The sequence below is a fragment of the Bacteroides sp. genome (assembly GCF_052357945.1).
In the GTDB taxonomy this organism is placed as follows: domain Bacteria; phylum Bacteroidota; class Bacteroidia; order Bacteroidales; family Bacteroidaceae; genus Bacteroides.
In genome coordinates, this window is the sequence record NZ_DAWCXD010000013.1 from 1 (window position 1) to 57,671 (window position 57,671).

The following is a 57,671-nucleotide window of genomic DNA, read 5'->3' on the forward strand; positions in this document are numbered from 1 at the left end:
GACTTCAGGAAATGCTATTGCAAACCAATGGAGAACAAATACTCCTTTTCCCGGCGTGGCCGAAAGAATGGAACGTACATTTCAAACTTCATGCTCCAGGCGAAACAACAGTAGAAGCCACTCTGAAAGACGGAAAAGTGACGGATTTGAAAGTTTTACCGGAAAGTAGAGAAAAGGATATTATTATCATTTAGCGAATGAAATATATAAATAAAGAATTATGAATAAAAGACCATTTATCATCTTATCAGCTTTTCTGTTGCTATTCTCCTTGATAGAAAAAGGGCAGGCTACAGAAACTTACCGTCCCGAGACATCGGTTGCCGGATTCATCCAGCTTCCCGGTAGCGGGCGACAAGTCTATAATTTCAATCCGGGATGGCGCTTTTTCAAAGGCGATGTCCGGGGAGCAGAAGCGGTAAACTTTGATGATCGTTCCTGGAACGTCGTTTCCACTCCTCACACCGTAGAGTTGATGCCGGCCGAAGGAAGCGGATGCCGCAATTATCAGGGACCGGCCTGGTATCGTAAACACTTTGTCCTCCCCACCGAAACAAAAGGGCAACGGGTGGTGCTTCATTTTGAAGCAGCCATGGGCAAACAGATTCTTTATCTGAATGGTAAACGCATCCAGGAACATCTGGGAGGTTATCTGCCTTTTACTTTAGACTTGACTGCCAATGGCGTACAAGCCGGAGACTCTTGTCTGCTCGCTGTTTTCACGGACAACAGTGATGACAAATCCTATCCTCCCGGAAAACGTCAATATACATTAGACTTTGCTTATCATGGGGGCATTTACCGTGATGTATGGATGATTGCCAAATCTCCGGTAGCTATTACTGACGCTATTGATTCACAAACCGTTGGCGGTGGAGGTGTATTCGTTCATTTTGATAAGATCAGTGAAAAGAGTACGCAGGTATATGTAAACACCGAAGTGCAGAATGATGACGCCCGTTCCGAGTCAGTCACTGTAGAAACGACTTTGACAGATGCGGATGGAAAAGTAATCAAACGCAGTTCAGGAAAACTTTCTTTAAAGCCGGGAGAGAAAAAATCCATCCGTCAACAGATGGAAGTAAAGAATCCTACTCTTTGGTCACCGGATACACCTTATTTATATAGGGTACAATCACGTATTAAAAAAGGAAATAAATCCATTGACGGAGGCATTACCCGTGTCGGTATTCGTCTGGCAGAATTCCGTGGTAAAGACGGATTCTGGCTGAATGGCAAACCTTTCGGACAACTGGTAGGAGCCAATCGCCATCAGGATTTTGCATACGTAGGCAATGCTTTGCCGAACTCACAGCAATGGCGTGACGCCAAACGTTTACGTGATGCCGGATGCACCATTATTCGTGTAGCCCACTATCCCCAAGATCCTGCCTTTATGGATGCCTGTGACGAACTCGGCCTGTTCGTGATTGTCGCTACTCCGGGATGGCAGTACTGGAACAAAGACCCGAAATTCGGAGAGTTGGTTCATCAGAATACCCGCGAAATGATTCGTCGTGACCGTAATCACCCTTCCGTACTGATGTGGGAACCCATCTTGAATGAAACCTGCTATCCGCTCGATTTTGCCTTGAAGGCTCTTGAAATAACCAAAGAAGAATATCCCTATCCGGGACGTCCGGTAGCTGCTGCCGATGTCCATTCTGCCGGAGTGAAAGAGCATTATGACGTTGTTTATGGCTGGCCGGGTGATGATGAAAAGGAAGACAAGCCGGAGCAATGTATCTTTACCCGTGAATTCGGGGAGAATGTAGACGACTGGTATGCTCACAACAATAATAACCGTGCCAGCCGCAGTTGGGGAGAACGCCCGTTACTGGTACAGGCTATGTCTTTGGCAAAGAGCTATGACGAGATGTACCGCACGACCGGTTTGTTTATCGGTGGCGCCCAATGGCATCCGTTCGACCATCAGCGTGGCTACCATCCGGACCCTTATTGGGGCGGTATTTATGATGCTTTCCGTCAGAAGAAATATGCGTATGAAGTATTTCGTAGCCAGTCGCTGGCCAGTCTCCAACACCCATTGGCAGAATGTGGACCGATGATATTCATTGCTCATGAAATGTCACAATTCTCCGATAAGGACGTAGTTGTATTCACAAACTGTGATTCAGTCCGCCTTTCTATTTATGATGGAACGAAAACCTGGACGAAACCGGTGGTTCATGCCAAAGGGCACATGCCGAATACTCCCGTTATATTCGAGAATGTCTGGGACTTTTGGGAAGCACGCGGATATAGCTATACTCAAAAGAACTGGCAAAAGGTGAACATGGTTGCCGAAGGAATCATCAACGGAAAAGTGGTATGCATGCAAAAGAAAATGCCTTCCCGACGTTCCACCAAACTACGTCTTTATGTAGATACTCAAAAAGTGAACCTGGTAGCTGACGGCTCCGACTTTATCGTCGTAGTTGCTGAAGTAACCGATGATAGTGGAAATGTGCGCCGTCTGGCAAAAGAGAATATCGTTTTCACGGTAGAAGGTGAAGGAGAAATCATCGGAGATGCTACTATTGGCGCCAATCCCCGTGCGGTGGAGTTCGGCTCTGCTCCGGTGTTGATTCGTTCTACCCGGAAAGCCGGAAAAATAAAGGTGAAAGCCCGCGTACAGTTTGAGGGCACTCAAGCTCCGACAGCTACTGAAATCGAACTGGAAAGCGTTCCTGCAGAACTTCCTTTCTGCTATGAGGAACAGACTTATGAAATACAAAGGACAACACCGTCCACTCTTAATGTAAACCCGGGCAAAGAATCATCTGAAGGAAAAGTGCAACTGACAGAGGAAGAACGCCAACGGGTGTTAGATGAAGTAGAACGTCAACAGACTGAATTTGGAACTGAAAAATAGTACGATAAAAGTGATTAGCAGGTTAGTGATTAGTGATTAGCGGGGTGACCTGCCAACTTGTTTTTTATATGTTACTAAAGCACTATTCAAAAAAAAAGACTATCTTTGAGTACGTTTAATTCCAATTATAGCCATCAATGAGAAAACGGAATATTCTAATACTATTACTATCCATGATAGGCATGTATGCTTTTGCCTATCCAAATATGATTGTAGAACACTACACGGCTGAACGTGGTTTGCCTAATAATATCGTAAACTGTACATTAAAAGGACAAGACGGATTTATCTGGTTTGGTACCTGGTATGGACTATGCAGCTTTGACGGAAGTAAATTCCGTTCCTACGATAACCATGACGGCTTTTATTCCACAGATATTCCGCCGCGTAAAATTCAGCGTATCGTAGAAGATAAGAATGGTTTTCTGTGGATTAAGACTATCGACCGTAAGCTCTATCTGTTTGATAAACGGCATGAGAGCTTTCATGCCGTCTACGATGATGTGAAAGAATATTCCGAGAACATTCAGATTATCAAGATTCAGACGACCGAGGACGGCGACGTACTGTTACTGACAAAAGATAAAAGTCTTTTACGTGCGTACACCGACAAGGAAGGTAAAATAACGATGAAACAATTGCATGATTCGCGTCCTAACGTGAACGTGTACGACATGCGTCTGAAACACAACATATTCTGCGAAACAGCCGAGTTTATCAATTGGATCGGTATGGATTATCAGATTCTGTCCCTACGGAAAGGGGAAGCGCTGAAAGACAAACCTGCCGACTTTATACAGAAAAAAGTATCTGCTAACCCCGATCAGTTTACTTGTGCCTCCTATAATTCTAAATTCTTATGGTTGGGAGACAAGAAAGGCCACATTTATAGCATTGATCCGCAAAACGGAGTGGTTAACCGTTACGAGATACCGGAAATCAAACAGCCGGTTTCTAATTTGCTGGTAACGGAATCCGGTCTGATGTACATTACCACCAACGAAGGAGCATACGAGTACAATATCGGCTACAAGCAGTTGACCAAGCTCCCCTTTACCATCCCCGAAAAAGACAATGGAATTATATTCTATGATAAATATGATAAGGTATGGTTTCAGGAGGGTAACCAAGCATTGACCTATTATGATCCCCTGAACAGGAGCCATCACCGCTTTACATTCCCCAATCAGAACGCAATCGGCAATTTTGAAATGCAGGATGCCGGCGAACAAGGCATGTTCTTTATGACTCCGGGAGGGGAAATTCTTCTATTCGACAGGGAGAAACTGGAAATGACCCGTATCAACCAATTGAAGCCTTTCTCCGACGATCTTCCCAATCAGCTTTTCTTCCATCTTCTGCTGGATAAAGATGGCATCCTTTGGCTGGCATCTACAAGCAGCGGAGTATACAGGCTTAATTTCCCCAAGAAGCAATTCCAACTGCTGACAGAAGTTTCTCCATCTCCGGTAGTGCCCGAGAGATCGACTTCCTGGAACCAGGGAATACGTGCCCTCTTCCAGGCGCAAAATGGGGATATTTGGGTAGGAACCCGCTGGCAAGCCTTGTATCGCCTGGATCGTAACGGACAAGTGAAACAAATCTTCTCGGATAAGAACTATCTATTGGGAGCCGTATATCATATTATGGAAGACAAAGACGGTAATCTTTGGTTTTCCACCAAGGGAAACGGGCTTGTTAAAGCCGAACCGGACATGAATTCACCGCACGGGTTGCGTTTTACCCGTTATATCAATGACCCCAAGAATCCGAATTCTATCAGTAACAACGATGTGTACTTTACCTATCAGGACAGCCAGGGGCGCATTTGGGTAGGATTACTAGGAGGAGGTCTGAATCTAATTTCCGAAGAGAACGGAGCAATTACCTTTATCCATAAATACAATGGCTTGAAACAATATCCTGCATACGGTCTTTATATGGAGGTGCGTACCATGATGGAAGATGAAGACGGACGTATTTGGGTAGGAACAATGGATGGGCTGATGTCTTTCGACGGACATTTCACTACCCCCGAACAGATCCAGTTTGAAACGTACCGCCAGGTCAGCGAAAATTCAAACGTAGCGGATAACGATATTTATGTACTCTACAAAGATACTGATTCGCAAATCTGGGTAAGTGTATTCGGAGGCGGTTTGAATAGATTAGTCCGCTATGATAAAGAAAAGCGTGAGCCGATTTTCAAATCATACGGCATACGTGAAGGAATGAATAACGATGTAGTCAAGTCCATCGTAGAAGATAAAAACGGTAACTTGTGGTTTACAACAGAAATTGGCTTGTCTTGCTTCAATAAAGCTACCGAACAGTTTCGTAACTACGACAAATACGACGGTTTCCTGAACGTAGAACTGGAAGAGGGTAGTGCCCTCCGTACCTTGAATGGAGACTTGTGGATTGGTACCCGGCAGGGAATCCTGACATTCTCTCCCGACAAACTGGAAACATTGCATACGAACTACGATACACGTATTGTTGACTTTAAAGTTTCCAACCGCGATCTACGTAGTTTCCGCGAATGTCCGATCCTGAAAGAATCCATCACATACGCCAAAGCAATCGAACTGAACTACAATCAATCCATGTTCACGATTGAATTTGCCGCATTGAATTTCTACAATCAAAACCGGGTATCTTACCGGTATATACTTGAAGGATATGAAAAAGAATGGCACTATAATGGGAAAAACCGTATCGCTTCTTACACCAATGTGCCTCCCGGAGATTATACATTCCGTGTAGAATCAATAGACGAAGCCAATCCGGAGCTGGTTTCCAACTGTACACTGGCCATCACTATCCTTCCACCGTGGTGGTTGAGTTGGTGGGCAACCCTTATATATGTAATTCTAGGTTTGGCAGCTCTCTATTTCAGCCTGCGCCTGGCTTTCTTCATGCTTAAAATGAAGAATGATATTTATATCGAGCAGAAGGTATCAGAGATGAAAATCAAGTTCTTTACCAATATCTCCCATGAATTGCGCACTCCTTTGACATTGATAAAAGGTCCGATACAGGAACTAAGAGAACGCGAAAAGCTCTCTCCGAAAGGATTGCAATATGTGGATCTGATGGAGAAGAACACCAATCAAATGCTGCAATTAGTGAATCAGATCCTTGATTTCCGGAAGATTCAGAACGGCAAGATGCGTTTGCATGTATCATTAATTGATTTTAATGAGATGATAGCTTCTTTCCAGAAAGAATTCCGGGTACTTTCCGAAGAAAACGAGATCAGTTTTACTTTCCAGTTGCCGGATGAACCGATTATGGTATGGGCGGACAAGGAAAAAATGAGCATTGTTATCCGCAACATCATATCCAACGCATTCAAATTCACTCATTCCGGAGGAAGTATTTATATAACTACCGGATTGACAGACGACGGTAAACGTTGTTATGTACGGGTGGAAGATAACGGAGTAGGTATTCCACAAAATAAACTGACCGAGATTTTCGAACGCTTCTCGCAAGGAGAGAACGCGAAAAACTCCTATTATCAGGGCACGGGTATCGGATTGGCACTTTCAAAAGAGATCGTCAATCTGCATCACGGACAGATTCGTGCCGAAAGTCCCGAAGGACAAGGAGCGGTGTTTATTGTAGAACTCCTGATGGATAAGGAACATTACCGTCCGTCGGAAGTAGACTTCTATGTGGGAGATACGGAGACAGCCCCTGTTTCGGTAGAACAAGATCCTGTTGCAAATGCCATATCCGAAGACGGTACGGAAGAAGAACCGGAAATCGACGCTTCATTACCGACTCTTCTGTTGGTGGAAGATAACAAAGACCTTTGCCAGTTGATAAAGCTTCAGTTGGAGGACAAGTTCAATATCCATATTGCCAATAACGGAGTGGAAGGTTTGAAGAAAGTACATCTGTATCATCCGGATATTGTGGTGACCGATCAGATGATGCCCGAAATGGATGGGCTTGAAATGTTGCAATCCATCCGCAAAGATTTCCAAATCAGTCATATCCCTGTCATTATCCTGACTGCGAAGAATGATGAAGGCGCCAAGACCAAAGCGATCACTTTAGGGGCGAACGCCTACATCACCAAACCTTTCAGTAAGGAATATCTGTTGGCACGTATCGACCAGTTGCTTGCCGAACGGAAACTGTTCCGTGAACGAATCCGTCAGCAAATGGAAAACCAGACAACGACTGAAGAAGACAGCTACGAACAATTTTTGGTAAAGAAAGACGTACAGTTCCTCGAAAAGATACATCAGGTCATTGAAGAAAATATGGACGATAGTGACTTTAACATTGACACCATAGCATCCGGTATCGGATTGAGCCGTTCGGCATTCTTCAAGAAACTGAAGAGTCTTACCGGCCTGGCACCCGTCGATCTGGTAAAAGAGATTCGTTTGAATAAATCTATCGAGCTGATTAAAAATACGGATTTAAGTGTTTCCGAAATTGCTTTTGCTGTCGGATTCAAGGATTCGGGATATTATAGTAAGTGTTTCCGGAAAAAATATAATCAGTCCCCTCGCGAATATATGAATGAATGGCGGAAAGGAGAGAGATAACCGATTACAAAATGCTTTCTTAATCGTCCTTTTAGAAACCTAATTAAGATTCGAAAGAATGAACAACATTAAGAAAGTATTATCAGCGTGGATGCTGGTTGCCTGTGTACTACCTGTGGCAGCCCAGTATCCTGTAATTCCGGACTCGGTAAAAGCAAGAGGAGCAAAACAAGAAGCGGAGTTTGAACGGAAATCGGATGCGGCATGGGAAAAAGCTTTGCCGACAGTGTTAGAAGAAGCAAAGAAAGGTCGTCCCTATAAGCCTTGGGCCTCCAAACCCGAAGATTTGATAAAAAGTAATATCCCGGCTTTCCCCGGCGCGGAAGGCGGAGGTATGTATACTCCCGGTGGTCGTGGAGGTAAAGTGCTCGTGGTCACTTCGCTGGAAGATTCCGGCCCCGGAACATTGCGTGAAGCCTGCGAAACGGGAGGTGCACGTATTATTGTATTCAATGTAGCGGGAGTGATTCGTTTGAAAAGCCCGATTAGCGTACGTGCCCCTTATGTAACGATTGCCGGACAAACGGCTCCCGGAGATGGTATCTGCGTCACTGGACAATCTTTCCTGATTGATACACATGATGTTGTGATTCGCCACATGCGCTTCCGTCGCGGTGCGCAGAACGTAGCTTTCCGTGATGATGCAGTAGGAGGGAATGCAGTGGGAAATATCATGGTAGACCATTGCTCCGCCAGTTGGGGATTGGATGAAAACATGTCTATCTACCGTCATGTATACAACAGAGGGGCAGACGGACACGGGCTGAAACTTCCGACGGTAAACATTACCATCCAGAATTCTATTTTCTCTGAAGCATTGGATACCTACAATCATGCTTTCGGTGCAACCATCGGTGGGCATAACAGTATGTTCTGCCGTAATCTCTTTGCTTCCAACATCAGCCGGAATAGTTCGGTAGGTATAGACGGCGACTTTAACTTCGTCAATAATGTTGTTTTCAACTGGTGGAACCGTTCCGTAGACGGAGGCGATCACAACAGTTTCTACAATATGATAAACAACTACTTCAAACCCGGTCCGATCACTCCGATAGGTAAACCAATCTCTTATCGTATTCTCAAACCGGAAGCGGGACGTGACAAAAACAGACCGCTTTCATTCGGAAAAGCATACGTAAACGGAAATATTATCCATGGCAATGCCAAAGTTACAAAAGATAACTGGGACGGAGGCGTACAACTTAAAGAAGAGGTGGACGCCACAAAGTTTTTGCCGCTAATTAAATCGGACGAGGCTTTCAAAATGCCACCGGTAACTGTAATGGATACCAAAAAAGCTTATACCTTTGTATTAGATAATGTAGGAGCTAATTTTCCGAAACGTGACGCAGTAGATGCACGTGTCATTAAAACCGTACAAACAGGAAAGGCCATTTATGCGAAAGATGCACCGGAGTTTGTCTCTCCATACGTGAAGAGACGGTTACCGGCTGATTCTTATAAGCAAGGTATCATCACAGATATTCGTCAGGTAGGCGGACTGCCCGAATATAAAGGTGAAGCAGTAGTAGACTCGGACGGCGACGGTATGCCGGATATTTGGGAAATTGCCAATGGATTGAATCCGAATGACCCGATCGACGCCAACATGGACTGCAACGGTGACGGATATACCAATATTGAAAAATACATCAATGGTATAGACACCAGAAAGAAAGTGGACTGGACAGACTTGAAGAACAATTACGATACATTGTCTAAACGGAAAAGTCTGTTGTAACCGGATGAAAAGAGATTAAAGTTTATTGTAATGAATATACAAGTAAGAACGATCCTTTTAGGATTATTGAGCATTGGGTTTGTGCAAAGTTATGCGCAAACCTTTGCTTTACAGGTTAAGAATGACCAGATCACTTACCTGAATGATGATCGGGGAAACCGGATTCTCGATTTCTCTACATGCGGATATAAATCCTCCGAACAGAATATTCCTTCTGTCCGCAATGTGGTGTTTGTACCCTGGAAAGCCGGAGATAATACTGCGCGCATTCAACGTGCCATTGATTATGTAGCTTCGCTGACTCCCGACGCTTCCGGTTTTCGGGGAGCCGTATTACTCGATCAGGGAGAGTTTTCCCTGTCCGGCAGTATTCGTATCTCCGCATCCGGAATTGTATTGCGGGGAACGGATAAAGAAAAAACAATACTGCTGAAAAAGGGCGTAGACAGAGGTGCGCTTATCTATATGGAAGGAGTGGACGACCTGAATGTGCAAGACACATTGAAGGTGCTTTCCCACTATGTTCCGGTAAACGCGAGAACATTGGAAGTCGCTTCGGGTGTTTCTCTGAAAAAAGGAGATCGTGTCATGGTTACCCGTCCTTCCGGCAAAGAATGGATTGCCTCTTTGGGTTGTGATATCTTTGGAGGAGGTATCAGCGCTTTGGGATGGAAAGAAGGTGACATGGATCTGACTTGGGACAGAACAGTCTGCGAAGTAAACGGCAACCAGATAACACTGGATACTCCGCTAACCGTAGCTTTGGATGCTAACTATGGAACTTCTTCCCTGTTGACTTATCAATGGAACGGACGTATTCACGATTGTGGCGTAGAAAATATGACACTGATTTCTGATTACGACAAGCGTTATCCTAAAGACGAGGATCATTGCTGGACAGGTATCTCCATTGAAGATGCGGAAAACTGTTGGGTGAGACTGGTTAACTTCAAGCATTTTGCAGGAAGCGCTGTGATTGTTCAGCGCACAGGTTCCAAAATTACCGTTGAAGACTGTATCTCGAAAGAACCCGTTTCAGAAATCGGAGGGATGCGTCGTTGCACTTTCCATACGTTGGGACAACAAACCTTATTTCAACGCTGCTATTCGGAACAGGGTATTCATGACTTTGCTGCCGGATATTGCGCAGCCGGTCCTAATGCTTTTGTACAATGTGATTCGTATGAATCTTTGGGATTCAGTGGCTCTATTGATGCCTGGGCATGCGGACTGTTGTTTGACGTAGTAAATATCGACGGCCATAACCTGACTTTCAAGAATTTGGGACAAGATAAAAACGGAGCCGGTTGGAATACGGCAAACAGCTTGTTTTGGCAATGTACGGCAGCGGAAATCGAATGTTATGCCCCGGCAAAAGATGCGATGAACCGTGCATACGGTTGTTGGGCACAATTCTCCGGTGACGGTGAATGGGCACAATCCAACAATCATGTACAACCTCGCAGTATTTTTTATGCTCAATTGGAAGAACGGTTAAACAAAGAATGTGCAGAACGTGCACGTATTCTGCCCAGAAATACAAGTGCAACCAGTAGTCCTACAGTGGAAGTAGCTATGGAACTCGCTAAAGAAGCATATAATCCACGGTTGACGTTGGAACATTGGATAGGTGATAATAAGTTTGCTCCTTCGGTGGCATCAACCGGAGTAAAATCAATTGATGATATTAAAGAGAAAAAGAGCGCTGCACTTGCAAATTCTTCTTCTTTTTCTGCTGCTGCTAAATTATTAACCCAACCGGAAGTAACTGTAACCAATGGACGTATTCAGATGGACGGAGCTCTATTGGTTGGAGGTAGTCATACCACCCCTTGGTGGAACGGAAAGCTCAAAACCAATTATCTGAAAAAGGCAAGTCCGGCCATCACCCGCTTTGTGCCGGGACGCGAAGGATTGGGATTAACCGACCGCATTGATTCTGTAGTCGACTTTATGAAACAGAAAAACATTCTTGTTTTCGATCAGAATTACGGTCTTTGGTACGATCGTCGCCGGGATGACCACGAACGGGTTCGCCGTCGGGATGGTGATGTATGGGGACCTTTCTATGAACAGCCATTCGGTCGTAGCGGTCAGGGAACAGCATGGGAAGGATTGAGCAAATATGATTTGAAACGCCCTAATGCATGGTACTGGAGCCGCTTAAAAGAATTTGCGGAAAAAGGAAATAAGGACGGACTGCTGTTGTTCCATGAAAACTATTTCCAGCATAATATTTTGGAAGCCGGTGCGCATTGGGTAGATTCTCCATGGAGAAGCAGCAATAACATCAATCAGACCGGATTTCCTGAACCTGCTCCATTTGCCGGAGACAAACGAATCTTTGTGGCGGATATGTTCTATGACATTACTCATCCTGTCCGTCGTGAACTGCACAGACAATATATCCGCCAATGCCTGAATAACTTCGCGGACAATTCAAATGTTATTCAGTTGACAAGTGCCGAATTTACAGGCCCGTTGCACTTCGTACAATTTTGGTTGGACGTGATAGCTGAATGGGAAGCTGAAACCGGGAAGAAAGCGAAAGTGGCATTAAGTACAACGAAAGACGTACAGGATGCAATCCTTGCAGATCCTAAACGTGCTACCGTAGTAGATATTATTGATATCCGATACTGGCATTATAAAACAGATGGAATCTTTGCGCCGGAAGGTGGAAAGAATATGGCGCCACGTCAGCACATGCGTAAGATGAAAGTGGGAAAGGTGACTTTCACAGAAGCATATAAAGCTGTCAATGAGTATCGTCAGAAATTTCCTCAAAAGGCAGTGACATTCTACGCACAGAATTATCCGGCTATGGGATGGGCTGTATTCATGGCGGGAGGTTCATGTCCTGTAATTCCGTGCACAGATAAAGCGTTCCTGAAGGATGCAGCAGCCATGGAAGTGGAAGAAACAAATACGGACGAGTACAAGAAAATGGTAAAATCTGATATTGGAAGTATCATTTATTCCAAGTCCGGAACAGAAATTCCTGTTCAATTATCGTCCGGAAAGTATGTATTAAAGTACATTCATCCTGCTTCCGGGAAGATTGAAACGATAAATAAATCACTGAAAATAAATGGTTTATACAAACTAAAGGTGCCAGATAAGAAAGAAGGTATTTATTGGTTCCATAAGTTATAAAGCAGAGAATCCCGTTGAAGACCATTCAGCGGGATTTTTGCTTTTTATTGGTAATTTCTAGTAAAAGAGTGTTATAAAACATGATACTTGTTTTTTCAATCCACAAACCAGATTTTACCTAACGTTGCGGTCGATACTGCTTAGTTTTGCAACATCAAATCAATCGAATTAATGCTATGATGGAACAGACTAATCATTCAACCGACACTTTGCTCGCTTCTTTTCAAGCGGGAAATATGGCAGCTTTTTCACAGCTGTATAACTTGCACATCAACGTCCTTTTTAATTACGGATTGAAGTTGACCATTGATAAAGAGTTACTGAAAGATTGTATTCATGACATCTTCGTGAAACTCTATACAAAGAAAGATGAATTAGGAACAATCGATAATTTGAGATCTTATTTATTCATCTCCTTAAAGAATAAGTTGTGTGATGAACTTCGCAGACGTATGTATATGTCTGATACGGCAGTAGAAGAAGTTAGCATATCCACTCCTACAGATGTAGAAGATGATTATATGGAAGAAGAGCAACGCAAGAATGAATTTTCATTGGTTAGACGTCTGTTGGACCAATTATCTCCCCGCCAACGTGAAGCGCTTACATTATATTATATAGAAGAAAAGAAATACGAGGATATTTGCGAGATTATGAATATGAATTATCAGTCTGTACGCAACTTGATGCATCGCGGATTGACAAAGTTGCGTAGTCTGGCGAGTTAATTTTAGTAAAAAGGTAAATGGGTTGAGTACATAGACAGGATAACGCCGTCCTACTTATGTAAACGCTTAAAAAGGATGCGATATGTGCTCAAAGGTAATGGATTTTTTGACGGATGATGATTTTATCAACTATGTGCTGGGTGTAACTCCGCAATCAGCTTCCCAATGGGAAACTTATTTCAGAGAGCACCCGGAAGAGATGGCAGATGCAGAAGAAGCTAAAGCTGTATTATTGGCTCCGGCAAATGTAGACTGTGGCTTCTCAATAGTTGAAAATAACGAATTGAAAGATAGGATTATTAGTAGTATAAAAGATTTTTCGGGTATTTTGTAGATAGGTTAGTATAGTTAAGATAAAGTAGTTAGGTTAGTTAAGGCATTAAAAGATTGACGCAGTCTTTCACAGGAGGTTTAATTTTAAACACTGTGAAAGGCTGCGTTTTTTATTTGTTCTATTCAGGTTTATCGCTAGATTCCTGAATATTGAAAGCGCTACTGAAACTGACAATTAATACGATGCATCCGCCCAATATGCCGATAAGCATATAAGCGATACGGATATCGAACGCCTGCGAGATGGCACCGATAAGCAGGGGAGCAATCAACGAACCTATAAAACTGATGCTTGACAGAATGGTAAGTGCAATACTGACCGGTGTTTTTGATTTGGCTCCCACGAAGCTGTACAAAGTAGGCACAATGCAGGATATTCCCAAGCCGACCAACATGAAACCCAAAGAATTGATAATTACTTTCATGGCCATAGATTCGAAAACTCCTCCTAACAGGGCAGAAACAAAAAAGCCGATACAGATAAAGCTGCCCGCCAGTTGCAGGACTTTCTTCTTTCCCCAAAGCTGATAAGCATAGTTAGTCAGGAAACGGCCCGTTGCCATCATAATCATAAATACAAGAAAACCGATTTGCAATGATTTAGGTACATGAACCACTGATTCGAAATAAACGGCACTCCAGTCGAACATCGCACTTTCTACAATCAGCGCAAACAGTCCGACAAGTCCTAACTGCAAAAGCAACATTTCCGGTTTTTGAAATAACAGGCGAAAACCATTGGGAGCTTTGGCTGCATTTCTTTCCTGCGTCTTTGTATCAGAAACTTCCGCTTCCTGCGATGCGCTCTCCTGCAAATATTTCCGCCCGGAAAGTGCAATTATAAGGATGATGATAAATATCAGTGTATAATGCCAGATGGGGGAGACTCCTGCCAAAATCATTACGAAGCCGATAAGTGCTCCTGCACATGCCCCCAGACTCCATCCTCCATGAAAAGTGGCCATAATGGTTTTACCATAGATACGTTCCACCTCAATGCCTTGTGTATTGAATGATATATCGCACAAATTCCAGCACACACCGAAGCAAAAGAGCAGAAAGCCTAAAAGATAGACCTCATGGGCCAGCCCAATGCAAAGCAGGGATGAAGCGTATCCTAGGATACTGACCTGTACCATGCTCCGGCTTCCTAACTTCGAAACAAGATAACCAGCCAAGGGGATCGCGACAAATTTTCCGACAGGAATCATAAATAAAATCAGTCCCCAGTAGAAAGCATAATTTGCGGCAAAAACGTCTTTGAAATCAGGGATTCGGCTAGCCCAACTTGCCATACAAAGTCCTTGAGCGAAGAAAAAAGTCAATATGGCAAAGCGTATTCTCTCTTTAGGATGCGTAAATTGGTTATTCATGCATTTTTTATTTTTAATCGCGGCAAAGGTATCTATTTTTTTTGTACTTTTGCGCCCGATTTAAAAATATCATATTCATGAAGACAGGCGAATCTTTATTATCCATAGGTAAATTTATTGCAGAATATTCAGCCCATTTAATGGGAGCCGGAGTACACACCTCGCGGGTAGTACGTAACACAAAGCGTATTGGAGAGGCTTTCGGACTAGATGTCAAATTAAGCGTATTTCATAGAAACATCATTCTGACTATTATAGACAAAGAAACAAACGAGGCTTGTAACGAGGTTATAGACATTCCTGCACACCCGATCAGTTTTGAACATAATTCAGAGTTAAGCGCATTGAGCTGGGAAGCAGTAGACAATCATTTGTCATTGGAAGAATTGAAAGACAAATACAAGAAGATTATTTCTGCTCCGCGGATACATCCGCTTTTCGTTTTACTACTGGTAGGATTTGCCAATGCGTCTTTCTGCAAATTGTTCGGCGGTGATTTAATTTCGATGGGAATTGTGTTCTCGGCTACCATTACAGGATTCTACCTGAAACAACAAATGCAGGCGAAAAAGATCAATCATTATGTTGTATTTATAGTCTCGGCTTTTGTTGCTTCCCTGTGTGCTTCCACCGCGCTGATTTTCGACACAACTTCGGAGATTGCCATGGCAACCAGCGTGCTTTATCTTGTGCCTGGGGTGCCTTTGATTAATGGCGTGATTGATGTAGTAGAGGGATATGTATTAACAGGATTTGCCCGTCTGACAGAGGCTTCTTTGTTGATTGTCAGCATCGCTATCGGACTTTCCTTCACATTATTAATGGTAAAAAACAGTTTAATTTGATATGATAGCACTTGACATTCTTACGGATGGATTTTTTGCAGCAGTAGCAGGTATAGGATTTGGGGCGATTTCCGATCCTCCTTTGCGTGCATTCAAAATGATTGCCATACTGGCAGCACTGGGACACGCCTGTCGTTTTTGTTTGATGACCTATTTAGGCGTGGATATTGCCACAGGTTCGTTGTTTGCCGGATTAGTCATCGGCTTCGGTAGTTTGTGGTTAGGGAAAAAAGTATATTGCCCGATGACGGTATTGTACATTCCGGCGTTACTTCCCATGATTCCGGGAAAGTTTGCATACAACATGGTATTTTCACTTATCATGTGTCTGCAAAATGTGAATGATCCGGATAAACTGGACAAGTTTATGTCGATGTTCTTCTCTAATACTCTGATAGCAAGCACAGTGATTTTCATGTTGGCGGTAGGAGCTACGTTCCCGATGTTCCTGTTCCCACATAGAGCCTTTTCATTAACAAGACACTAAAACGAACGTTTATGGAGATTTTTTGGAGAACAATTGCATATTATAATTCAGCTACCTGGCTGTTACAGATAGTTATCATTCTGATTGGTATTGCATTGACCGGATTGCTTATCGGCCGACCACGTCCGTGGGTGAAAATGGCGATGAAGTTCTATATGATAGGTCTGTATACGTGGATTTCGGTGGTCTACTATTATATCTACTGTGAAGAACGTAGTTATAATGGGGTGATGGCTATGTTTTGGGGTGTGATGGCTATCATTTGGATATGGGATGCGATTACGGGATATACTACCTTCGAACGTACCCACAAATATGATCTACTGTCTTATGTCCTGTTGGCAATGCCTTTTATATACCCTTTGGTTTCACTGGCACGCGGACTCTCGTTTCCGGAAATGACTTCTCCGGTCATGCCTTGTTCGGTAGTTGTGTTTACCATCGGATTATTATTGCTGTTTGCGCAAAAGGTCAATATGTTTTTGGTATTGTTCCTTTGCCACTGGTCGCTGATCGGATTATCCAAAACTTATTTCTTTCAGATTCCGGAAGATTTCTTGTTGGCAAGTGCCACGATCCCCGGCCTGTATCTTTTCTTCAGGGAGTATTTCCTGAATAATCTGCATGCCGACACCAAGCCGAAAGCAAAATATATCAATTGGCTGTTGATAAGCGTTTGCGTCGGACTGGCCGTGTTGCTGACTACTACCATGTTTTTGGAATTGGTTCCGAAGGGTTAATCCGGAAACATAGAAGGTATTCAAATCAAAAAAAAGAGGCAGTTCAAAAAAGCCTTGATTTTATAAAATCGTCCTTACTACGATAAACTGTAGTAAGGACGATTTTTCTTTTAGGAACTTTGGGAACAGTTTCTTTTATATATCGTATCGTTTACTTAATTGCATAGAATATCCGTAAGGCATACTGCATCACTGCATCAGGCAACCATTTTTTGCTCTTCGCAAACAATACCTGTATCCAGGGACCTACTTTCGTCCGAAAAGGAGGATTGGTACGTTCCACTATCTTACAGATGGCAGCACCCAACTTCTGCGGATGGCATCCATTACGTTCTTCTTTTTCTATAATCCCCAATGATTTCAGAAAACTTTCTCCGTAATCGGCATCCAGTCTTGTCTGTTCGGAGATATTCCGGTTATCAGTAAATCCGGTGTTGAAGTCTCCCGGTTCTACTACACAAACTTTTATATGGAACGGATGAACCTCTAAAGCCAATGCTTCGCTATATCCCTCCACAGCAAATTTCGAAGCAGAATAAAATCCCTGATAGGGGATTCCCATTACACCACCGATAGAGCTGATATTGATAATCTTACCTTTTCGCACCTTTCGCATAGATGGCAAAACAGCTTTACACATATTCACTACACCGAAGAAGTTTGTATTCATTTGTATATTCACTTCTTCTTCAGTGGCAAGTTCCAATGCGCCGCCGATACCTATTCCAGCATTATTAATCAATACATCAATCCGTCCCTGCTCCGATAGAATCCGCTCTACGGCCCGACAAACGGAAAGGAAATTGGTGACATCGACAACAAGCATCTTAACGTGATTCATGTCTTCGGAAGGTTTCCGGCTTGTTCCATAAACGATGTGCCCTCGTTCCGATAACATTTGAGCGGTAATCTTGCCGAATCCGGAAGATGCTCCGGTGATAAGTATGACTTGTGGTTGCATATTTCTTATTTGCGGTATGATACTAACTGCTCAATTTTCATTTCTCCAAGATAGCAGTCATTTCTTCCCGCCAATCTTCACCATTCTTCGGCTGGAACGTTTCAAATCCGAGTTCCTTGCCTATATGGATATTTGAAGCGCCGTCATCAACAAATAAAGTTTCGGAAGGAATGATATTACAATCATTCACCATAAATTCGAAAATTTCGGGTGCAGGTTTCGTGTGACCGACCTGATAAGACAAATATAGTTTGTCACAATAATCATTCAACGGCTTTTTCTTCGATGAGAAATCGGGGCTGCATGCCCACGACATAACAAAAGGATTGGTATTACTTAAAATATACACATGATAGGACTTTCTCAATTCCAATATATAATCAAGTTTATTTAGATTTACTTCGTTGAAAAAGCCCAGCCATGCCTGTTTAGTTTCCTCCATCGACAATGGACGGCCACATAAATCTCCCAGTTGTTTCCGAAACTCATCCGCACTTAGCTTTCCTTCTTCCAGTTCTTGAAAGATGCCGGTCTGGTGATATTTATCCAGCCGGGTATCAGCATCTGCCAGTCCCAGTTTGATAAATGCCTGAACCGCTTTGTCACGGTCAATATCTACAATCACTCCTCCAAAATCAAATACAATGTTTTTAATCATGATATATAATTTTCTTGTTTGCTACAAAGATACGGCTTATCTTCTTAATTAATAGCCCGCAACGGCTTGATATTTGTCAAAAAAACATAGTGACGCTATCCTGTCAGGATAGTGACGCCATTTAGCAAGGATAGTGTCACTATAAGAACAGGATAGCGTCACTATATTTTGTGTAACTTATAGAAGCATAAATGCCGATTATTTTTTATATTTGCAAATCCAATCAATCCTTTGCAAAGACAAAAATAGAGTTATGAATAATCTTCGAATTTTATTGTATATGATGCTCCTTTCACTAGCTGCCTGCCATCCGGAAGGGACGAGCGTGAAGCAAGGGCTGGACAAGGCTGCGCAACTGATGGAGCAGGACCCTGATACAGCATCCATTATTCTTGAGACTATTCAGTCAAGCCAAATGAATGAGGCTCAACTGGCAGAGTATAATTTATTGTGTACCCAGCTAAACGAGGATAAAAACATTCCTCATTCCTCTGATAAGCAGATTAGGCAGGCGGCATCTTATTATGAGCAGAATGGCGATGAATATCAAAAATCAAAAGCATATTATTATCTTGCTTGTGTAGAAAGTGATTTGGAACAGAAAGAGGATGCAGAGATCCACTTTAAGGAGGCAATCAAACTTGCCAAAGAAACAGAGGAATACGATCATCTGGCAAAAATATGCAAACGATGTAGTCTTTATTATCAGAAATACGGTAACTTTGATGAAGCACTGGAAATGGAAAGAAAGGCATACGCCAGTCAGTTGATATTAAATGATAACAAAAGTGATTCTTCGGTCATTCTGTCTTCTGCTTTAGGTATGTTTGGTGTGATGTCTTTGTTGCTTGGACTACTCTGGAAGAAAAACCGGCACGCACTTTCCCAACTGGATCTTTTCAAAGAGGAAATACTGAAGAAAGATGTCGAGTCGGATAAGCTGATGTTGCAATGTAATCATCTCGAAGAGAAGTATCAGTCTCTTCAGTTACATATCTATGAAAGTTCTCCGGTTGTCTCAAAAGTACGGCAGTTTAAGGAACGGAATGTTTTGTCTTCTGTATTTAGATATGCGTAACCACCTGCAAACAACGAGAATTACCTGCAACTAAACTATTAAATATCAATACTATTTAAAATTTAACACTTCACACACCTTATTTGTTGTTCCGCCATTTTCCGCATATTTTTGTGACGTATTTCTATTGCGGTGAATGTACGGGATTTTTTATTGCTACAAAATCGAAGCCTGTTGACATCGGTTTACAACCGTTTACCAAAGGCGACAAACGGCAGAGAAAAATGCGAAGACTGCCACAGATATTTACCCGGTTTACAACAGACGACAACGGTTGACCTATGTTCACTTCCCGATAGAATACACGAAAAGAGTGTGAAATATCAAAAAAGGGAAGAATGAAGACAACCAAGAAATGTGTATTTTGCGGCAGAGCGTTCACAACCAACAGCGGTATGCGGAAATACTGCTCCGTGCGTTGTGCTGACGAAGCCAAGAAAGCGAAGAAGAAACGGCAGCAGGATTTGCTCAATGCCGTAGAACCAGTTTTAGAGATACAGTATCAGGAGTATCTCACCTTTTCAAAGGCGGCAATCCTCATGGGATGCTCACGCCAGTACATTTACAAGCTCGTGGCACAAGGCAGGCTGCGAGCCTCGCGCATCAGCAACCGCATGGCGTTCATACGCAGGGCCGACATCGAAAAGATGCTGGAGGACAACCCTTATAGTAGGGTGATGCCCGGTACCCGTCCGAAGCTGGACACTGCCACCGGTCAAAAGAAGTCCGGCAAGGAGAGACAAGCCGCTGTACCGGCTTCCGAAGAAATCCTCTCCTACATTTCCGGTGAGGAAGTCCTTTCCATTTATAAGGTAAAAAAGTCATGGCTTTACACCACCGCTAAGCGCAACCAAATCCCCATCTGTAAAATTGTGGGTAAGAACTATTACAGCAAAAGCCATGTGGAGGAGTGTCTCGGTCTGACCACGGACATTGCCGCCATCACGGACTGGCTCACCACGGAACAGGTGTTTGAGGTGTTCGGCATGAAATCGAAAGCCATCCATGCCTATGCCTACAGACATGGCATTCCCACCAAAAAGGAATACGGCATCCTTTATTATTCGAAGACACACCTTGACGAGTTGCGCCGAATTGACCTGACAGAGGACGAGAACTATTGCACCGTGGAAGACGTGTCGGAAAAATACGGACTTTCCAAGGCCAACATCCACCACATCGTCAAGGTACACGGCATCGGAAAGCGGAAAGTGGGTATCAGAAACTTCCTGCTCCGTTGCGATGTGGAACGTGCGATGGCGGAAAGAGCCGCCAAAAGGCTGTAGCCGTCGGCAAATTCCCATTGACGGCACGTTTATCTGTCAATTACCGTCAATGACAGGCATCAACGGCATATCATTCAGTTCCTTTGCACCGTGGAGAAAAGCTCCACCAAGTAATATCCATCAAAAAGAAAGAAAAAATTATGGCAAACATTTGCAAGACCGTGAACCTATACACACGGAAAATCAAGGGCGGCAAGATGCTGTCCTACTTCCTCGACTATTATCCCGGCTACCGGGACGAGGCCACCAACAAGGTGATGCGCCACGAATCGCTCGGCATCTACATCTACGCCCACCCGAAGACACAACGGGAAAAGGACTACAACGCACGGCTGACTGAAAAGGCGGAAGCCCTGCGCTGCCGCAGGTACGAGGAAATCGTAAACGAGCGTTACGAGTTCTTTGACAGGAACAAGCTGAACGGCAGTTTCATCGATCACTTCAAGACCTACGCAAGCAAGAAGAACTCCCGTTACGAACAGGCATTCCTGCACTTTGACCGCTTCGTGGGAGGCAAATGCACATTCGGGGAAGTGACCGTGGAACTGTGCAACAAGTTTCTGGAATACCTGCGCAGCACACCGCAGGCCATCCATCAGAAACGCAAGCTGCACACCAATACCATCGCCAGTTATTGGTCGGCATTCCTCGGAACGCTTCATACCGCCCACCGGGACAGGAAGATAAAGGAGAACCCCTGCCCGTATCTGGAGCGGGTGCAAACCATCCCATCCGACAAGGTGGGGCTTTCCGCAGAGGAACTTGCCAGGGTCGCGGAAACCCCTTGTGAGATACCTGTTTTGAAGACCGCCTTCCTTTTCTCCTGCCTGACTGGGTTGAGAAAGAGCGATGTAAAGACTTTCTCGTGGGAAATGATACAGCCGGAAGCGGACGGGACGCTCTACATCACCACCCGTATGCAGAAGACCAAGCAGATAATCCACAACCCCATTGGCGAGGAAGCCCTGCAACTGATAGACGGCAGCAGGGAAGGTCTGGTATTTCCGGGGTTCAAGGACAGCATGACACAGGCCCCGTTCAAGAAATGGATAAAGGCGGCAGGCATTACCAAAAAACTGACCTTTCACGGGGCAAGGCACACTTTCTGCTCGCTACAACTCGATGCCGGGACGGACTCCAGAACCGTGCAGGAACTTGTCGGGCACAAGAACCTCGCCACCACGCAACGTTATCTTGACAGTGTGAACAGCAGGAAGAAGGAAGCGGCCAACCGGATTACCTTGAAACGTGCCGCAGAATGAAAAACACGGCTTTTCACCGGCTTATAGTATGATTTTGAGTATGAAATCATACTATAAGCGTAATTTTCCGTAAATATTTGCCTTTACCTGCAATTTTTGGGAGCGGTATAGCAGGTTTCATTATAATTTTGCAGTAAACAACCGCTGACAAGGCGCAAAAATCCGTAGAACAATGAAGAATCATAACACGATTGTCAATACTGAGAACTGCCTCTTTTATGGCTTGCCCGGCATCGTCATACTTGCCGTATCATTAATGGCGTCTACCCGAATTGGTGCGGATTTCGGAGGGGACACCTTTGTAAAGACCGTTTCCTTTTTGGGCTGCAACGGCCTGTTATGGCTGCTGTACCTCGTATTGTGCCAATACCTGCTTGCAGATCTGCTGGCGATATGCCTCCCAAAGAAGAAGACTGCCACCGTCGGGGTATTGGAGGCGAAGCCCGAAGCCGGTATGACTTTGTCCGAAACGGTTGCTGAACAGCCAACCACTCCAACCCCAGTTTTAAGTCAGGAGCAATACCAGTCCTATTGCGCGGATTTCGAACGGCAAAAACAGGAGGCCCGGGAAGAACTTGCCACATCCGTATTGGGATATGTCAACAGGAAGATGGCACCATTCACCACGGAAGAGAATCTTGCCCAGCTCTGTAATGAGGTCAGGGCATGGTGCGACAATCCTCTACATAGCCCCAAAGCCATCAGACTGAAACCTGTTTCCAACCCGAAAGACCGGCTGAGGACTGTTGACTTCAAACATTTCGTGTGGAACATCGGCGCACGGCTCGGGTTTGAGAACGGATATTCGGTGCAGGTACAGGCCGGATTTATCAAGAGACTGTTTCCGAATGAACTTGCCGACATAGAACTCACGTCACTGGCCAGAAGTCTGACCAGCGAGCCGGACAAGGGGCACATCAAGCTGGACAAGCCCCTGCATACAGACAACTATATCTTCCATTCATAGAAAATCCCACATACATTTTTGGCAATCCGTACAGGGAAGTCCGTCTCGGGCTTCCCTATACCGTTATATGCCATTATGTATGATTGGCATCCATAACCAGTCGCCCGCAGACTGTCCAGAGTGTCTTTCCTCCCTTATATTGCCTGTCATTCCTTGATAATACGATTATCTGACGATTACCGTCAATGGTCTGAATCACAACCATATCATAACATTCCTTTGCAGCATCAAAATTTTATGAATATGGAAAACGGACTTACATTCAACGACCTTCCGCAAGTCGTGGCCGAGCTTCGGGACGAGGTAATCGGCATGAGGCAGATGCTCACCAGTCTGCAAAAAGAGAACGGGCAGCGCAAGGAGAACACCCACCGACCGATGTCGGTGGAAGATGCTGCCGAGTATCTGAAGATACCGCTGCGCACCCTTTATATGAAATTGGGCAACGGCACCATTCCGGCCACAAAACCCGGCAAACGGTATGTACTCTATCAGGATGAACTGGACAAATGGCTGGAGTGCAACCGCAAGAATCCCGTACCGCTGACCGTGGAGGAAGAAAACGCGGCTGTCCTTGCCTCCAACAGGCGTAAACCCTACAACCGAAACTGGTAGCCATGGAAACCGGAGAGAAGAATGACAACATCCGGGAGCGGCCTTTCAATGTGATAGCCGCCATCGGTGCGGAACTGGATAGCCAAAGGCAACAGGCGGAAAACATACCGGCACAAAGCGGTATGTTTTCCGTCAAGACCGCCAACTTGACCATTCAGGAAGCAGCCAACCGACCGAACCCTGTCCCCCTGTGGCTCACGTTGTGGTATCAAGGAGAAGTGTGCTGCCTTTTTGCGGATAGCAATCTCGGCAAGTCCATCTATGCCGTGCAGATTGCGGCTGCCATTGCGGAAGAGCGTAAAGTCCTCTACTTTGATTTCGAACTTTCGGACAAGCAGTTCCAGTTGCGCTATACCAATGAGGCCACAGGACAATGCCACCGTTTCCCGGATGACCTGTACCGGGTGGAGATTGCGAGGGACTGTCTCTGTCCGCAGGACGATTTCGAGAACGCGTTGATTATGGAAATCGAGCAGTTGTCCGTGAAAATGGAGTGCAAGACCCTTATCATTGACAATCTGTCCTATCTCTGCATGACTTCGGAAAAGGGCGAGGATGCCGGCAGGCTGATGTCAAGGCTGATGGAACTGAAACGCAAGTATGGACTTTCAATCCTGATACTGGCGCACACGCCCAAGAGACAGCTGAATATGCCGATAACGCAGAACGACCTTGCAGGAAGCAAGAAACTCTACAACTTCTTTGACAGCGTGTTTGCCATCGGCAAGAGTGCGAAAGATGAGAACCTGCGGTATATCAAGCAGCTCAAGGTGAGGTACGGCAACTTCGAGTATGGCAGTAACAACGTGATTGTGTGTGCTATTGAGAAAGCGGACGATTTTCTGCGGTTCGTCACGCTCGGCCATGCCGCTGAATCCGCACACCTCAAGGAGATAACGGAAGAGGAACGTGGCAGGATGAGGAATGAAGCCCGTACACTTCACTCGCAGGGGATGTCCTACCGTGCAATCGGAGAGAAACTCGGCATTTCCAAGACCACGGTCGAGAGGTATTGCAAGCAATGATGCTACCGTGTCCCTGTGTCCCACCTTTCCCCTATGAGACGGCAGGACACCGTGGACGGTTGAGGACACATGGGACAGGTGGGACAAGATGGGACACTCGTCAAAATCCCCCTGTAAACCCCAAAGGAGTGGAAACAATCATAGAGATACTGAATAAATCTGGTAAAATCTTGCATCCATGCGCTGTCCCACAGTGTCCCATGTGTCCCACTGTCCCAGCCATCCCACCCGGCACGGGGTGTAAAAGTGGGACACAGGGACAACAAAGTTCAATAACGAATAAAGAAATGTGAAATGATGTATCAGTTGGAAAAATACAAGAACCGCAGCAGCCGTCATACCTGCCCCAAATGCGGGCGGCCAAGATGTTTCACCTACTATGTGGACGAGAACGGAAATCCGCTTGACAAGTCTGTGGGAAGGTGTGACCATGAGAGCGGATGCGGCTATCATTATCCGCCAAAGGACTATTTCAAGGACCATCCCGACAAGGATATGCCCGAAACACGGCCATTCCCGAGCAAGGCTATCAGAAAAGGCAACCATAGCAACACCCCCATTGATACCATACCGATGGAATATGTCACACGTTCACGGAGCGACAACAGCCATCTGGCACAGTTTCTCTTTTCCCTGCAAAAAGACAATGAGGCTGTCTTGAAACGTGTGCTGGATGATTACCGCATGGGAGCGACCATTTTCTGGCAGATTGACAGGGACAACCGTGTGCGTGGCGGAAAGATTATCCCCTACAACAAGGAGGGCGGACACCGCATCAAGGACAAGGGCGTGAACTGGGTGCATAGCCTGTTGAAAAAACAGGGTGTGTTCAATCAGGATTGGACACTTGCCCAATGTCTGTTTGGCGAACACCTGCTGTCACTACCGGCAAATCAGGACAAGGTGGTGGCTGTGGTGGAATCGGAGAAGACCGCCCTCGTCTGCTCCGTACAATATCCCGATTGTGTGTGGCTTGCCACAGGAGGAAAGAGCCAGTTGTCTGTTGACAAGATGAAAGTGCTTGCCAACCGTACCGTGGTATTCTTTCCCGATGTGGACGGTTATCATGAATGGACGGAATGTGTAAAGGCTTTCACATTCTGCCGCAATGCCAAAGTATCGGACGTGCTGGAGCAGAACGCCACGGAAGCCGACCGTCTGGCGAAAATAGACATAGCGGACTTGGTTCTCCGTGAATGGCAGTCACTCCGGCGATACCATGAGGACACACCGCTTGCAAGGGTGCGGAGGATGATTCAGGAAATGACGGAACGTAATCCCGTCCTGCAAACATTGATAGACACCTTCGGTCTCGTTCCGGTCGTGGACGACGGGTAAACCCGGCTGGCCGGTTGTAAGGCTTGCCGCTCATATAGCTCACTATAACTACACGCTCCGCTTTCGTAGTTGTGGGCTCTCCCGAGGGGATTATGGCTTTGCCCTAATGACCCACTCAGGGTGCTACCCTGAGAACCCGGCAAGGACTTTCAGCCCTATGCAACCCGACCAAAGAGTGACCCTCTCTTTGGAAACTCCGCTTAGGAAACTGTCCTAAGAACCTTATTGATTCGTTTCACTCAAAACCGAATAAAATGGCACAGACATCAGACCATATCAAGCCTTGCAACATAGGCAGCAGCGAGGCGCACAACAGGCGCACACGCGAATATCTCAAACACATCGGCAAGGAGAAATTCTACATCCGTACCGACCTTACACCACAGAACTCGTCATGGGTCTCACCGCTCATGGAGGGTAAAGACCTGACCGCCTATTATAACGAAATCGCCCGGATGGTAAAAGAGAAAACTGGACGTGCGATGCAGACCAGGGAGCGGACAGTCACCAACAAGAAAACCGGCAAGACAAAAGTCGTCAGTGGCAGTTCTCCGCTTCGTGAAAGTGTGGTGGTGTGCAAAGCCGACACGACCATTGACCAGCTTCGGAAGTATTGCGACCGCTGCCACGAGCGTTGGGGCATTACCGCCCTGCAAATCTTTATACACTTGGACGAGGGGCATTACGGCATACCGGGCAACAGTTCCACATGGAAGCCGAACTGCCACGCCCATATCGTGTGGGACTGGATGAACCATGAGACAGGCAAATCCTGCAAACTCGGCAAGGCAGACATGAGCCTGATGCAGGACATGGTGGCTGAATGCCTTGAAATGGAACGCGGCACCCGAAAGGAGGAAACCGGCAAGGCTCATCTGGAACGCACGAATTTCATCATCGCCAAACAGAAGCGGGAAGTGGAAGAAGCCGCCAACAGGAAGAAAAGCCTCGACCACGAGAACCAAGTCCGTGAGAAAATCGGTGCGGAACTGGATAATGAGATTGCACGGAAGCAGAACAAGGCGAACCGGGAGAACGGCAATGCCATCCTGTCGGGATTGGCCAGGCTGACCGGAAAAGGGCAGTTTGCAGAGACGGAAAAGGAGAATGCCGCTCTAAAAAAGCGGTTGGCAGATATGGTGCGCAGGATAAAAGCGATGGAACAGGAGTACCGCTCACAGTTAGGGCAAGCGTCCGAAAGGCAGGCAAGCCTTGAAGCCACCATCAAAAGGCTGCAATCGGAAATGGCTCATCTTCGCAAGGAAGCCGAAGAGAAGGATAGGCAAATCGCATGTCTTGACAGGTTGGCTTATCCACAGCGTTACCGTCTCTCTTCGGGAGCAGAGCTTACCCATATCCATGTGCCGAACTATCTTCATCCCTCCCTGCATATCTGGACGAAAGTCGGGAATGAACTTTTTGATGATGTGAAATACGGCATATCATACGAAACAGCCCAACGACATTTGCGTGGCGAACTGACGGACGAGGAATTTGTCAATGCGGTTTTTGAACCGCAAGAGCAAGTGAGTGTAGCGCAAGCTCAATTGCTTGGGGCTGCTTTTATGTTGGCAAGCGGTGGACCGGCACAGGCTCATGTGGGTACTGGCGGAGGCGGCTCGCAATCGGATTTGCCGTGGAGAGAAAAGAGAAGAAATGGTTATGGTGTTAAAAAGAGACGATAAACTCTACCAAACAAACATCCTCTGTGTGCATAAAGCACAAGTATACCTTGTCAAGTGTTTAATAATCAGTTGTCATTCGCAGATTCTCAACCTTTTACATGTGAGTCTGCGAATCTTTCTATATATTTGTAGCCAAATAATGACAATTTAGAATATGTACAACAGGAATTAATATGAGCGACAAAATATCAGCAAGAGAAGCATTTGACAATGCTACCTACAAGCAAGCAGCAGATAAAATCAGACAGATTCTATCTGCCATTCGCAACAACCCAGCGTCTTCCGCAAAACGTTGGGTATGGGAACTTATGCAAAATGCAAAGGATATTCCAAACAAGTACGGCAAAGTTTCTGTAGAAATTGAACTAATCTCCGAAAACGAGTTACAATTTAGACACAACGGGAATCCATTTGGTATTAAAAATATTACTGGTCTTATTAGACAAGTCAGTTCGAAGGACTCTCTAAATAGTGATGAAGAGACTACAGGCAAGTTCGGAACAGGATTTATCTGTACTCATCTATTGTCTGATGTAATAGATGTCGATGGTGTGCTAAACTATGATACTTATAGGAAGTTTACACTTTCATTGGATCGTAGCGGTAGAAGTTCTGAGGAATTGATGCCTCGTATAAAAGAAGTTGAAAGCGTTTTTTATGAGCCTGAACGTCATTTTGGTGAAATAACAGATTATGAAGCAAATCGTGAAGAGGGTGATTATGACACAGTTTTTACTTATCATCTAACTTCTGTCGAAAAGTTAGAATCTGCACAAGCTGGATTAAAAGACTTGGTAAACACTCTACCGATAACCCTTGTCACACAATCTAAGAAAATAAAACAGGTACATGTCATTGATAGAATAAGCAAATCTGATGTTATATATAAGTGTAACTCTGTCGAGTTAGACGATAATGTCACTTTTTCAAAGATCAGCATCAATGATACTGTAAAAATGTATTTGTCATACATCACAGAAGAAGTAGCCCTTACTATTGAGATAAAGCAAACAGAAGATGGGTATGAATTGATAAAGAGAGATAGCAAACAGCCAGTCTTATATCGTGATTTTCCATTGATTGGTTCTGAAAAATTCTATTTTCCATTCACACTTAATGGCTTTAGATTATGTCCTACGGAAAAACGTGATAATATTCCACTAAATGGAGAAGACAATGAAGAAGCTAAGGATAACCGTACAATAATTGAGCATGCTGTAGATACTGCAATTAAATTCAATGAATGGCTGATTGCACATAATGCAACCAATAGGTATTTGCTCGCTTTTTCAAGAAGACCCGAACCTGAAGTGGCATATGATGAACGCGTTGCTTTACCTTGGATAAAAGATCTTCAATCTGAATGGAGAAGGCAGCTGCTTTCGCAGCCATTGACTGAAACGAAAAACGGCGTATATGAGCTCAGTGAAATATCAGTTCCTTCATTTGCCGGATATGGCGAATCAAATGCAAAATCCACCAATGAAAAGTTCTTCGACTTGGTTGATGGTTTTTATTTAGGTCGTGGACAATTGCCTAAAAAGGAGCATTTACAAGGTTGGCTCGATGTATTACGACCTGAATATTCTACATGGAATGCTGATTTAAAATATGAGAAAGATGATTTTCTTACTGATTTAGAATCTGCTAAATCAGTAAGTCAGCTATGCTCACAACTGAACAAAAGCGAAGCCGAAATATACAATTGGCTGAATGACGTTTATAGCTTCTTAATAGAGCAGAATTGTCTGAATGACTTTGATAAATATTCTATCATCCCTAATATGGAAGGTACATTCATGAAGTTAGAGGAATTGAGTTCCGACAACTCCGAACCAATACCTTCAAAATTAATGGATCTATATAACAAGGTCATGCCATCAACCATAAACAGTAAGATACTCAACTATTCAATAAATTCTGCGGTATTTGGCAATTCTCTAAAAGTTTTCGCACTCAAGGATATTATTGAATGGTTCAATAAAAAGATAACTTCTAAAGATACTTACATTTCGGATGGAAAAAGTTATTATGCGAATTTTTATTTGGCCTACAATATTATAGAATTGTATCCAAAAGGTATTGATGATTCAGAATACGTTTCGTATAGAAAACAATTGTATAATTTCAGTAATGCAGATGGAAGAAATAACCCATTTTCACCTATAGCTGTAGATAATCGAGATCTATGGCGAGAAGCTGATATATATTGGTTTAACGACAATTACAGATATATTGCAGATAAAAAAACTGTAGATAACTTATCGAAGACTTATTTCAAAGAACCTAAAAGTATAGAAGATACATTGAATTGGCTGAATGAGTACATTCAGTTTTACAGAGATAACTCGAAAGGTGATTTGATTAAGGATAAATGTATCTTCCCTAATCAACAACTTGATTTGAAGAGTCTAAATTATTTGAGATATGATGACGATATAGAGGAGGTGTTTAAAGATCTTGCTGATTATGCCTTGAATGTTGAAAACACCAGTGATAAATACAGACATGTTCTTCTGCATCGTTCTATTAGTGGCTATGAAAAGCATAACCCTCTCACTCTCAATGAGGTTTATAAATACATTAAGGAGGACGTATTCGACAAAAGTAGTGGCAACATTAGAGATGTCATTTCAAAACATGCTATATCGATAATCAAGAGATCGGAAGATTCAGAGTCTCAAGAAACTAAACTTTACGGATTTGTCAAGACTGTATTTGGAGATTCAATACCAAAGATAGCTTATGTAGACCAAAGCACGGGATTTAACTGGGGGTTTGCTCAAGAATATTATCTGAAAAAGTTATGCAAAACTATAGCTGAGTCTGTGAATCTGGCAGGATTGAAAGAACTTTCAGACGGTTTTGTTGATTATACAGACAAAGATTTGATAGAATGGGTGGATAGTCTAATCGAATTTCTTCATTCCTATAAAAGTAAGAAATATTGGACTATTATTACTGATTCAGATAACGGATATGGTATATGGTTGAACCAAAATTCTGATTTCTGCCGTTTTCAGGATATTAGGAAGGATGAAAATATTCCCAATGAGCTAATAGAACTCGTAGCGAACAATAAGCATGTTGCGTTTGACTATAAAGAACAACTGTATAATTTGGATGCAGCGTATACATCATATCTCGAAACGAACCCTGTTACAATCGAAGAGGTAGGTGAATATCTTGATGAGAAGATTGAAAAATATGAAGGTGACAAACAAGATAAAGACTTTGCTGCTCTGATATTCGCTGTAGGAAAATTATGCTCATCACACAAGGAATTGGGCAAAATAATGAAGTATTACTCAGAAAAGAAGAATGCTCTTATAGTTGGCTCTCTTGGCGAAGGTAAGACTCTCGATTTGGTTGGATCTATTATTCAGCATGGAGATGAAAAGCTCCAAGCTATTAATGACATACTGAACAATAATACTGTTGAAGACCTCTGTGAAGTAAGTAAAATATTGAGGGGTTGTCCTGATGGCAAGATTGAAAAGCTCAAAGACTTCATAAGCAAGATTTCTGGTGAGGAGCCTACTGTTATAGATGAAGATACACCTATAGGAGGTAAAGATTCGATGGATTTAGTATTAGTCCCGAAGACTTATGAAATAGAAAACGTAGAAAATTTCGAAGGTCAGATTCTAAATGTGAAGGCTGATCAAGCTCAGTATGCAGGTCTTTCGCTTGAAGAAATAGAAAAATATGTTAGTGAAGCCAAGGATAGAGTGGTAAAATATTTCAGAGAGCTGAATGATAAACACGATAGTGGCTATCAGTTTGATTCTGAGAAAATATGCAAACACTCTTATAGTCAATTGTATGGTATCTCAGACAAAGATGGCAATGAGATACCAATAGTTGTGCATAGTTACAAAGGCCCTCAATATAGATATTTTGACCTTAACTGGTATGACTGGCAATTACTTTCATGCAAAAATTCTCTCTTGTTCGTTTTGACCACTACAGGACTTCAGTGTATTCCTCTGTATGCACTTCCTGTTAGAAATGTCAACATTGAGATAGATAATGAAATGGCTGATATGAATAGAGCGGCATTACTAACGCTTGCTGCTGTGAGCAAAGAATATTCATCCATTAGTTTCGATTTCGGAAATAATATGCCACATGGCTTTGATAAACTGCTCCCATTTAATTTTGTTCCAAAGGAAATAAAGGAGTGTGTTCAGTCTATTAAAGAGGTATGTGATCAAAACATCCCCCAAATATCCAATATGTACAATTCAGCTAGAAACATACCATTGATTAGAAGTACAGAAGGCTATTCTGTTGCTTTGAAAGAGTATGAAGAGACAGGAAAAATGAGGGATGAGTTTGAGGCACCTATAAATGATTTGAAAGTTCCTGAAGTTGGTACTACATACATTGATTAAATGAATTATGAATATCGATCGTAAGAAACATTGGCAATTCCTCGAAGATGAATTAAAAGCTGAAACTGAGGAATTTAAAAAGATATATCTAACCACTGCAATCTCCCTGCTTAAAAACAGTGGGGGGATGCATGTGGCGCAATTCTTGTCGTTCAAGGACGGAGAAATGATTATGAAATTCTCCGTATCTCGACCTCTGCCAAGAAAAGGTGATTTCCTAGTATGCATGGTTTTACCTCCTCAATTGCAAGATTATCGAACATGGGGAGATAAGACTTATCGTGACCTCTATAAAGCTAGATACAACTCAACAGATTGTGTCTGCATTTGGCATTCACCTGCAAATGACCCTCGATATTCATTAGTTGGCTTTTCAAAGGTTAGTGTAGATTTTGCGAATTACATTAAAGAGTCTCCTAATATTGTCTTAACTTTTGCACCACAAAGGCCACCTATTGACTACGCTATTAACTTACAGAAAGTTGTGGAGGACAAGTGGAGCGAAGGTGTGGCAAGTGTACTTGATAGCAGCTATCATCACAAAGATTGGGAACCGACTTTAATAAAGCAGAATAATGTTTCTGAATTTGTCCATTCTCAGTTGTCTCTAACAGACACAATGCTATTAGAGGGACCTCCTGGTACAGGAAAAACATATATGATAGCTGAACTCTGTGCAAAATTGTGCGCGGAGGGAAAGTCTGTACTTGTTACAGCACTAACAAATCGTGCATTGATGGAAATTGCTGAAAAACAGGCAGTAGAGACGTTGCTCAACGAACATAAGATTTTCAAGACCAATATATCAATAGATGAAATTCGAGAAATCCGTAATCTTGAAAATATCAAATGTGTTGCCCCAATGCCAGGCTGTTTGGTTTTGTCTACGTATTTTATCATTAGTGGATTCGCAGCCGAATTATCGATAGAGCAGCCTTTTGACTATGTAATTATGGACGAAGCAAGCCAAGCTATACTCACCATGTTTGCAGCAAGTAGAAAGATTGGGAAGAAAAACTTATGGGTGGGTGACATCAATCAGCTATCTCCAATAGTGCTCCTTAATAAGGAACTAGTAAAGTTGTGTAATTATAAGCCAATGATTGAAGGACTTAAACTTTTGGCTGATAATAGCTCTTCGCCGATATACCAGCTAACGACTGCATATAGATTCGGCCAAAGAGCAGCAGACTATACTGGCATATTTTACAATAACTCACTTGTGGCAAAAGAATCTAAAAGGTACAATGATTTACCTTCTTTGTCTAACATATTATGTAAGGATGGAGGCCCAACTCTAATTCTTACAGATATGCCCATAGGGGATTGTACTCCAACATTTGCGATGTATATTGTCTCATTTATCGTGACTAATATTTTTAAGGATGCAAAAGATAAAGAAGTTGCGGTTTTGACTTGCATGAAGAAAACAGTCAGTACTCTTCAAATGACCATCGCTCAAAAAGTTAGTAGCCGAAAAAATCTTGTAGTTGATACTGTAGCGAGAGTGCAGGGCTTAACCACTGATGTTACTATTTTTGTTGTACCGGATTACTCTTATATTAGAACACTAGAACCTCGTCTGTTTAATGTGGCAACAAGTAGAGCCAAAGAGCATACGATTATAATTGCAGACAAATATATCTTCGACTGCTCGACTCTTGATATACGAGTGAGAAAGTATCTTGAAAAATTGAAAGCGAATAAATGTATATATGTTCCTGACCCTGAACATGGATTGGGTAAAGTTACAAACATCCTTGATTATCAAGATAGCATAGGTAGGCTACTCTTTTCTTAATGTTTTTGTCAATATAAAGTATTAATATAAAATGGCATTAGCAATAAACATAAACGACCTGCTGAACAAGCAGAAGATTGAATCCAACCGAATAGAGTTCAAGAAAGGCTGGAATCCGACAAGCATATACCATAGCGTGTGCTTTCGCCAATGATTTTGATGACCTCGGTGGCGGTTACATCGTGGTGGGCGTAGATACTGATGATAAGACAGGTGTCTCCATTCATCCAGTAGTAGGTATACCGGCAGAAAATGTTGATGGTGTTCTACAAGATATGGTGGGCTTCAACAACAAGATTGCGCCTTACTATATGCCTCGCACAAGTGTAGAGGAAGTTGATGGTAAGTATGTGCTTGTGATTTGGTGTCCTGCCGGTATCAACCGTCCCTACTCTGTACCTGAAAATGTAACAGCCAAGAACGGTAGTAAGGAATACTTCTACATTCGCAGTGGTACGAGCAGTATCATTGCCAAGGGTGAAGTGTTGGACGAGTTGCGTGAACTCGCCAGCCGTGTACCTTTTGATGAACGGGGTAATCCGGATATTCGGTTGGAAGATATTTCCACGCTACTTTTGCGTGAGTATCTAGTGAAGGTGGAAAGCAAATTGGCAAGCGACATCAATATCAAGCCACTTCATGATATTTTGGAACAGATGGATTTGTTTGTCGGACCAAAGGAGAATCGGATGCTTCGTAATGTGGTAGCTATGATGTTCTGCGAAAACCCAAGCAAATTCTTCAAACGCACACAGGTGGAGATTGTGTATTTCCCCGAAGGACGCTTAAACAATCCGAGCAATCTCTATGAAGGTGCAGTTATAACAGGTTCTGTGCCACAAATTATTGACCGCACGTTAGAGTACTTGAAGCGAATGCTTGTGATGCAGACCATTATAAAGCCCAAGGATGATTACCGTAGCAAGAAGTTCTACACTTATCCCTACCAAGCATTAGAAGAAAGTGTTACGAACTCACTTTACCACCGAGATTATCGGGAATGGGAGCCGGTGGTGATAACGGTCGAACCGGATGGTATCACCATTCAGAACGTGGGTGGTCCCGACCGCAGTATTTCTGCCGCCGACATTTCACGTTGTGAGATTCTTGTGTCTAAACGCTATCGCAATCGCCGTCTCGGAGAATATCTAAAAGAACTGGATATGACCGAAGGTCGCAGTACGGGCATTCCGACTATCCAGAATGTTTTGGAGAATAACGGTTCGCCTCGTGCAACGGTCGTGACGGATGAAGACCGCACTTTTTTCCGTATCACTATTCCTTGCCATGAGGCGGTTGGAAATATCATTGCAGACATTGCCTACAAGGATGATTCTCTCAAAGCATCAAGACGAGGTGTACTCAAAAGTGGACTGGAAAGTACACTCGAAAGTACACTGCAAAGTGTACTCGAAAATGCGCCCAAAAGTACACTCGAAATCATAAAACAAATACAAGGCAATCCCAAGGCTACTTATGCAGACATAGCTAATGCTACAGGCTATTCTCGCAGTTGGGTCGCCAAAACGGTGAAACGACTTCAAGAACAAGGAATCATAGGACGTATTGGCTCTGACAAGACTGGCTATTGGGAAATTATAAACAAATAAAAGAGGAATAGGAATGTTATTAGGTAAGAGAATAAAGGAATTGAGAGACGAGAACGGAGTGCTACAGCGCCAGCTTGCGGCACTTCTTGAAATCGACACACCCATGTTCAGCAAAATTGAACGTGGTGACAGAAGAGCCAAACGTACACAAGTGGTTCAACTCGCCAACTATTTCAATGTCGATGAGAAAGAACTTCTCACCCTATGGGTAGCTGATAAAGTTTTGGATGCTGTGGAAGACGAAGATGAGTTTAAGCATGATGCTATAAAGGTAGCTCAAGATGTCATTGAATAGCTTGATGGATGGTAAAGGTGTGGCAACATTCACTCCTTTACCGCTTTCTCATGGGTGTTTTATGCTACCGTAAATTCCTATGAAAGGTATGTTTCGAATCATTTGTTTTGATTTTTTATGTAAGCAAATATTAAAGTTGTTAAATCTTTGCTTTCAATACCAAATTTATTGAACCAAAAGGACTTTTCTATCGCATTAACTGTAAGTATCTGATAATAAAGCATCCACATATACAAACTTTAAAATCCCTTCTTTCTCCGAGAAAGACTGGACAGAGTTGCTGCGACTTCAAGAGAATGTCTATGGACTTGTTTCTAAATTGAAAGAGATAAGTCCAAAACTCACAGAAGAAGATTTAAGGGTATGTGCTTTTCTACGAGAAGGAGTTCAACCGGCTTATTTTGCTGATTTAATGAAACTTACTACCGAAACACTAACACGAAGAATTTCCAGAATAAAAACGGAGAAACTGATGCTGGTAAACTCGAAAGAATCATTGGAAGATATTGTTAAGTCATTGGGGGCTTCACCACTTTAACGGTAACCTTATTATAAGCACTCACATGCCGATAATGATGAGGTGACACTCCAGTATATCTTTTGACAAATTTTCCAAAGAAAGATATATTTGAGAAATTCATCTGGTAGGCAATTTCTTTAATGGAACTAGTCGAATATCGAAGTAGATAACCAATCTCTTCCATCACTACCTCATCAATCCATTTACTTGGGGTCTTGCAACTTTCCTTCTTTACAATAGATGACAAATATTTAGGGGTGACACATAACTGGGATGCATAGAAATCAACTTTTCTTTCTTGCTTAAAATGGATGGCAAGCAGTTTCATAAAACGTGAGAAGTATTCCTCACTTCGGCTTATACGTTTTTTCTCTTGTTCTTCATCTACATAGCCCATAAAATCCTTTATCTTTGCAAAAATCAGACAAAGTAACATCTTCAGACCGTAAGAAAGCGCATCTTGTGGCCATCCCGGTGATGATTCGTAACACATATAATCCAATACACAACTTGATATATGCTCATACCTTGACACCTCTATGGCAGTCAATGGAATCATATTTCTCCCCCTTGTTTCCAACATAAGCGGTAATATTTGTTTCCAATAATTGTAATGCCGGCCAAGATAATCAGACGTGGGGATCAGACAGATAAAAGTGCTGTTTTTACGACACTCCATCTGTAAAGTCATATTTGGCGGACAGACAAAAAGCGAATGTGAAAGGAGCGTGTATTCCTGTTCGTTCAACTCCATCCGTATTTCTCCTTCCACGCAAAGTAATATAAAACATTCGTCCAAACGAAAAAGAGGAGAGTAGCCGGACTGCATAGTTCCTTTTGAAACAATGCAGCCGTCAAACATAGTCGTATCACCATAGCTAAAAAAACGGAGGATATTCTGTGATGAATATTCTTTGATGGTCTTCATTCTATTTTCCGCTTAAAGTTTATAATTAGTTACTTTTCCTATAGCTTATAATAGCCCAAAAATTAAGCACTACGGCAAAGATGCAAAGTGCACGGAAGTAAGGTATCAGTTCGGTAAACGAACTCCCTTTCAGGTAAACCATACGCATCACTTCGATAAAATATCTTAGTGGGTTCAGTCTGGTAATATATTGAGCCCACTGCGGCATACTGCTGACAGGAGTAAATAACCCACTCATCAAAATAAAAATCATCAGGAAGAAAAACATGACAAACAATGCCTGCTGCATAGTGGCGGATTTATTAGAAATAACCAACCCTAATCCGGATACCACCAATATATAGATGGAAGCAAATAAGTAAATAGTCAGCAAATTACCGGCAGGGACAAGTCCGTACACCCACCATGCTAATAACATGGAATAAGTTAAGACCAGAAAGCCTACCAACCAGTAAGGCATCAACTTAGAAAGCACAAAAGGAAATTTTCCTACCGGAGTTACATTCATCTGTTCAATCGTTCCTTTTTCCTTTTCACCTACTATATTGAGTGCGGGCAGGAAACCGGAAAGTAACGTCAGCATCATCACCATTAATGCCGGAACCATGAACACTTTATAATCCAGATGTGGGTTGAATTGGTAGTAAGGAGCCATGTTGAACTTCTGACCACGATTCGGTGTATGGTTTAAACCGCTTTCTTCGCGCAAATCGGCAGAAAAATCAGTGACCACACTTCCCAAATAAGAAGAGCCTAAACCTGACTTTACACCATTTACAGCGTTGGCTGAAATCATTACTTTTCCCATGCCGCTACTTACCAGATTCTTTTCGAAATCCTCTTCTATTTCCAGAATGAGATCCGCTTTTCCTGATTCCACACTGTGTAATGCTTCATCGTTAGATGAAGAAACATCTGTCAATGTGAAATACTCTGACGCATCCGTCTTTTGTGTCAATCTTTCCGAAAATGTACTGTGGTCATTATCAACCACACTTAATTTCAGTCCTTTTACTTCCTGATTGGCTGCCCAAGGCATTATTACCAGCATGACAGTAGGTAACATAATGAATAATTTCGGAAGAAATTTATTACGTACAATCTGCTTCAACTCTTTTTCTATCAAATATTTAATGACCATAGTTCCTCCTATTCCAAGCGTATTTTAAACTTTTTCAAAGCTACCGTGATTAAAACTGCAATCATGATACAGAGAACAATCAGTTCATGTCCTACATATCGAACTTCCACCCCTTGAATCATCAGTTTGCGCACCGCTTCTATAAACCAGCGAGCGGGAACGACGGACGAAAGTTTCTGTAACCAAAAAGGCATGCTCTCTATGGGAAATATCGTACCGGAAAGCAAAATGGTAGGAATCATAAGTACCAGACTGGATAGTAGCATGGCGGCTAATTGGCTGTCTACAATAGTCGATATGAGTAGTCCCAACGAAAGTGCAACAAGGATATAAAGCATTGATATCCCAATCAGGCAGAATAGACTTCCGGCAATTGGAATATGCAGCATAAAAGCTGACAGCAAAAGAATGGTAGCCAAATTGATACATGAAATCGTAAAATAGGGAATTGCTTTAGCTACGATGATATAAGCGGGTGGCAGTGGAGATGCAAGCAGCACTTCCATTGTTCCCATTTCTTTCTCACGAACAATAGCAATGGAGCTCATCATGGCACAAATAAGCAGCAGCATCATACCAATGACTCCCGGAACAAAGTTAAACTCACTTTTCTGTTGTGGGTTATAGAGCATTTTTATTTCCGGAACAATCTGATATGAGGGCTGTCCACCGTTCGCTTCCGAAAGTTCACGCAGATAGGCCGAGAGAATCTGCTGGGCATATCCAACACGCATAGATGCTTGATTAGGTTCAGTGCCGTCAGCCAGTAATTGAACGGTAGCTTCGCCGGTATGTATCATATTATCCGCAAAATTTTCACTGAAAACAAGAACCAAATTGATTTTTCCTTTCTTGAAAACCTCGTCTATTTGTTTGGGATCGGACAACTCTTCTGCAATGGTGAAGTATTTGTTTGCCTGGAACATATCACGTATATGCTGTGTGGCTATATCTTTGGACGGGTCGAAGATAGCCACCTGCGTATCTTTTACTTCTGTCGTAATGGCAAAACCGAAAAGAATAATCATCACAATCGGCATCACCAGCAGAATAAGCATAGTGCGTACATCACGAAAGATGTGGTAAAATTCCTTCCGTACGAATGACAAAAACTGTTTCATACATTTCTCTTTTTTAATTATCTGAACGTTTGGCTTTTCGGGCAAGCTGTAAGAATACATCATACATGCTCTCCACTTCGAAAGTCTTCTTTAACATAGCCGGTGAATCAAGGGCATCTATCCGTCCGTCCACCATAATGGAAACACGGTCACAATATTCGGCTTCGTCCATGTAGTGGGTGGTCACGAATACTGTAATGCCCCGGTCGGCAGCTTGATAAATCAATTCCCAAAATTGACGGCGGGTTACCGGGTCTACACCTCCTGTGGGCTCGTCCAGAAATACGATTTTCGGATCATGAAAGATGGAAAGTGAGAAGGCTAGTTTCTGTTTCCACCCCAATGGCAGTGATTTAACCATTGTGTTTCGTTCACTTTGAAAGCCTAATTCTTCAAGTAACTGGTCTGTTTTTTCACGTATCCGTTTATTCGACATTCCATAAATACCTCCGAAGAGTTTCAGGTTTTCCCATACTTTCAAGTCGTCGTAGAGGGAGAACTTTTGACTCATATAACCGATATTTTTCTTTACTTCTTCGGCTTGTTTATAAATATCAAATCCGGCTACAATCCCTTTACCTTCAGAAGGGTGGCTCAATCCGCACAACATACGCATGGCCGTAGTTTTCCCTGCACCGTTAGCTCCGAGGAAGCCGAATATTTCTCCTTCCTTTACTTGAAAAGAAATGTGATCCACTGCCACAAATTCTCCGAATACCTTTGTCAGTCCTTCTGCTATAATTACATGGTTATCTTTCATTTTTTTGTCCGGTTAGTAGCATGAAACAATCTTCAATAGAGGCATGTATAGGAACGATTTCTATTCCCTCATGTCCCTTATCCTTCAAAAAAGCAGCTAAAGCATCTATGGATGTTCCTTCGCACACGGTAACATGAAATGTTTCACCGAACGAGAATGCGCTGGTCACTTCTATATACTGCCTTAAGTCATTGAGTAACTGATGCATCTGATTACTTTTTACCGACCAAATAGTTTCTGAATAACCGGAGGTTATGTTCTGCGGTGTATCTACCTCCATAAATTCTCCATCCTGAATCAATGCAATGCGGTCGCAAAGAATAGCTTCATCCATATAAGGAGTTGATACCATGATAGTGATGCCATGTTGCTTTAATTTTCTTAGCATCTCCCAGAATTCTTTTCGGGAGACAGGATCAACTCCCGTGGTAGGTTCATCCAGAAACAGGACTTTCGGCGCATGAATCAATGCACAGCTAAGAGCCAGTTTCTGTTTCATGCCTCCCGACAATTTTCCTGCCTTACGAGTTCTGAATGGTTCTATTTGCTTATAGATATCTTCTACCAAATGATAGTTTTCCTGAATGGTAGTATTGAAAATGGTTGCGAAGAAGGTCAGATTTTCTTCTACCGATAAATCAGGATATAAGGAGAAGCGTCCCGGCATGTAACCGATTTGTTTCCGTATCTGTTTATAGTCTTTCACCACATCCAGTCCGGCCACAGTTGCCATGCCATCATTGGGCAATAACAAAGTAGTTAGGATTCGGAAAAGAGAAGTCTTACCGGCACCATCCGGGCCGATGATTCCGTAGATTTCTCCTTCATTCACATCAAAATCCAACCCATGAAGAGCCTGTACGTTTCCGTAGCTTTTCTTTAAATTTCGAACAGTCACAATTGCCATATCTCTAAAATTTTACTTCACCGTACATACCTTTTTTAATCAATCCGTCGTTCGTCACAGATACTTTTATTGCATATACCAAATTGGCACGTTCGTCACGGGTCTGTATCGTTTTGGGAGTAAACTCCGCTTTATCGGCCATCCAAGTAACGGTTCCTTCGTACTCTTTACGGTTATTTTTTCCCTGATCGGCATAAACCTTTACTTTTTGGCCTATTTTAAGTCCTGTCAATTGATCGGCGGTGATGTAGGCACGTAGTCTCATGTCCTCCATGTTGGCAACTTTAAATAAGGCTCTTCCCGGAGCGGCATATTCACCCGGTTCAGCGTACTTTGTCAGAATTGTCCCCTGTATGGGACTCACAATAATAGAATTCCTTATTTGATCTTCTATCTGTGCCAACTGTGCTTCAATACCTGTAGTTTGACTGGACAGGCTATTGTTTGAACTACTGATTTGCTCTGCTGCTGCTGTCAATTGTTTTTCTAATACCTGTATTTGATAATTAATATCATCCAACTGTTTTTGTGTTGCGGCATTCGTTCTCACAAGTTCCTCAAAACGCTTTCGTTCCCGTTGTTGAATAGCAATCTGCTGCCGGATAGTAGCCAATTGCCGGTTTTCATTTAAAACCTTGCTGTTCGTAGCCGAGTGACTAGCTAACAGTTGTTCTTTCTTTAAAGCTAACTGTATCGTGTCAATATACCCTAAAGTGGCCTGTGGAACAACATCTTGTCCTTCTTCTACATCAAATTTCATAATCTCTCCATTACCTTTTGCAGAAATAATAACCTCGGTCGTTTCGAAAATACCGGATGCGTCATAATCGTTATTGTTATTACTACATGCTACCAGCAGGGCAGTCAGTCCAATTCTTAAAATCTTATACGTTTTCATATCTTCAATAATTTATTGGTTTATTGTATTTTTCAATTCATAAATATTCTTCAGCATTTCCACTTCATGAGAAGAACGGTCGATACGTGCCTGATTTTCACGGGTGATTTCTTGCAACAAGTTGTTTACATCAATAATGCCCTGTTCCAGTTTGGATTCAGCAGCTTGCCTGACCGAAGTACGTAAAGCAATGATATTGTCGTCTTCCATCATCATTTTCCGGTATTGTTCATTGTTGTTACTTCTTGTGTAGATTGCAGACTATTGTTAAATAGAAAAACATCTCGTGCTGTTTCTATCTGATTACGGGCAAGATCAAGCTTACGTTTCTCATTTTTATGCGTATAAAGTTTACCGATGTTCCAACTTAAACGAACCCCAATTACACCGTTCAATGTCCAGTTATGGTCAAACATATCATTAAACATATCATATCCGGGATATCCATAATATCCTTGCGCAAACAGACTGATTTTAGGACGTACTCCTGCATTAAGGAGCTTCTTCTGTGCATCAGTCTGCATCATTCGTGCAGTGAAAAGCGTCAATTCCGGTCGTTGGTTTTCATACGATAATGGCATGGTCGCTTCCGGTTTCTGCAGGAAAGAAACACTTTTCAGATCTTTATTAATAAAAATAGCCAACATCTGCTGATAACTTTTCTTCATGGAGGTTAGTTCCGTCATTTGCTGTTTGGCCTTTAAGTGTTCGGCTTTCATTACATCAACATCTGCTTTCATAGCAGTACCGTTCATAAGCATATTTTCCAATTTTTGGCAATTGGATAACAGTAGAGCTTGCAAATCCTTATTCAGTTGGATCTTATCTTCAATCAACAAAATGCCAAAGAACAGATTATTCACACGATCGCGGATAGCATACATATCCACATCTGTTTGAACTGCTTGGATCTTTCCATCTAAATCGGTGACTACCTTTTGTGCTTCCAAGTTTCCTCCATCCCAAATTACTTGGTTTAAATCAATCCCGACCTTGTATTGGTCTTTATTCAGACCTTTAACATTATAGCCACTACTTTCGAGCATATTAGCCAAAACATCTGGTAGAGTGGCTACATCTGATTGATAAGATGCTTGTCCGTTAACCGTAAGTTGCGGCAGATAACCTCTGTTGATATTCTGAATAGAATAGGAGGTTGTTTGCCTAATTAGTTTATACTTCTCTAAAAGTGGATAGTTCGCCCAAGCCAGTCGTTGACATTCACTTAACGTCAATTGGGAATTTGCTGAAAAAGGTATTAGTAACATACCTATCAAAGCATAAATTGTTTTTAATGACTTTACCATATACATATTACTCTTTAAATTGATGATGCAAAAATACGCCCAACCAAGATGCTGGACAATGTCAAATACCTTGTTTGATTGAGCAAATTCGAATATTTGTCTATCATATTAAACTTATACATTGTATATTAATGAGCAATTTCATATTTTTGCTAAAAATAAATCATACGATATGGAAAATTCAGATATTGATAAGATGGGATTGTATCTCAATAATTTTATTCCAGAATATAAAAATAAGGCTGGTATATTTCTCTGCACAACCGGCTCTGCTGATGTTTTGGTAAATAATCAAGTGTATCATATAGAAAAAGGAATACTTTATGTAATCAGCCCTTTAATAACGATACATAAAGTTTCTCAAAGTACAGATTTTGATGGCATTCATATCATAGATGAATTGGAAATCTTTTATGCAGTAATTCATTCCATTATTGACACTGTTCTTCATCTTAAACTTCGTAATAATCCTTGTATGCAATTAGAAGAGGAAGACATCCAGTTTATCATTAATCAAAATGAACGGATAAAAAAGAAGCGCAAACAGTTGGCAGAGACTGCCGAAGAGGAAAAAAACTTGATTCGACTGCTGATACAGTTATTAGAGCAAGAAGCTATGTTAGAAGTCATTAGCATTTATTTTCGAACTAAAAAGGTAGAATCACAGCCGATAGAAAAACAAGAATCTGTAGTTTATAATTTCATATATTCATTACATGCAAATTTTAAAACAGAACGTAGTGTTACTTTTTATGCTAATGAGGCGCAGTTGTCAACTGGGCACTTTACGTCTATTATAAAGCAAAAAACGGGGCAACCTCCTTCTGAATGGATTATCGCAATCACATTGAATCAAGCAAAATTGTTACTTGAGAAGTCGCAGAAAAGTATAAAAGAAATTGCAAGTGAACTGAATTTTCCCGAGCAATTTACATTTAGGAAATATTTTAAGCAGTATGTTGGCATACCTCCAAAACAATACAGGATGCAGTTCTCAAAAGGGATCACCTGATAATTATTGGGAATAGACAGCACCAAAAGCTTGTTTTTCTTCGATACTGCTTTGAATTAAATACATAGTAGAAAAAATATCTATCATAAGTATCATTCATCTTAATCGTATTCTCATTATCAAAATAAATGATAGCATGATAGATATTTTTTTCACTATGTAACAGTTGAATTCAAATCCGTACCGTTTGCCCTGTCGTTTTACTCATTCCAGTGCCAGTTTTGAACTAAACTTGAGAATGTAATAGAACTACAGAATAAATAAATTATGCTAGTATATATGTGGTCTGTTTTCGTCTGTATTTGGCTATCAGTCAGTATTGAATATCAATAGATTACAAAATCTATTTGTCCGTATCCGTCCGTCCAAAAAGGCTTATTTAAAATGCATGTTCTGTAACTTTGCAAACAAAAAAATGACAGAACAATGAGTAACTTATTATTTAAAAGAGGAAACGATTTAGGAGGTTGGATTGTCTTTCTGATAGCAGCTTTTGTGTATGGAATGACTATTGAACCTACCGGAAGTTTTTGGGATTGTCCCGAATTTATTTCATGTGCCGAAAAGCTACAAGTAGGTCATCCACCGGGAGCACCTTTCTATATGCTTGTCGGGAATCTATTCACCCAGTTTGCGTCCGATGCTTCGCAGGTATCGCGCATGGTCAACTTTTTAAATGCACTGTTAAGTGCAGGGTGTATTTTATTTCTTTTTTGGAGTATTACCCGATTGGTGCGGAGCATACTTACGGATGATGCACAGAAGCTATCAACGACCGACGTAATTATCATTTTAGGAGCAGGGTTTGTTGGAGCTTTGGCTTACACCTTCAGTGATACATTCTGGTTCAGTGCGGTAGAGGGTGAAGTATATGCCTTCTCTTCCTTCCTCACGGCTTTGGTCTTTTGGATGATTCTTCGCTGGCAGGATGAAGCAGATTCTGTGTCCGGTGACCGCTGGATTATCCTGATAGCCTATATTATAGGCCTTTCAATCGGAGTACATTTGCTTAATCTGCTTTGTATTCCTGCCATTGTATTAGTGTTCTATTACCAAAAATATCAGACCCTATCACTCAAGGGAGTTATCGGGGCCATTGCATTATCCGGTATTCTTATTGTATTGATTCTTTTTGTTTATATACCCGGAATGGCTGATGTAGGAGGATGGTTCGAATTATTCTTTGTCAATGTGATGAGATTACCCTTCCAGTCAGGATTGATCGTCTTTCTGGGTTTGGTCCTGTTTTTACTGATAGGAGCCATTTATCGGTTCAGAAAACGCATCGTGAATACCGGTTTGTGGTGTTTACTCATGCTCACCATAGGATATACCACCTATGCGGTCATACTCATTCGTGCCAATGCTAATACGCCGCTCAATGAGAATGCACCGGATACTATTTTCACACTCAAAAGCTACCTGAATCGCGAACAGTACGAAAGTGCTCCTTTACTTTATGGGAGAACCTATGCGTCCGAACCGGAGTATGTGCCCGAAGGAGACTATTACAAGGTAAAGACAGAAAAAGGTAGTGCCATCTATCGGCCGGATAAGAAAGAAGGCAAGTATAAAATTATCCGCTATAAAGAAGACGTGTGCTACACTCAAAATATGTTGTTTCCACGAATGTGGAATGATCGTTCGGCCGCTTCTTACAAAGGATGGTCCGGAGGAGGTGCAAATGAGGCTCCCACACAAAAAGAGAACCTGACTTATTTTATCACATACCAACTCAACTACATGTACTGGCGCTATTTTCTATGGAATTTTGTTGGACGACAGAATGATATTCAAGGAAGCGGTGAACCGGAACATGGTAACTGGATTACAGGAATTTCATGGCTTGATAATCTGCGACTGGGAGATCAAAAACTTTTGCCGGAATCTTTGCGTGAGAACAAAGGTCACAATGTGTTCTATGGCTTACCATTATTATTAGGATTACTCGGTATCTATTGGCAATGGACACGCGGGAAAAAAGGCAAGCAGCAATTCAGTGTCTTATTTTTCCTTTTCTTCATGACGGGATTGGCTATTGTGCTCTATCTGAATCAGACTCCCGGACAACCTCGTGAACGGGATTATGCATATGCAGGTTCGTTTTATGCGTTCGCTATCTGGATTGGAATGGGAGCCGCCGGATGTTGTGACATGCTTCGCAGAAAACAGGCAAAAATCCTCCCAGTCAGCTTACTCATGCTGCTTTGCCTGTTTGTCCCAATACAAATGGCAAGCCAGACTTGGGATGACCACGATCGAAGCAACCGATATACCTGTCGTGACTTTGGAGCTAACTATCTGATGACACTTCCCGACAAAGGAAATCCGATTATATTCTGTAACGGGGATAATGATACGTTCCCCTTGTGGTATAATCAGGATACGGAAGAAGTACGCAGAGATGTACGTATCTGCAATTTAAGTTATGCGCAGACCGACTGGTACATTTATCAGCAACAATGTCCTCTGTACGATGCTCCCGGACTGCCGATCAGTTGGGATCAAAATCAATACCAGGAAGGGAAGAACGAATATGTGGCTGTTCGTCCGGAATTGAAGAAACAGATAGAAGCATTGTATCAGAAACATCCCGAAGAAGCCCGTGATAGTTTTGGAAATGATCCGTATGAAATAAAGAATATCCTGAAATATTGGGTGTTCGCGGAGAAACAGGAATTCCATGTGATACCTACCGATACAATAAATATTTATATTGATAAGGATGCAGTACTCCGTTCTGGAATGATGTTGCCTGAAGCCATTCGTCATTTAAAAGGAGAAGAACTGAGAGATGCAATACTGGATAAACTGTCTATTTCTCTAAAAGATATACGTCTGTTGACTAAAGTGGACTTACTCATGCTCGAGATCTTGGCTAACTGTAACTGGGAACGTCCCCTGTACATGGCTATCTCGGTAGGCAACTCCAGTAAACTGAAGTTTGATGACTACTTTGTTCAGGAAGGGTTAGCATTCCGGTTTACTCCTTTCAACTATAAAGAATGGGGAGACGTAGAAGAAGGCAACGGATATGCCATAGATACGGAGAAACTCTACGAGAATGTGATGAACAGATATAAATACGGAGGATTGGATACTCCCGGACTTTATCTGGACGAAACAACCCTGCGCATCTGTTATTCTCATCGAAGGCTTTTTGCGCAACTGGCTAAAGAATTGGTGAAACAAGGAGACGACATCCGTGCCAGAAAAGTATTGGAATATGCTGGGCAAGCTATTCCGGCATATAATGTTCCCGAAGTATACGAGAGCGGTTCGTATGATATAGCCACCGCTTATGCTTCCATAGGAGAAACGCAGAGAGCGACCGATCTATTGAATCATCTGATAGCAGAATCGGAAAATTATATCGACTGGGCTTTCTCGTTAGGAGAGAACCGGATAGAGATGGTTCAACGGGATTGTTTGTATAGGTTCTGGCAATGGAATCAGTGTAATGAATTACTGAAGAATATGGATAAAGAGAGATATGAACAGAGTAATCAGCAATTTGAAAAGAAATATATGCGACTCACTCAACTAATGAATTATCACAACTAAACTCAAAGAATATGAAATCGAAAAGAATAAGAGAAGAAGAAATAAAAACAGTATTGGGCAAAAGAAATTACGTTATCTTAATTATCGGCTCTATATTGATTATCATAGGATATATATTAATGAGCGGCGAGGGGAGTACCCTTGCCGCCTATAATCCCGATATATTTAGTGGAACACGCATACGTATTGCCCCATTATTGTGTTTATTGGGGTATCTACTGAATGTATTCGGTATTCTTTACCGTCCTCGTCAAAGGGGGATTTAATCTTTCAATAGAGGTAACTGATTGAGCATATTTCTAAGTTTGATTGCCACTCGTGGCATAGGTTCGGCAACTGTAAGTCCTACCAGATCATATTCGGAGGATATATCATTAATGATACGAACTACTTCTTCAATCTTCATGCCGTTAGGCTCAACGCCTACGGCAGCGATTATCTCTGCCGGGTCCAATACATCCATATCGAAATGTATAACCACCTTCGAAACCCCGGTACTTTTCAGCCATTCCATAATCTTTGTACGATCATTGGCAACTTCCAGTGGAGATAATCCTTTAATTCCCAGCTTTCTTTGTCGTTCCTGCATACCTTCATCCCATGAGCGGAGTCCGACAATCAGGGCTTTGGAAGCATCTGTTTTTCCCGGAAGTAATTCCATTATTTCTTCATCTCCCATTCCTAAACAAGCTGTTAGTGCCATTGCATGATAACCCTTATATTCATCATAAGGCAGATTGATGTCGGGATGTGCGTCTATCCAGACGATAGCTACATCATCCGGGTATCTATTGATTAAATAAGTAAACGGAACAACACTAACGGAACATTCTCCTCCTAAAGTGACAATCCGATCCGGATGATTCTCTTTAAGCAGATCGAGCGCAGCTCTAGTTTGTTTCAATATGACACTACGTGCACTAATACCTTTTTCCGTCGCTCTGTCATTGATATCCAGTGAAACCGGAACTTCGACGGTCTTCTGACCGGTCTGTGGGGCTAAATAGTTCAATAACTGTGCTCCCAGATAGTAGCCTCTGGATGAATCTTCCGCCGGAATATCAGGCATCCAATGATCTACAATTCCTCCTTGCCATTGAGGATAGATAAAACGAAGAGTTGATTTTTTATTTTCCATATTTACTTGATTGTTTCATTTCCGTTTTTACTATATGCTTCGTACAAAAATAGAATAAATCTTTCTAATATCATTAATATTTCAAAAAAGACCATCTATCTAAAATAAATTATTGCTTCTTTTGTCCCAATGAAATGAAAGTTGGGAAATAGTATGAATAACAACATTGATATAAAAACGTTGGAGGCCTTTCAGGATGGGAATCACAAGGCCTTTGAGACTATTTTTATTACATACTACAACAAAACCAAAGCATTTATTGACGGATATATAAAATCGGAGCCTGATGCAGAAGAGCTGACAGAGGATTTATTTGTCAATCTTTGGATCAACCGTCATTCGATTGATACGTCCAAATCATTCAATTCTTATTTGCACACCATTGCAAGAAATGCAGCAATCAATTTTCTGAAACATAAATATGTGTGTGATGCCTACCTGAACCATAATCAAGAAACAGGATATAGCTCTACTTCCGAAGAAGACCTTATTGCCAAAGAATTGGAAATGCTGATTGACGAACTTGTCGGAGGAATGCCCGAACAACGGAGAATGATTTATACATTAAGTCGTAATGAAGGATTATCCAATGCCGAGATTGCCGAACGACTGAACACTACCAAAAGAAATGTTGAAAGCCAGCTAAGCCTCGCTTTAAAAGAGATACGGAAGGTTATTTCATGTTTTCTGTTATCATTATTGTAACTTTATTTTCTTCTTTACTTATTTTTTCTCCAAAAATATTCATTTTCTTATTGAGCTTTTTGCCACCTAACTGTATATATAGTAAAGTGCAGCAAAAATGGAGAAAAGTAATATCACCAAAATCATCAGAATGTTCCTTTCCACCCGCTTTCCATCCGAAACGGAAGAGAAAGTGCAAAAGTGGATCATTAAAGATAAAGACCAGCAGGCGAAAGCAAAAGCTTCATTAGATTATTGGAATGAATTGGACGTAGAAGCCGATTCGAGCACTTATGCCTCACTGGAACGGGTGAATTTAAGAACCGGATACAATAAAGAACATCTGACGGGCATCGCTTCTTATCAGAGGTTTGCCCGTGTTGCCGCAGTTGTTGTTCCATTGCTTTTATTAATAGGAGGAATGTTCTGCTATCTTTCTCCCCAAAACGAGATGATAGAGGTATCCGTTGCTTATGGAGAACAGAAACGTCTAATCTTGCCGGACAGTTCGGAAGTTTGGTTGAATGCGGGAAGCACCATTTTATATCCGGAAACTTTTGCTAAAGATAAACGTTTGGTCATTCTTAACGGTGAAGCTTATTTCTCTGTCCAAAAAGATACTGCAAGCCCCTTCATCGTGGAAGTTCCCCAGCTTTCCGTGAAGGTTCTTGGAACCAAATTCAACGTGAAAGCCTATCCTGGTGATGAAAAAATAACAACTACACTGACGAGTGGCAAGGTAGAAGTGAGCGTCCAGTCCCAACCTCCCCGGATACTTAAACCCAATGAACAGCTTACATACGATAAGAAGTCGTCAGACATCCATATATCAGTGATAGATACTCATGACACCAACAGTTGGGTAGTGGGAAAACTGATCTTTACCAATGCTACTGCCGGAGAAATATTCCGAACCCTCGAAAGACACTATAACACCACGATTGATAATGAGGCAAATATCCCTGCGTCCAAACGATATACTGTCAAATTTCTGAAAGATGAAGATCTGGATGAAATACTGAATATCTTGAAAGATATCATCGGCTTTGATTATCAACAACATGAAAATAAAATAGTATTAACCCAACCATAAAAGAAACAGCCTATGAACAAAAAGAACCGGGAAGCAGCTTGAGACCCTCTTCCCAGTTCTGAAATGCCTATCCTCATTCAACAAGTGACGTAAAATGAAGTATCAACATACAAATATAGAATAATGAATCGAATTAATACGAATAAACGGGCAGCTAAGCTCGCCATTTTTTTATTTTTTACTTTTCTCTCTCTTACAACTGTCGCACAGAACAAAGAAAAAAAGATTACCATACAAAATAAAAGGATATCATTAAAAGAAGCCTTTGCTCAAATTGAATCACAAACCGGATATAGCATCGCTTATGAACAATCGAATCTGGATATAGAAAAAAAGCAGTCTTTATCTCTTAAAAATGTAGCTGTCGATAAAGCGATGACTCAACTCTTAAAAGAAACCGGATATGTATATAAAATAAAAGGATATCATATTATTATTTCTTTGCAAGATAACCGGCAAAAGCCTGCCAATGATGATATACAAAAACTGACTCAAACCATAAGAGGAATCGTTGTTGATTCCAAAACCAATACGCCAATAGAATATGCCTCCGTCTGTATAGCAGAGAAACCTTCACTGGGAGGCTCAACTGACAACCGGGGAAATTTCCGGATTAATAACGTCCCGATAGGACGTTATAATATTCAGGCATCTTTTATGGGGTATCGCCCAAGTATCATTAGCGAAGTGTCTGTCACATCATCCAAAGAAGTATTTGTAGAAATCCCTATGGATGAAAATGTGCAGGATTTGGCTGAAGTGCTTGTCAAACCGGAAATAAAAAAAGACCGGACAGTCAACCCGATGGCTATTACGGGAGGGCGTATGATTAGTATTGAAGAAGCGTCCCGATTTGCCAATGGGTTTGATGATCCGGCACGGTTAAGTTCTGCATTTGCTGGAGTGGCAGGAGATGTCGGTACCAATGCGGTCGCCATCCGGGGAAACGCTCCGCAATTTACCCAATGGAGACTGGAGGGAATTGAAATACCTAATCCGACTCATTTTGCCGATTTAGCAGGGCTGGGAGGGGGATTTCTGTCTGCTTTAAGCACGCAAGTTATCGGAAACTCCGATTTCTATAATGGAGCTTTCCCAGCGGAATACAGTAATGCCTTATCCGGTGTTTTCGATATGCATTTGCGCAATGGTAATAATCAGAAGTACGAACACGCCTTTCAGGTCGGACTCATGGGCATAGATTTAGCTTCGGAAGGTCCTATCAGTAAAAAACGGGGAAGTTCCTATCTGGTGAATTATCGTTTTTCTACTACTTCACTGGCATCGGGTAATGACATCAACCTGAAATATCAGGATTTAGCCTTCAAACTAAATTTTCCCACACGTAAAGCCGGAACCTTTTCGATCTGGGGATTAGGATTGATAGACAGGAATAAAGCAGATGTTTTGGAACGTTCCGAATGGGAAACGATGGGAGACCGGTCGTCAGGATATAATAAACTGGATAAGCTGGCAGGTGGCTTAGCGCACAAATATGTACTGGATGAAAATACTTATATCCGTTCTTCTCTATCCGCTACCTATTCCAAAGACCGTTCATTGGCAGACTTACATACCGACGACGCTATTATTAATGTAGCAGATATTCAGAATAGTAGATGGAATTTAGTATTCAATTCATATCTGAATAAGAAATTCAGTCCGAGGCATACCAACAGAACAGGGATTACCATTACGGAACTTAAATATGATCTTGATTACAAAGTCAGCCCTTATTTGGGATTAAACAAACCTATGGAGCAAATATCGAAAGGCAGTGGAGAAAGCACAGTCCTCTCGGCATATAGTAGTTCCGTAATAAACTTGAGCAACAATCTGACAACCAGTTTAGGGGTTACCGGACAATATTTTACTTTAAACAAGAACTGGTCGATAGAACCGAGAGTTGCCCTTAAATGGAAAATAAATCCTGCACATTCTTTAGCAGCTGCTTACGGCTTGCATAGCCGTCGGGAAAGGCTCGACTATTACTTTGTTGAACAGATAATCAATGGTAAAAAGGAATCAAACCGGTACCTGGACTTCTCAAAGGCACATCATTTCGGATTCACTTATGACTGGAATATCAATCAGACCCTACATCTGAAAATAGAACCCTATTATCAATACTTGTTCCACATACCAGTTGAGGAAAACTCCTCCTTTTCGATTATCAATTATGAAGAATTCTATTTAGACCGCATATTGACAAACACCGGAATAGCCAAAAACTATGGAATAGATATAACACTGGAACAATACATGAAAAACGGCTTCTACTATATGATTACAGCTTCATTATTCAAATCGAAATATAGGGGAGGAGACCGTATCTGGCGAAATACGAGACTGGATAAAAGTTTTTTAGTGAACCTGCTCGCCGGAAAAGAATGGATGGTTGGCAGACTCAAACAGAATGTATTAAGTGTAAACGGCCGTCTGTTCTTTCAGGGAGGAGGACGCTATACACCTGTGGATGAAGAAAAAAGTCAGGAAGAAAAAGACATCGTCTTTGACGAGAGCAAAGCCTATACTAAACGATTCAATCCATCTATAAACGGTGATGTTTCCATCAGCTTTCGGATCAATAAGAAAAGAGTATCCCACGAGTTTTCTCTGAAAATACTGAATGTGGGTATGCGCACCGGAATGCATTTCTATCAATACAATGAAAGAACGAGTGTAGTAGAAGAAAAAGACGGAGCGGGTCTGATTCCGAACATCAGCTACAAAATTTATTTCTAAATAACTGAACAAGAAAAGGGTTTGTTCACACAATAGACTGACACCCAACAGGCAACTGCTTTCAGTAATTATGGTATAACAATCTGTAATATATATACTAACAAGCTCTCTGAATACCTGTATATTTGCTGCGTGAAATAATTTAGTTATGAATTATATGCGTATCATATTCAAGAAATTCAAAGCACGTATGATTGTAGGATGTATATTAGCTGTAATAGCATTGCTGGCGGTGTCAGTCATTGTTTTTATCAATCAAGCCAGTTTCGGCAGAACTCCCCATGGGGAACGGCTGGAAAGAGTCATGAAATCTCCTAATTACAGAAACGGAGAATTTAAAAATCAGCATGAAACCCTATTGATGACTTCCGACAGGGGACGTTTTAGCGGAATCTGGGAGTTCATTTTCAGAAAGATAGACGGTTTGCGCCCCGAACAGGCTGTCAAAGCAATAAAAACGGATTTACGCAAGATTGACCCTAATGAAGAAATATTGGTATGGTTCGGACATTCATCTTACCTGATTCAAACGGGAGGAAAGCGAATATTGGTTGACCCGGTATTTTGTATGGCTTCTCCCGTATCTTTTGTCAACAAGCCATTCAAAGGTACGGAACTTTATACACCCGATGATATGCCGGACATTGATTATCTCGTGATTAGTCACGATCATTGGGATCATTTGGATTACAACACGGTCAAAAAATTAAAAGACCGGATTGGAGCAGTGATTTGTCCGTTGGGTGTTGGCGAACATTTCGAATATTGGGGATTTGATAAAGAGCGTCTGATAGAACTTGACTGGAATGAAGACGCAAACCTCGCTCCGGGCTTTATGATACATTGTTTGCCTGCCCGCCATTTCTCCGGTCGCGGACTTACTGCCAACCAGTCACTTTGGGCTTCCTTCCTGTTAGAAACTCCTTCACAAAAGATATACATCGGCGGAGACGGAGGATATGATACGCATTACGCAGAAATAGGTAACCGATTTCCGGACATCGACCTTGCAATCCTCGAAAACGGACAATACAACGAAGAATGGAGCTTGATCCATTTGATGCCCCAGTATATGGCACAGACGGCCAGAGATTTAAAAGCGAAAAGAGTTCTGACCGTACATCATTCTAAATATGCGTTGGCCAAACATCGTTGGGATGAACCTCTCAAAAATGCAGAAGAGATGAAGAATAAAGATTCTCTGAATGTATTGATTCCGGAGATTGGAGAGGTCGTGGCATTAGAAAAATAGTGCTTTACCCAATCGGCTAAAGGTTTTCCCGTCTGTTATCAGTAAAATTGGTAAAACATTCTGTAATTTGTATAGTTGAAAAACAAATTTCCCTGATTAACTTTGCAAAGTTGAAATATAGATGGTTCAATCCTGACAGTTTTAGACATTTAGATATAACTACTATAAATTGAAAATTAATTAGTTTATGCTACGTACTATCAGACTTACAACCGCCATTGTGTGCTTTACACTTATTACCCTGCTCTTTCTCGACTTCACGGGTACATTGCACACATGGTTCGGATGGTTGGCGAAAATTCAATTTCTGCCGGCTTTATTAGCCTTGAACATAGGTGTCGTATTGTTTTTAGTTGTACTTACATTCCTGTTCGGACGTATCTACTGCTCTGTTATTTGTCCGTTGGGAGTGTTTCAGGACATTGTTTCGTGGGTATCCGGCAAACAAAAGAAAAACCGGTTCCGTTATTCACCAGCAATGAAATGGTTGCGGTATGGCGTTTTAGGAGTATTCATTATCATGATGGTTGCAGGATTGAACTCTTTGGCTATTTTGCTGGCACCGTATAGTGCTTATGGCCGGATAGCTTCCAGTCTTTTTGCACCGGTCTGGCAATGGGGAAACAACCTGTTGGCGTACTTCGCCGAACGAATGGATAGTTATGCTTTTTATGAGGTAGATGTATGGATAAAGAGTCTTTCGACGATGCTGCTTGCCATTGTTACCCTTGTTGTTCTTTTCATTCTGGCGTGGCGCAACGGACGAACCTATTGTAATACGATCTGCCCCGTAGGTACTGTATTAGGGTTTATATCCAAATATGCAATATTCAAACCGGTAATTGATACTTCCAAATGCAATAGTTGCGGTTTGTGTGCCCGCAATTGCAAAGCATCGTGTATTAATCCGAAAGCTCATGAAATAGATTATAGCCGTTGTGTGACTTGCATGGATTGCATCGGAAAGTGTAAGCATGGAGCCATTACATACACAAGACGGAAACCTAAGAACGAAACAGCTACGAGCGAAGATACGAAAGCAAAGTCTGTCACTACTGAACAGGTAGACAATGCCCGTCGTAGCTTCCTTTCAGCATCGGCCATTTTTGCAACAACTTCTGTACTGAAAGCACAAGAGAAAAAAGTAGACGGAGGATTGGCTACTATCGAAGATAAAAAGATTCCCCAAAGAGAAAATCCTATCTATCCTCCCGGTGCATTAAGCGCACGCAATTTCACTCAACATTGCACAGCCTGCCAATTATGTGTCTCTGTTTGTCCCAACCAGGTATTGCGCCCATCGGACAACCTATTGACATTGATGCAACCGGAAATGTCATACGAACGTGGGTATTGCCGTCCCGAATGTACTAAATGTTCGGAAGTTTGTCCTGCCGGTGCTATTCATCTCACCAGTCTTGCCGAGAAATCAGCTATTCAGATCGGACATGCCGTATGGATTAAAGAGAACTGTGTACCTTTGACAGATGGAATGGAATGTGGCAACTGTGCCCGCCATTGTCCGACAGGTGCCATACAGATGGTAGCTTCCGATCCTGAAAAAACAGATTCTCCAAAGATTCCGGTAGTAAATGTAGAAAAATGTATCGGTTGTGGGGCGTGTGAGAACCTTTGTCCGTCCCGTCCTTTCAGCGCTATTTATGTGACAGGACATCAGATGCATAGAATTATTTGATCTAAATCAGTATAAGATTATGGAAGATAAAAATAAGAAAGATATAAATAGAAGAGATTTCATTAAGATTGTAGGTATTAGTGCAGCCACGTCAACAGGGCTATTATACGGATGCTCTTCAAAAGGTACTTCCTCTTCAAGCAGCGTAACAGGAGAAGGAGAGGTGCCCACCGATAAAATGACTTACCGCACGTCTCCGACTACCGGTGACCGTGTTTCACTCTTGGGATATGGTTGTATGCGTTGGCCTCTCAAACCTGCTCCCAACGGTAATGGTGAAGTAATCGACCAGGATGCCGTGAATGGACTGATTGATTATGCAATCGCTCACGGAGTAAACTATTTCGATACATCTCCGGCATACGTACAGGGCTTTTCCGAAAAGGCAACGGGTATTGCATTGAGCCGTCATCCCCGTGACAAATATTATATCGCCACCAAGTTATCCAATTTCTCTCCCGATACATGGTCTCGTGAAGCATCGCTCAAAATGTATCACAAATCGTTTGCAGACCTGCAGGTAGATTACATTGATTATATGCTGCTTCACGGCATCGGCATGGGAGGAATGGAAGCCCTTAAAGGACGCTACCTGGATAACGGAATGCTTGACTTTCTGGTGAAAGAACGGGAGGCAGGACGTATCCGCAATTTGGGATTCTCCTATCATGGGGATATCGAAGTGTATGACTATCTGCTTTCACGGCACGATGAATTCAAGTGGGATTTCGTACAGATACAATTGAACTATGTAGACTGGAAACATGCCAAAGAAACCAATACCCGGAATACGGATGCTGAATATCTGTATGGAGAATTGCATAAACGAGGAATTCCATCTATCATCATGGAACCGCTTTTAGGAGGTCGTTTGTCTAAATTGAATGACAACCTGGTAGCACGGCTCAAACAACGCCGTCCGGAAAGTAGTGTCGCTTCCTGGGCTTTCCGTTTTGCCGGTTCATTTCCGGACATTCTGACTGTGTTAAGTGGTATGACTTATATGGAGCATCTGCAAGATAATCTCCGCACTTATTCTCCTTTGGAACCGTTGACAGATGAAGAAAAAGAGTTTCTCGAA

General features: G+C 42.3%; 42 protein-coding genes and 2 pseudogenes (1 of these 44 running past the window's edge). 32 read left to right on the forward strand and 12 right to left on the reverse strand.

Features of this window, described 5'->3' with window-relative positions:
• The 7 genes from ACT8YW_RS05030 to ACT8YW_RS05060 all read left to right on the forward strand — a co-directional run.
• Positions 1-194 (forward strand): hypothetical protein (locus ACT8YW_RS05030; protein ID WP_444104216.1); only part of this gene is annotated, 194 nt, incomplete at its 5' end.
• Positions 195-220: 26 nt separating this feature from the next.
• Complete coding sequence (locus tag ACT8YW_RS05035) at positions 221-2,875, forward strand: glycoside hydrolase family 2 protein (protein WP_444104217.1); 2,655 nt, start codon at positions 221-223, stop codon at positions 2,873-2,875.
• Positions 2,876-3,012: 137 nt separating this feature from the next.
• Positions 3,013-7,443, forward strand: coding sequence for a two-component regulator propeller domain-containing protein (locus ACT8YW_RS05040; RefSeq protein ID WP_444104218.1), 4,431 nt, complete (start codon positions 3,013-3,015; stop codon positions 7,441-7,443).
• Between the two features lie 58 nt (positions 7,444-7,501).
• Positions 7,502-9,184: a polysaccharide lyase gene (locus ACT8YW_RS05045; protein WP_444104219.1), complete on the forward strand. Its 1,683-nt coding sequence runs from the start codon at positions 7,502-7,504 to the stop codon at positions 9,182-9,184.
• Positions 9,185-9,214: 30 nt separating this feature from the next.
• A complete protein-coding gene (locus ACT8YW_RS05050) occupies positions 9,215-12,340 on the forward strand; it encodes a DUF6298 domain-containing protein (RefSeq protein WP_444104220.1) in 3,126 nt (1,041 codons plus the stop codon).
• A 176-nt stretch (positions 12,341-12,516) separates the two neighbouring features.
• Complete coding sequence (locus tag ACT8YW_RS05055) at positions 12,517-13,068, forward strand: RNA polymerase sigma factor (RefSeq protein ID WP_004296026.1); 552 nt, start codon at positions 12,517-12,519, stop codon at positions 13,066-13,068.
• 82 nt (positions 13,069-13,150) lie between these two features.
• Positions 13,151-13,402: a hypothetical protein gene (locus ACT8YW_RS05060; RefSeq protein ID WP_004309749.1), complete on the forward strand. Its 252-nt coding sequence runs from the start codon at positions 13,151-13,153 to the stop codon at positions 13,400-13,402.
• A gap of 118 nt (positions 13,403-13,520) precedes the next feature.
• Here the strand turns inward: ACT8YW_RS05060 and ACT8YW_RS05065 are convergent, their stop codons facing one another.
• Entirely contained in the window at positions 13,521-14,774 is a 1,254-nt protein-coding gene (locus ACT8YW_RS05065) for an MFS transporter (RefSeq protein ID WP_444104221.1), read from the reverse strand.
• Positions 14,775-14,851: 77 nt separating this feature from the next.
• On the opposite strand from ACT8YW_RS05065, the gene ACT8YW_RS05070 reads away from it, so the two are divergent.
• Genes ACT8YW_RS05070 through ACT8YW_RS05080 form a run of 3 tightly spaced genes read left to right on the forward strand, consistent with a single transcriptional unit; the run spans position 14,852 to position 16,846 of the window.
• Positions 14,852-15,619 (forward strand): threonine/serine exporter family protein, encoded by a 768-nt coding sequence (locus tag ACT8YW_RS05070; protein WP_004296023.1) that lies wholly within the window; start codon positions 14,852-14,854, stop codon positions 15,617-15,619.
• A 1-nt stretch (position 15,620) separates the two neighbouring features.
• A complete protein-coding gene (locus ACT8YW_RS05075; RefSeq protein WP_004318282.1) occupies positions 15,621-16,106 on the forward strand; it encodes a threonine/serine exporter family protein in 486 nt (161 codons plus the stop codon).
• 11 nt (positions 16,107-16,117) lie between these two features.
• Complete coding sequence (locus ACT8YW_RS05080) at positions 16,118-16,846, forward strand: DUF6064 family protein (RefSeq protein ID WP_049702848.1); 729 nt, start codon at positions 16,118-16,120, stop codon at positions 16,844-16,846.
• A gap of 151 nt (positions 16,847-16,997) precedes the next feature.
• Here ACT8YW_RS05080 and kdsR read toward each other — a convergent pair whose 3' ends face one another.
• Complete coding sequence (kdsR, locus tag ACT8YW_RS05085; protein ID WP_444104222.1) at positions 16,998-17,807, reverse strand: 3-ketodihydrosphingosine reductase; 810 nt, start codon at positions 17,805-17,807, stop codon at positions 16,998-17,000.
• A 37-nt stretch (positions 17,808-17,844) separates the two neighbouring features.
• Complete coding sequence (locus ACT8YW_RS05090; protein WP_234153009.1) at positions 17,845-18,465, reverse strand: HAD family hydrolase; 621 nt, start codon at positions 18,463-18,465, stop codon at positions 17,845-17,847.
• A 253-nt stretch (positions 18,466-18,718) separates the two neighbouring features.
• Between ACT8YW_RS05090 and ACT8YW_RS05095 the strand changes: the two are divergent.
• The 13 genes and pseudogenes from ACT8YW_RS05095 to ACT8YW_RS05155 form a co-directional block, all read left to right on the forward strand.
• Positions 18,719-19,525: pseudogene (locus ACT8YW_RS05095) on the forward strand (tetratricopeptide repeat protein); the annotation flags it as partial.
• Between the two features lie 356 nt (positions 19,526-19,881).
• A complete protein-coding gene (locus ACT8YW_RS05100; RefSeq protein WP_444104223.1) occupies positions 19,882-20,829 on the forward strand; it encodes a helix-turn-helix domain-containing protein in 948 nt (315 codons plus the stop codon).
• Between the two features lie 140 nt (positions 20,830-20,969).
• Entirely contained in the window at positions 20,970-22,091 is a 1,122-nt protein-coding gene (locus tag ACT8YW_RS05105; RefSeq protein WP_444104224.1) for a tyrosine-type recombinase/integrase, read from the forward strand.
• Positions 22,092-22,263: 172 nt separating this feature from the next.
• Positions 22,264-23,058, forward strand: coding sequence for a hypothetical protein (locus ACT8YW_RS05110; protein ID WP_444104225.1), 795 nt, complete (start codon positions 22,264-22,266; stop codon positions 23,056-23,058).
• A 243-nt stretch (positions 23,059-23,301) separates the two neighbouring features.
• Positions 23,302-23,673 (forward strand): helix-turn-helix domain-containing protein, encoded by a 372-nt coding sequence (locus ACT8YW_RS05115; RefSeq protein WP_444104249.1) that lies wholly within the window; start codon positions 23,302-23,304, stop codon positions 23,671-23,673.
• Positions 23,674-23,675: 2 nt separating this feature from the next.
• The gene (locus ACT8YW_RS05120) at positions 23,676-24,698 is read left to right on the forward strand and encodes an AAA family ATPase (RefSeq protein WP_444104226.1); all 1,023 of its coding nucleotides are present in this window, start codon (positions 23,676-23,678) and stop codon (positions 24,696-24,698) included.
• Between the two features lie 294 nt (positions 24,699-24,992).
• Entirely contained in the window at positions 24,993-26,036 is a 1,044-nt protein-coding gene (locus ACT8YW_RS05125; protein ID WP_444104227.1) for a DUF6371 domain-containing protein, read from the forward strand.
• Between the two features lie 254 nt (positions 26,037-26,290).
• Complete coding sequence (locus ACT8YW_RS05130; RefSeq protein WP_444104228.1) at positions 26,291-27,721, forward strand: hypothetical protein; 1,431 nt, start codon at positions 26,291-26,293, stop codon at positions 27,719-27,721.
• Between the two features lie 173 nt (positions 27,722-27,894).
• Positions 27,895-32,118 carry a sacsin N-terminal ATP-binding-like domain-containing protein gene (locus ACT8YW_RS05135; RefSeq protein WP_444104229.1) on the forward strand — a complete coding sequence of 1,408 codons (4,224 nt, stop codon included), beginning with the start codon at positions 27,895-27,897 and terminating at the stop codon, positions 32,116-32,118.
• 7 nt (positions 32,119-32,125) lie between these two features.
• Positions 32,126-33,919 (forward strand): AAA domain-containing protein, encoded by a 1,794-nt coding sequence (locus tag ACT8YW_RS05140; protein WP_008659836.1) that lies wholly within the window; start codon positions 32,126-32,128, stop codon positions 33,917-33,919.
• Between the two features lie 185 nt (positions 33,920-34,104).
• Positions 34,105-35,529: a winged helix-turn-helix transcriptional regulator gene (locus tag ACT8YW_RS05145; RefSeq protein ID WP_444104230.1), complete on the forward strand. Its 1,425-nt coding sequence runs from the start codon at positions 34,105-34,107 to the stop codon at positions 35,527-35,529.
• A gap of 13 nt (positions 35,530-35,542) precedes the next feature.
• A complete protein-coding gene (locus ACT8YW_RS05150; protein WP_008659841.1) occupies positions 35,543-35,824 on the forward strand; it encodes a helix-turn-helix domain-containing protein in 282 nt (93 codons plus the stop codon).
• Between the two features lie 241 nt (positions 35,825-36,065).
• Positions 36,066-36,362 (forward strand): annotated as a pseudogene (locus ACT8YW_RS05155) (tetratricopeptide repeat protein); the annotation flags it as partial.
• Here ACT8YW_RS05155 and ACT8YW_RS05160 read toward each other — a convergent pair.
• The 8 genes from ACT8YW_RS05160 to ACT8YW_RS05195 are packed head-to-tail and all read right to left on the reverse strand — an operon-like array spanning position 36,334 to position 43,406.
• The gene (locus ACT8YW_RS05160) at positions 36,334-37,272 is read right to left on the reverse strand and encodes a helix-turn-helix domain-containing protein (protein WP_444104231.1); all 939 of its coding nucleotides are present in this window, start codon (positions 37,270-37,272) and stop codon (positions 36,334-36,336) included. The pseudogene ACT8YW_RS05155 and the gene ACT8YW_RS05160 overlap by 29 nt on opposite strands.
• Before the next feature lie 25 nt (positions 37,273-37,297).
• Positions 37,298-38,413 carry an ABC transporter permease gene (locus ACT8YW_RS05165; RefSeq protein ID WP_444104232.1) on the reverse strand — a complete coding sequence of 372 codons (1,116 nt, stop codon included), beginning with the start codon at positions 38,411-38,413 and terminating at the stop codon, positions 37,298-37,300.
• Positions 38,414-38,421: 8 nt separating this feature from the next.
• Positions 38,422-39,534, reverse strand: a complete 1,113-nt coding sequence (locus ACT8YW_RS05170; protein WP_444104233.1) for an ABC transporter permease — start codon at positions 39,532-39,534, stop codon at positions 38,422-38,424.
• Between the two features lie 13 nt (positions 39,535-39,547).
• The gene (locus ACT8YW_RS05175) at positions 39,548-40,294 is read right to left on the reverse strand and encodes an ABC transporter ATP-binding protein (protein WP_444104234.1); all 747 of its coding nucleotides are present in this window, start codon (positions 40,292-40,294) and stop codon (positions 39,548-39,550) included.
• A complete protein-coding gene (locus tag ACT8YW_RS05180; protein WP_444104235.1) occupies positions 40,284-41,201 on the reverse strand; it encodes an ABC transporter ATP-binding protein in 918 nt (305 codons plus the stop codon). The genes ACT8YW_RS05175 and ACT8YW_RS05180 overlap by 11 nt, the downstream gene beginning before the upstream one ends.
• Positions 41,202-41,205: 4 nt before the next feature.
• A complete protein-coding gene (locus tag ACT8YW_RS05185; RefSeq protein WP_444104236.1) occupies positions 41,206-42,099 on the reverse strand; it encodes an HlyD family secretion protein in 894 nt (297 codons plus the stop codon).
• 12 nt (positions 42,100-42,111) lie between these two features.
• Positions 42,112-42,315 carry a hypothetical protein gene (locus tag ACT8YW_RS05190; RefSeq protein ID WP_444104237.1) on the reverse strand — a complete coding sequence of 68 codons (204 nt, stop codon included), beginning with the start codon at positions 42,313-42,315 and terminating at the stop codon, positions 42,112-42,114.
• A complete protein-coding gene (locus ACT8YW_RS05195; RefSeq protein ID WP_444104238.1) occupies positions 42,312-43,406 on the reverse strand; it encodes a TolC family protein in 1,095 nt (364 codons plus the stop codon). Before ACT8YW_RS05195 ends, ACT8YW_RS05190 begins: the two co-directional genes overlap by 4 nt.
• 172 nt (positions 43,407-43,578) lie before the next feature.
• On the opposite strand from ACT8YW_RS05195, the gene ACT8YW_RS05200 reads away from it, so the two are divergent.
• The 3 genes from ACT8YW_RS05200 to ACT8YW_RS05210 all read left to right on the forward strand — a co-directional run bounded on the left by ACT8YW_RS05200 (position 43,579) and on the right by ACT8YW_RS05210 (position 48,248).
• The gene (locus ACT8YW_RS05200) at positions 43,579-44,418 is read left to right on the forward strand and encodes a helix-turn-helix transcriptional regulator (protein WP_444104239.1); all 840 of its coding nucleotides are present in this window, start codon (positions 43,579-43,581) and stop codon (positions 44,416-44,418) included.
• Between the two features lie 426 nt (positions 44,419-44,844).
• Entirely contained in the window at positions 44,845-47,982 is a 3,138-nt protein-coding gene (locus ACT8YW_RS05205; RefSeq protein WP_444104240.1) for a glycosyltransferase family 117 protein, read from the forward strand.
• An 11-nt stretch (positions 47,983-47,993) separates the two neighbouring features.
• Entirely contained in the window at positions 47,994-48,248 is a 255-nt protein-coding gene (locus ACT8YW_RS05210; RefSeq protein WP_004325939.1) for a DUF3098 domain-containing protein, read from the forward strand.
• On the opposite strand, the gene ACT8YW_RS05215 is transcribed toward ACT8YW_RS05210, so the two are convergent.
• The gene (locus ACT8YW_RS05215) at positions 48,245-49,120 is read right to left on the reverse strand and encodes an arginase family protein (protein WP_444104241.1); all 876 of its coding nucleotides are present in this window, start codon (positions 49,118-49,120) and stop codon (positions 48,245-48,247) included. The genes ACT8YW_RS05210 and ACT8YW_RS05215 overlap by 4 nt on opposite strands.
• A gap of 153 nt (positions 49,121-49,273) precedes the next feature.
• Here ACT8YW_RS05215 and ACT8YW_RS05220 point away from each other — a divergent pair, with 153 nt between their 5' ends.
• The 6 genes from ACT8YW_RS05220 to ACT8YW_RS05245 all read left to right on the forward strand — a co-directional run.
• On the forward strand, positions 49,274-49,825 hold the full coding sequence (locus ACT8YW_RS05220; protein ID WP_008999616.1) for an RNA polymerase sigma-70 factor: 552 nt from the start codon (positions 49,274-49,276) through the stop codon (positions 49,823-49,825).
• Positions 49,826-49,922: 97 nt separating this feature from the next.
• Positions 49,923-50,897: a FecR family protein gene (locus ACT8YW_RS05225; RefSeq protein ID WP_444104242.1), complete on the forward strand. Its 975-nt coding sequence runs from the start codon at positions 49,923-49,925 to the stop codon at positions 50,895-50,897.
• A gap of 123 nt (positions 50,898-51,020) precedes the next feature.
• Complete coding sequence (locus tag ACT8YW_RS05230; RefSeq protein WP_444104243.1) at positions 51,021-53,642, forward strand: carboxypeptidase-like regulatory domain-containing protein; 2,622 nt, start codon at positions 51,021-51,023, stop codon at positions 53,640-53,642.
• A gap of 148 nt (positions 53,643-53,790) precedes the next feature.
• Positions 53,791-54,894 (forward strand): MBL fold metallo-hydrolase, encoded by a 1,104-nt coding sequence (locus tag ACT8YW_RS05235; RefSeq protein ID WP_008999619.1) that lies wholly within the window; start codon positions 53,791-53,793, stop codon positions 54,892-54,894.
• A 187-nt stretch (positions 54,895-55,081) separates the two neighbouring features.
• Positions 55,082-56,590 carry a 4Fe-4S binding protein gene (locus tag ACT8YW_RS05240; RefSeq protein ID WP_128131614.1) on the forward strand — a complete coding sequence of 503 codons (1,509 nt, stop codon included), beginning with the start codon at positions 55,082-55,084 and terminating at the stop codon, positions 56,588-56,590.
• A gap of 19 nt (positions 56,591-56,609) precedes the next feature.
• Positions 56,610-57,671: the 5' portion of an aldo/keto reductase gene (locus ACT8YW_RS05245; protein ID WP_444104244.1), read on the forward strand. It continues 342 nt past the right edge of the window; the window shows 1,062 of its 1,404 coding nt (coding positions 1-1,062); the start codon lies at positions 56,610-56,612; its stop codon lies off the right edge, out of view.

What these genes read in the sequence shown, in the direction of transcription:
- ACT8YW_RS05035 (WP_444104217.1), top strand. Translation starts at nt 221, where the DNA reads ATGAATAAAAGACCATTTATCATCTTATCAGCTTTTCTGTTGCTATTC.
- ACT8YW_RS05040 (WP_444104218.1), top strand. Translation starts at nt 3,013, where the DNA reads ATGAGAAAACGGAATATTCTAATACTATTACTATCCATGATAGGCATG.
- ACT8YW_RS05045 (WP_444104219.1), top strand. Translation starts at nt 7,502, where the DNA reads ATGAACAACATTAAGAAAGTATTATCAGCGTGGATGCTGGTTGCCTGT.
- ACT8YW_RS05050 (WP_444104220.1), top strand. Translation starts at nt 9,215, where the DNA reads ATGAATATACAAGTAAGAACGATCCTTTTAGGATTATTGAGCATTGGG.
- ACT8YW_RS05055 (WP_004296026.1), top strand. Translation starts at nt 12,517, where the DNA reads ATGATGGAACAGACTAATCATTCAACCGACACTTTGCTCGCTTCTTTT.
- ACT8YW_RS05060 (WP_004309749.1), top strand. Translation starts at nt 13,151, where the DNA reads ATGTGCTCAAAGGTAATGGATTTTTTGACGGATGATGATTTTATCAAC.
- ACT8YW_RS05065 (WP_444104221.1), bottom strand. Translation starts at nt 14,774, where the DNA reads ATGAATAACCAATTTACGCATCCTAAAGAGAGAATACGCTTTGCCATA.
- ACT8YW_RS05070 (WP_004296023.1), top strand. Translation starts at nt 14,852, where the DNA reads ATGAAGACAGGCGAATCTTTATTATCCATAGGTAAATTTATTGCAGAA.
- ACT8YW_RS05075 (WP_004318282.1), top strand. Translation starts at nt 15,621, where the DNA reads ATGATAGCACTTGACATTCTTACGGATGGATTTTTTGCAGCAGTAGCA.
- ACT8YW_RS05080 (WP_049702848.1), top strand. Translation starts at nt 16,118, where the DNA reads ATGGAGATTTTTTGGAGAACAATTGCATATTATAATTCAGCTACCTGG.
- kdsR (WP_444104222.1), bottom strand. Translation starts at nt 17,807, where the DNA reads ATGCAACCACAAGTCATACTTATCACCGGAGCATCTTCCGGATTCGGC.
- ACT8YW_RS05090 (WP_234153009.1), bottom strand. Translation starts at nt 18,465, where the DNA reads ATGATTAAAAACATTGTATTTGATTTTGGAGGAGTGATTGTAGATATT.
- ACT8YW_RS05100 (WP_444104223.1), top strand. Translation starts at nt 19,882, where the DNA reads ATGAAGACAACCAAGAAATGTGTATTTTGCGGCAGAGCGTTCACAACC.
- ACT8YW_RS05105 (WP_444104224.1), top strand. Translation starts at nt 20,970, where the DNA reads ATGGCAAACATTTGCAAGACCGTGAACCTATACACACGGAAAATCAAG.
- ACT8YW_RS05110 (WP_444104225.1), top strand. Translation starts at nt 22,264, where the DNA reads ATGAAGAATCATAACACGATTGTCAATACTGAGAACTGCCTCTTTTAT.
- ACT8YW_RS05115 (WP_444104249.1), top strand. Translation starts at nt 23,302, where the DNA reads ATGGAAAACGGACTTACATTCAACGACCTTCCGCAAGTCGTGGCCGAG.
- ACT8YW_RS05120 (WP_444104226.1), top strand. Translation starts at nt 23,676, where the DNA reads ATGGAAACCGGAGAGAAGAATGACAACATCCGGGAGCGGCCTTTCAAT.
- ACT8YW_RS05125 (WP_444104227.1), top strand. Translation starts at nt 24,993, where the DNA reads ATGATGTATCAGTTGGAAAAATACAAGAACCGCAGCAGCCGTCATACC.
- ACT8YW_RS05130 (WP_444104228.1), top strand. Translation starts at nt 26,291, where the DNA reads ATGGCACAGACATCAGACCATATCAAGCCTTGCAACATAGGCAGCAGC.
- ACT8YW_RS05135 (WP_444104229.1), top strand. Translation starts at nt 27,895, where the DNA reads ATGAGCGACAAAATATCAGCAAGAGAAGCATTTGACAATGCTACCTAC.
- ACT8YW_RS05140 (WP_008659836.1), top strand. Translation starts at nt 32,126, where the DNA reads ATGAATATCGATCGTAAGAAACATTGGCAATTCCTCGAAGATGAATTA.
- ACT8YW_RS05150 (WP_008659841.1), top strand. Translation starts at nt 35,543, where the DNA reads ATGTTATTAGGTAAGAGAATAAAGGAATTGAGAGACGAGAACGGAGTG.
- ACT8YW_RS05160 (WP_444104231.1), bottom strand. Translation starts at nt 37,272, where the DNA reads ATGAAGACCATCAAAGAATATTCATCACAGAATATCCTCCGTTTTTTT.
- ACT8YW_RS05165 (WP_444104232.1), bottom strand. Translation starts at nt 38,413, where the DNA reads ATGGTCATTAAATATTTGATAGAAAAAGAGTTGAAGCAGATTGTACGT.
- ACT8YW_RS05170 (WP_444104233.1), bottom strand. Translation starts at nt 39,534, where the DNA reads ATGAAACAGTTTTTGTCATTCGTACGGAAGGAATTTTACCACATCTTT.
- ACT8YW_RS05175 (WP_444104234.1), bottom strand. Translation starts at nt 40,294, where the DNA reads ATGAAAGATAACCATGTAATTATAGCAGAAGGACTGACAAAGGTATTC.
- ACT8YW_RS05180 (WP_444104235.1), bottom strand. Translation starts at nt 41,201, where the DNA reads ATGGCAATTGTGACTGTTCGAAATTTAAAGAAAAGCTACGGAAACGTA.
- ACT8YW_RS05185 (WP_444104236.1), bottom strand. Translation starts at nt 42,099, where the DNA reads ATGAAAACGTATAAGATTTTAAGAATTGGACTGACTGCCCTGCTGGTA.
- ACT8YW_RS05190 (WP_444104237.1), bottom strand. Translation starts at nt 42,315, where the DNA reads ATGATGATGGAAGACGACAATATCATTGCTTTACGTACTTCGGTCAGG.
- ACT8YW_RS05195 (WP_444104238.1), bottom strand. Translation starts at nt 43,406, where the DNA reads ATGGTAAAGTCATTAAAAACAATTTATGCTTTGATAGGTATGTTACTA.
- ACT8YW_RS05200 (WP_444104239.1), top strand. Translation starts at nt 43,579, where the DNA reads ATGGAAAATTCAGATATTGATAAGATGGGATTGTATCTCAATAATTTT.
- ACT8YW_RS05205 (WP_444104240.1), top strand. Translation starts at nt 44,845, where the DNA reads ATGAGTAACTTATTATTTAAAAGAGGAAACGATTTAGGAGGTTGGATT.
- ACT8YW_RS05210 (WP_004325939.1), top strand. Translation starts at nt 47,994, where the DNA reads ATGAAATCGAAAAGAATAAGAGAAGAAGAAATAAAAACAGTATTGGGC.
- ACT8YW_RS05215 (WP_444104241.1), bottom strand. Translation starts at nt 49,120, where the DNA reads ATGGAAAATAAAAAATCAACTCTTCGTTTTATCTATCCTCAATGGCAA.
- ACT8YW_RS05220 (WP_008999616.1), top strand. Translation starts at nt 49,274, where the DNA reads ATGAATAACAACATTGATATAAAAACGTTGGAGGCCTTTCAGGATGGG.
- ACT8YW_RS05225 (WP_444104242.1), top strand. Translation starts at nt 49,923, where the DNA reads ATGGAGAAAAGTAATATCACCAAAATCATCAGAATGTTCCTTTCCACC.
- ACT8YW_RS05230 (WP_444104243.1), top strand. Translation starts at nt 51,021, where the DNA reads ATGAATCGAATTAATACGAATAAACGGGCAGCTAAGCTCGCCATTTTT.
- ACT8YW_RS05235 (WP_008999619.1), top strand. Translation starts at nt 53,791, where the DNA reads ATGAATTATATGCGTATCATATTCAAGAAATTCAAAGCACGTATGATT.
- ACT8YW_RS05240 (WP_128131614.1), top strand. Translation starts at nt 55,082, where the DNA reads ATGCTACGTACTATCAGACTTACAACCGCCATTGTGTGCTTTACACTT.